Source organism: Flavobacterium sp. LK-23 (assembly GCF_058135255.1).
This window is the reverse complement of record NZ_JBYUVT010000004.1, coordinates 115344-173014: the sequence shown is the minus strand read 5'-3', so window position 1 is coordinate 173014 and position 57671 is coordinate 115344. Positions and strand designations below refer to the sequence as shown.

Sequence of the window (57671 nt, the reverse complement as noted above, 5' to 3'; positions counted from 1 at the left end):
AAGTTTCAGAAGTATTTCCGCAATCGTCTTTTACTGTCCAAGTGTTAATGTAAGTTCCTGCATTTCCGCATCCTTCAGAAGCTGTAAACTGTCCGCTTACTTTAGTGATATTAGAAACATCGCTGTCACAAGTATCATTAGCTATTGGGAATAAAGATTGAGCATTCGCTAAAGCCTGTTCATCGCTGCATTCTATAGTTTTGTCTAAAGTTCCAGCTTGAGTTGTCCAAGTTGGAGCAGAATTGTCTTGCACTATTATGGTTTGACTTACAGGAAGTGAAACATTTCCACAAGCATCTTTCGCAGTCCATGTTCTTGTTTTGGTATAAGTTCCAGCACAATTTCCTTCTGTAGTAGTATCTTCATAAGTCAATGAAGAGATCGTTCCACTGTCGTCACTTGCTGTTGCTTGCGCAAAAACAGGTTCTGCTGGACAATTGATAGTAGAAACTGCAGGTAGTGGATCTATAACTGGTATAACAGAATCTCCATCGATAATAATTACAGTTTTTACGATAGTACATAAGTTAGCATCTTTAACCGTAACATTATAAGTTCCGGCTTTAAGTCCTGTAGCTGTAGCATCTGTCTGAACAGGATTAGTATCCCAAGAGTAAGTGTAAGGACTTGTTCCGCCAGATGGTATAACAGTTGCAGAACCTGTTGCTCCGCCACCACAAGCTACATTAACTTGCGTTGTTGTTGCGCTTAAAGGAGCTTGAGGCTGATTAATTGTTATTTCGCATGTTGTGGTATATCCTAATTTGTCAGTAACTTTTACAGAATGTAAACCTGCTGTTAAAGCAACTGCTTGAGCAGTAGTTTCATCATTATCCCAAAGGTAAGTATACTCTCCGTTACCGCCGACAGCTGTTACCGTCGCTTTACCAGTATTCCCTCCATAACATTTTACAGCGCTATCTTGCGAAATACTACATGAAAGTACATTAGGTTCTGTAATTAAAACAGTACATTCTGTAAAGCAGCCATTTGCATCAGTAACTTTTACGCTATGTGTTCCTGCATTTAGAGCTACTGCCGTAGGTGTATTCTCGCCATTATCCCATAAGTAAGTGTAAGTAGGAGTACCCCCAATTGGAGTTACAGTTGCTTCACCATTGCTTAAACCATTAGAAGTTACTGGTTTATTTTGTACAACAGAGCATGATAAAGCGGCACCTGGCTGTGTTATGGTTACAGAAAGAGGTGGAGTAGAGCATCCGTTTGAATCTTTCACAGTTACAGTATAAGTTCCTGCAATAAGTCCAGTTCTATCTTCAGGATCATTAATTCCTGCAAGATCGGCCCAATCGTAAGTATAAGGCGCTACACCTCCAGAAGCTGATATATTTATTGCTCCTGTTGAAGAGCCAAAACACAATACATCAGTTTGAGACGTTTTGGCAACGGCTACTGCTGAAGCAGGCTGTGTAATTGTAACGGCAAGAGGAGCTGCAGCACATCCGTTTGCGTCTTTCACAGTTACGGTATAAGTTCCTGTAATAAGTCCAGTTCTATCTTCAATATCAGTAGTTCCCGCAAGATCGGCCCAATCGTAAGTGTAAGGCGCTACACCTCCAGAAGCTGTTATGTTGATTGCTCCTGTTGAAGAGCCAAAACACAATACATCAGTTTGGGAAGTTTTAGCTACAGTTACTGCTGAAGCAGGCTGTGTGATTGTAACGGCAAGAGGCGCTGCAGAACATCCGTTTGCATCTTTCACGGTTACAGTATAAGTTCCGGCAATAAGTCCAGTTCTGTCTTCAGGATCAGTTGTTCCTGTAAGATCGGCCCAGTCGTAAGTATAAGGCGCTACACCTCCAGAAGCTGTTATATTTATTGCTCCTGTTGAAGAGCCAAAACACAATACATCAGTTTGAGAAGTTTTGGCAACGGCTACTGCTGAAGCAGGCTGTGTAATTGTAACGGCAAGAGGAGCGGCAGAACATCCGTTTGCATCTTTCACGGTTACAGTATATGTTCCTGCAGGCAATGCTGTTCTGTCTTCAGGATCAGTGGTTCCTGCAAGATCAGCCCAGTCGTAAGTATATGGCGCTACACCTCCAGAAGCTGTTATATTTATTGCTCCAGTTGAAGCGCCAAAACACAATACATCGGTTTGAGACGTTTTAGCTACGGCCACTGCTGAAGCAGGCTGTGTTATGGTTAAAGAAAGCGGTGCGGCAGCACATCCGTTTGCGTCTTTCACGGTTACAGTATAAGTTCCTGCAATAAGTCCAGTTCTATCTTTAGGATCATTGGTTCCCGCAAGATCAGCCCAGTCGTAAGTATATGGCGCTACACCTCCAGAAGCTGTTATATTGATTGCGCCTGTTGAAGAGCCAAAACACAATACATCGGTTTGCGAAGTTTTGGCCACTGCTACTGCTGAAGCAGGCTGTGTAATGGTTACAGAAAGAGGTGCGGCAGAACATCCGTTTGCATCTTTCACAGTTACGGTGTAAGTTCCTGCAATAAGTCCAGTTCTATCTTCAGTATCATTAGTTCCCGCAAGATCGGCCCAGTCGTAAGTATAAGGCGCAACTCCTCCAGAAGCTGTTATGTTGATCGCTCCTGTTGATGATCCAAAGCACAATACGTCAGTTTGAGACGTTTTAGCCACGGCTACTGCTGAAGCAGGCTGCGTAATGGTTACAGAAAGAGGTGCGGCAGAACATCCGTTTGCGTCTTTCACAGTTACGGTATAAGTTCCTGCAGGCAATGCTGTTCTGTCTTCAGGATCATTGGTTCCCGCAAGATCAGCCCAATCGTACGTATAAGGCGCTACACCTCCAGAAGCTGTTATGTTGATCGCTCCTGTTGAAGCGCCAAAGCACAATACATCAGTTTGAGACGTTTTAGCAACGGCTGCTGCTGAAGAAGGCTGCGTGATTGTAACGGCAAGAGGAGCGGCAGAACATCCGTTTGCATCTTTCACGGTTACGGTGTAAGTTCCTGCAGGCAATGCTGTTCTATCTTCAGTATCATTAGTTCCTGCAATATCAGCCCAATCGTAAGTATAAGGCGCTACACCTCCAGAAGCTGTTATATTGATGGCTCCTGTTGAAGAGCCAAAACACAATACATCAGTTTGAGAAGTTTTGGCAACGGCTACTGCTGAAGCAGGCTGTGTAATTGTAACGGCAAGAGGAGCGGCAGAACATCCGTTTGCATCTTTCACAGTTACAGTATAAGTTCCTGCAGGCAATGCTGTTCTGTCTTCAGGATCAGTGGTTCCCGCAAGATCAGCCCAATCGTACGTATAAGGCCCAACTCCTCCAGAAGCTGTTATGTTAATGGCTCCAGTTGAAGCTCCAAAGCACAATACATCAGTTTGGGAAGTTTTAGCTACGGCTACTGCTGAAGCAGGCTGTGTAATTGTAACGGCAAGAGGCGCGGCAGAACATCCGTTTGCATCTTTCACCGTTACGGTATAAGTTCCTGCAGGCAATGCTGTTCTGTCTTCAGGATCAGTGGTTCCCGCAAGATCAGCCCAATCGTAAGTATAAGGCGCTACACCTCCAGAAGCTGTTATATTTATTGCTCCTGTTGAAGCGCCAAAGCACAATACGTCAGTTTGGGAAGTTTTAGCGACCGCTACTGCAGAACCTGATTGTGTAATTGTCACAGTAAGAGGCGCAGATGTACATCCTTTAGAATCTTTTACGGTTACGGTATATGTTCCGGCAATAAGCCCAGTTCTGTCTTCAGGATCAGTTGTTCCTGTAAGATCTGCCCAGTCATAAGTATAAGGCGCTACACCTCCAGAGGCTGTTATATTAATAGCTCCAGTTGAAGCTCCAAAACACAATACATCAGTTTGAGAAGTTTTGGCAACGGTTACTGCCGCGGCAGGTTGTGTAATTACAACGCCATTTATATTTGCAGAACACCCATTTGCATCAACAACTTTAATGTTATAAGTTCCAGCAGGTAAACTTTGTAAAGTATTTACAGTTGTTTCTCCGTTAATGTAATACTTAAACGGACCAGTTCCGTTTGTTACATTAATCTGAATTTTACCATCATTACCGCCAAAACAAGTAACATTGCTTGTTGTTCCTAGTGCAACAGTGTAGAATGGAGGTAAAACGATATTAGAAGTTACGAAGTCTCGATTGGCATACCACCATGTATTGATGGTATTTAAATTTCCATATTGAGGCGAACCATTATTACTGTCGTTAAACCCATTCCATCTATGGCAATTACTTGGAGGAGTACCATTTGGTGTACAGCCAGTAAGATTTAATTTTGAATCAAAAGTACCTCCAGTATAAGTAATATTGCTGTCGTCCCAGTAGAATTTTAAAACATATCCAGATGGAGCCGCAGGTCTAACGGTTGTACAGGAGAAACCATATTGATTTTCTTCTACATCATATATCGGGAAATGGAAAGCAGCTTGTCCAAAAGTAACGACTATTGGTATTGAGGTGCCTTGTGCGATAGTGTTTCCTAAACCATCTTTTCCATTCCAAGGAACACTGACAGCATAAGGAGGAGCTCCCGATGCTGTAACAGTTTGGGTAGTTAATACATCTTTTGTACCTGGAGTATAAATTCCATCTCCACCGTTAAAGTCAAGAAGTATTTCGATAGTTCCGCTTTTAAAAACACTAATGTTTATATTGCTTTCGCCAATACCACAATTGGTAATTCCGTTAATTTGTATGTTACCGTTATAGGTTCCATTTTTCCATATATTAATATCAGGATCATTTAAGAAAACCTCATATTTTGGACTCATTTGCGTAGCATTCGGTGCGTTGTAAATACTTTTTTGATCATTAGCCGCATTTCCTGAATTTCCAGGGCCTGTATTATTAAAAGCCACATTAAAATACCAAGGTCTGAAACCTGCACCATTAAAATTGATTTTATTCACAAAACCGTTTTGAGTAACGGCTCCAGTCGTAGAACCGTTATCTGGAGCAAAAACATAAAAAGCACCATTAAAGTCAGTATCAACATCATCCATAGCAAAAGCCCAGCGTTTTGAGTAAATACGTCCAGGAATTGATTTGTTTGAACTATTGGCAACTGTAATGTCGTAATAGTTATAGTAAATTTCAGTACTGCTACCATCAGTTGTGCTCTCAAATTCGATATAGTAATCACCAGCAGGCATGCCATTTGGATTAAAAACTATAGGAGTATATCCAGCAGAAGTAACTCCATCGATACCATTTGGACCATTTTGAGCTCTTGTAAGTCTTTGGGCTTCAGTACCTGTTATGTTCGATGAGGTGCCATCCAAAGTATAGTTTGCAAATGCTACACTTCCATCGGGTCTAATGATTCTAAATCTAGAAGTAATTTCAGTGCCAGTTGGACTTGATCTTCTAGCTCTGCTAAAACCTAAATATACTTTTTCGCTATTTGGGTTTTGAATTCGAATATACAATCGCTGTGCATCTGTCGAACCATATCTACCAAAACTTCCATAAGTGCTATTGTTTATCGCAAGTGAAGCCCTATGATTAATGTCGGGAGTTGTTTGTTTGCTTCCTTCTCCAGCATAAACATTAAGAAACAAAATGCTTAATAGAAAACTTAGAAGGATTTTTATTCTTTTTTCGAAAGTAAAGTTTTTCATATTAAAATGTTTAATATTGATATAATATTTTAACTAACTGAAAACGATTTGCACCTACATAGAGTAGTAAAAAGCACTTAATGTTTTGGGAGTTGTATTATTTTTTAGGTCTAATACTGGCAAAGTAAATCCAATACCTTTTGTCTTTTTTGGGGGAATATAGGTATGAACAATAGTTTGGCTTTTACTGTCGGGACAAGTGGTAGAAGTTACTGTGACCGAAGTGCCGTTCCATTGATCGAGTGTAGAAATATCAGCCAAGCTTAGTTTTACATAAAACTCAGCCGTTTCTCCTGGAGAAAGTGTAAGTGTTTTATTCAGGGGAACATAATTTTTGCTCTCCAGTCTATTGTTCATTAAAACATTGCTTTTTGTAGTACTGCCATCAGGGTTTTCTGGAAAATTTGAAAAGTTCTCAGCAGATAATTGATAAGTATCCGTATTACTTCCAGTATTTTTAACCTGCAGTAAAAACGAAACTTCAAAGCCATTGTACTTTTGATAATTCTCTCCGTCAATAGTTATCTCAGAATTACACGAACCAGCTTGCGAAAATGCAACTGAAGTAATTAATAAGCAAAGCAGATTAAAAATGTTTTTGCTAAAGATATTTTTCTTCGAGAAAAAAATAAACTTACAATTGCTTACAAATTTTACTGCTTTTTCAAGAGTAGATTTTGTTTTCATAACTTAAGATTTAGTTTTAAAGTATTTATGAAATTTTAACAGAATCAAAGTTATATTAGAGTTTTTCTAATATTATTTTTTTATCTATAACTAACCTAAAAACTCGTTGAAGTGTTGTTTTTTTGTCAAAAATTGACTCAAAAACGCTTTTTTTTAACTCTAAAAAGTGAAATTTTTTCGTACATTTTTTTGATTTATTAGTTGAAAATGGTTTGTTTGTAATAGTATAAATATCTAATAATCAAATATTTAGTTAAAATATTACGAACTGTCACATTATCGACTAAATGCTAATTTTATAGATGAAGTACATAAAATGTGATTTTTGGTTTTCTATGATTTTGTAATTGTTAACAGATTGCGAATTGTTTATTCCTGTTAAAATTTCGTTATAATGTTAACAGAAATAAAAAAAGGATAAGGTTTAAAATTTCTTTTGTAAATTAGAACTTAATTAAAAATAGCCTGCAATTCAGGTTTTTAAATTCTGCTGTTTATGAAAAATCTTATTTTAATTCGTCATGCGAAATCTAGCTGGGAAGCACCATTAAAAGATTTTGATCGTCCGTTAATGAAAAGGGGAATTTTAGATGCGCATGATGTTTCATTAAATATTTCAGAGTATCTACCTAAAACATATATAATGTGGAGCAGTACAGCTGCGAGAGCCTCAGAAACTGCTTTGATTTTTGCGCAAAACATATCTTATCCTCTAGAAAGTATTGTTTTTAGAGATGATTTATACACTTTCGATGAAAAACAACTCGAAAAAGTTATTAAATCGTGTGATAATAGTTTTGAAAGCGTTATTCTTTTCGGACATAACGAGGCTATTACAAATTTTGTTAATAAATTTGGGGATGTTTTTATAGAGAATGTTCCAACTTCGGGCTTTGTATCATTGCAATTTGATGCCGACAGTTGGGATACGATCCATAAGGGCAAAACACATAAAACTATTTTCCCCAAAGATTTAAAAGAATAACAGTGTACGAACAGAAATATATCGATAGAGAAAAAAGCTGGTTAGCGTTTAATGCAAGAGTACTTCAAGAAGCTGCAGATAATACAGTGCCACTTTTAGACAGACTGCGTTTTGTTGGAATTTTTTCAAACAATTTAGACGAATTTTTTAGAGTTCGATACGCGGCCATTCGGCGATTAAGCCTCTCGGGTATTTCTGGCGAAAAATATTTAGGCGGTATTTCTGCGCATCAATTAATTAAAGATATTACCGAAATCGTTATTCAGCAACAATCTGAAAGTTTGCGTATTCTTGGCAATATTGAAGCAGAGCTTGAGTCTGAGAATATTTTTATCATAAATGAAACACAGATTACACCAAAACAAGAGTGTTTCTTAAAAGATTTTTATAACCAAAAATTAAGCCCAGAGTTAGTAACCATCATTTTAAATGATCTAGCCGTTTTTCCAATTCTTAAAGACACTTTAGGCTATCTGGCTGTTCGTTTAGAATTGGCTAATGATGAGGTTCGCTATGCTTTAATAGAAATTCCAAAAACCATCAACAGGTTTGTTGTACTTCCTTCTGATGACGAAAAACAATATGTTATTTTAATTGATGATGTTATTCGTTTCAAACTGAAAAACATCTTTAATATATTTGATTATAAGAGTGTTTCTGCCCACATGATCAAAATTACCCGCGATGCACAATTAGATATAGATAGTGATTTGAGTAAAAGTATGCTCGAAAAAATCGCTTCTTCTGTAAAAGACCGTCGTATTGGAGAGCCTGTTCGTTTTATTTACGATAATTTAATTGAAGAAGATACACTCCAGTTTTTCTTAGATAAAATGAAAATTGTAGAAACAGATAGTATAATTCCGGGAGGAAGATATCATAATCGTCGCGATTATATGAGTTTTCCAAACCTTGGCAGATACGATTTATTATACAAACCAAATGAACCTATGCCAGTTCCTGGTTTAAGTTTAGAAGGTAGTATTTTAGAAAAAATCAGTAAAAAAGACTATTTGGTTCATGCACCTTATCAGTCGTTTTCTTATTTGACCAAATTTTTGCGTGAAGCTGCTTTAGATCCGAAAGTTACAAGCATCAAAATTACCTTATATCGATTAGCTAAAAATTCGCAAGTCATTAGTTCTCTAATAAATGCGGCTAAAAATGGTAAAAGAGTAGTAGTGCAAATCGAACTTCAAGCACGTTTTGATGAAGCTTCGAATATCTCTTATGCAGAACAGATGCAGACAGAAGGCATTGAACTTATTTTTGGTATTAAAGGATTAAAAGTTCACAGTAAAATTTGTGTAATCGAAAGATTAGAAGAAGGTAAAAACCGCCGTTACGGATTCATTTCAACTGGAAACTTCAACGAATCTACAGCGAAGATTTATACCGATGTAACGCTTTTAACTTGCCATCAAGGAATATTAAAAGACACCTCAAAAATATTTGAGTTTTTCGATATCAATTATAGAGTTCATAGATACAAGCATTTAATTGTTTCTCCTCATTATACAAGGACTAAATTTATAAAACTGATCGATCGTGAAATTCTGCATGCACTTGCTGGTAGAAAAACACACATCAAATTAAAAATGAATAGTTTATCCGATTTTAAAATGATCGATAAATTGTACGAAGCAAGTAATGCAGGAGTGAAAATCCAACTTCAAGTAAGAGGAATTTGCTCTTTAATTCCAGGAATTCCAGGAATGAGCGAAAACATAGAAGCAATAAGTATTGTAGACAATTACTTAGAGCATTCGAGAGTTTACATTTTCGGAAACGCAGGTTTAACCGAAGTATACATTTCATCTGCCGATTTTATGACTAGAAATCTTGATGGAAGAGTGGAAGTAACCTGTCCAATTTATGATCTGGAAATTAAAAAAGAATTGATCGATAACTTCAATATTGCGTGGAAAGGAAACGTAAAAGTAAGATATCATTCATATAAATTAGATAATAAATATAAGCCGAAAAATCATCATGCCCCATTTAGAGCACAATTTGAAACCTATAAATATTATCAGAATAAAGTAGCAATATTAGAAGAGGTTCCTCAAAAAGTAAATTAATAATAAATACCAATTTCAAATCATAAAGTGAGCATGATTAATATTAGGAAGTTTGCAGCGATAGATATCGGTTCGAATGCCATGAGGCTTTTGATCGCTAACGTTGTGGAACAAGAAGGCAAAGAACCGCAGTTTAACAAAAGTTCCCTTGTTCGTGTACCAATTCGTTTAGGACAAGATGCTTTTACAGTTGGAGAAATTTCACCAGAAAATATAGATCGAATGGTTGATGCCATGAAAGCATTCAACCTTTTGATGAAAGTACATAAAGTAGAGCGTTATATGGCATTTGCAACTTCTGCAATGCGCGAAGCTTATAATGCAAAAGAAGTGGTGGCTTTAATTAAGAAAAAAGCCGACATTAAAATCGAGATAATCGACGGTAAAAAAGAAGCCGCAATTATTGCTTCTACAGATTTGCATCATTTAATTAAATCGGACGAAACCTATCTTTTTGTGGATGTTGGAGGTGGAAGTACCGAGTTTACCTTATTCTCTGACGGAAAAATGATTACTTCAAGATCTTTCAAAGCGGGAACTGTTCGTTTACTGAATAATATGGTTCATGATTCAGTTTGGGATGAGATCGAAAAATGGATTAAAACCAATACAGCCGATTACGATGAGGTAACACTGATAGGTTCTGGAGGAAACATCAATAAGTTGTTTAAAATGTCTGGAAAACAGCAAGAAAAACCGCTTTCGTACATTTATGTTAACTCGCAGTATGCATTTTTAAATTCGTTGACTTACGAACAGAGAATCGCCGAATTAGGTTTAAACTCCGACCGTGCCGACGTAATTATCCATGCCACTCGTATCTATCTGAATGCGATGAAATGGAGTGGTGCACGCCAGATTTATGTGCCTAAAATCGGACTTTCTGATGGTATTGTAAAAGCAATGTACTACGGTAAAATTTAATACTTAACTTAATAATTTTTAGTATGGGTGTAAATTTATATTTTTATGCCCATATTTTTTTAACCTTATAATTTCTGCATATGATAAAAAAACTACTATTATTGTTTGTTCTCTTTAGTTATTTTAATTCGTATTCTTCAGAAGTTTCTGGAAATGCTTTTCTTGATGACAAATCAAATTTTGAAAATATAAAAATAACTTTTTCACCAGTATCTCCAAGCGCAATTTTTGCAGAAACTTATTCTGATTTAAGTGGATATTTTAAAGTGCAATTAGCTAATGGTATTTATAATGTTGTTTATTCAAAAGAAGGATACCAAACATACCAAATTGATAATGTTTTTGTTGGGTCAGATCTAATAATTGATAATTATACTATGTCTTCAAAAACTTTAGTTGCTATATCTGGTTATGTAGAAGGAAATTGGACAAAAAAGAATACTTATAAAATTGTAGGAAACATTACTGTTGATTTTAATAAGGTTTTAAATATCGAAGAAGGTACAGAAATAAAATTTGAAGGGAAATATTCGTTGATTGTTAATGGAAAATTAAATGTTGATGGAAATGTAAATAATTATGTGAAATTTTCATCATCTAAAGTTCCTCCATCTAGAGATGATTGGAATCAGATAGTTATTAATGGAGAAGCGGTTATGAATTATTCTGTTATTGAATATGGAAAAGAGAATTCAGATTGGAATGGAATGATTAGAGTATTAGGAAAGGCGAATATTTCTAACAGTATCATAAGAGAGACAAATGGAACGGCTATAAGTATTACAAGTAGTTCTTCTAATTTTATAATTAATAATGAGATTTATAATAGTGATTGGGCAGTTATTGTAGATGGTGAAGGAGTGTCTAAAATTTCTAGAAATAAAATAAATAATACTAGATTAGGTGGACTATTAGTGAGATCGAATGCTTTAAATACGGAGCTTATTAATAATACTGTTGGTAATTGCGGTCAGATGTGTATAAGTTTATCTGGTACTAATACTTTAGTTGAGAAAAATATTATTTTCAATTCTAATCACGGTATTAGTGTGCCTAGAAATAATCCTCGTATATTTAATAATACAATAATTTTTACTAATTATGGGATTTTTTTGGATAACTACGAGACGACTAATATTGCTCCTATTGTCAATTCTAATATTTTAGCTTATAATAATATATATGCAATTTATTCGGAAGGGAAACCGAAGCCATCTCAAGTTGCATATAACTTATTTTATGCGAATAGTTTAAATGGAAATAATAATTTGCCTATTGGTGTCGGAAGCATAATTACGAAGAACAATAATGGAACTCCTTCAGATACCTATTTTAATTTATTTTCTGATCCTCAATTTTCTTCTACATCATCATCAGATACAACTTTTTGTGAATTATTATCTTCCTCAATAGCTATTGATGCTGGAGATCCTAGTCGTAAAGATTTAGATAATTCTATTGTTGATATAGGAGCCAAAAGTTTTGGACAGACATTATCTATAGACGATAATTATTTTTCTAATAAAAACAATCTAATTGTTTATCCAAGCGTCATCGTAAATTTTTTAAATTTTGAAAGTGAAACAGGCATAAAAAATATTTCATTGTTTAATGTACATGGACAAAAAGTTTATTCAGAAAATTTTGAAGTTGCTAAATTTGCTCATCATGGAATATTGCCGGCTGGTTTACCAAGTGGGATGTATATTTATATGGTTAAGGATGGTAATAATAAATTTTATAATGGTAAGATTTTGAAAAAATAATCTTGTGTATTTTGTTTTTATGAATTTTATAGTTCTATTTAAGATTTATGTTCCTAAAATCGGACTTTCTGATGGTATTGTAAAAGCAATGTATTTCGGTAAAATTTAATGTTTATATATTTTTGAGTAAATGAATAAAGGCAGACTAGAAGCTTTTAGTGATGGCGTTTTGGCAATCATTATTACGATTATGATTTTGGAAATTAAAGCGCCAGAAGGACATCAATTTGCAGATTTAAAACCGCTTATCCCGAAGTTTTTAAGTTATATTTTGAGCTTTATTTATGTTGGAATATATTGGAATAATCACCACTATTTGCTTCATGGATTATTAAAGGTAAACGGAAAAATCTTATGGAGTAATCTGCACTTTTTATTTTGGCTTTCTTTAATCCCAGTTTCTACCGCTTGGATGGGCGAACATAATTTTGAAAAGGCTGCAATGACAATGTATGGCGTCGTGCTGCTTCTCTCGGCAATCTCCTATATTATTTTGCAATATACCATTATGTGTAGCGAAAGAAAAGATTCTGCTTTAAGAAGAGTGCTTAAAAAAGATTATAAAGGAAAAATCTCTTTATTTTTATATGTAATCGGAATTGTTACTGCATTTTACAATCAGTGGATTTCTGGAGCCGCTTACTTTACAGTGGCATTGTTATGGCTTATTCCAGACAAAAGAATCGAGAACATTTTTGCTTCAAACGAATAATCTATGAAATCTGTTTTTCAGTCCATTCAAGATTTTTCTGCTCATGAATTAAGTCTTTTAGACGATTTAATTACATTTCGCACATTGAAAAAAGGAGAGCTTTTATTGACTGAAAATCAGGTTTGCAACGAAATAGTTTTTATTGAAAAAGGAATTCTCCGTTCCTTTTTTGTCAATCATAAAGGAGACGAAATTACCAATTGTTTTGCTTTCGAAAATGAGTTTATGGCTTCCTTCGCCAGTTTTATTACCGAAGAAAAAGCAGAGGAAAATATTCAGGCTTTAACCGATACAGAATTGCAAATTCTAGACCGAAAAGCTTTAGAAAAACTCTACCAGTCAGGATTCAATTGGCAAGAAACGGGCAGAAAATTAACCGAATTAGAATTTGTAAACCTGCATAAAAGAATGATTTCTTTTCAGAAATTATCTGGAGCACAGCGTTACGAAGAACTTTGCCAGAATCATCAAAAGTATATTCAGTTAATTCCTTTACAATATTTAGCTTCTTATCTAGGAATTACACCAAGGCATTTAAGCAGAATTAGAAAAGCAATGGTCTAAAAAATCCTTTTAATCTGTGTAATCTGTGGCGAAAGGACTTTTCAGGACATTTGTCTAGTAAAAGAAAATATACTAATAGTATTTTTGATAAAACATTTCACATGAAAAAAATACTAATTATAAACGGACACCCAAATGCCGAAAGCTTCAATTTCGGAATTGCAGAATCGTATCAAAAAGGTGCAATTGCTTCCGGTGTACAAGTAGAAACCATCACAATTGCCAATTTAAACTTCAACCCAAATCTTAAATTCGGTTATCAAAAACGAACAGATTTAGAACCCGATTTATTAGAATCTTGGGAGAAAATAAAAAGAGCAGATCATCTAGTTTGGATTCATCCCGTTTGGTGGGGTGGACTTCCAGCGATAACGAAAGGGTTTATCGATCGATTATTTTTGCCTGGAATTGCTTTTCAATACCGTGAAAATTCAGTTTGGTGGGATAAATTATTAAAAGGCAAAACAGCTCACATTATTACAACCCTAGATCAGCCAAGCTGGTATTATCGTTTCTTTTTTGGGAGACCAAGTGTTAATCAATTAAAAAAATCAACTTTAGAATTCTGCGGTATAAAACCAGTTAAAGTAAGCTACATCGGAATTGTAAAAGGCTCGAATGATGAACAAAGAAAAAAGTGGCTAGATAAAGTTTACAATTTAGGGTTCAAAAATAAATAATTTGAGTAATTATTTTAATAACATGAAATAGAAAAAAAAAGAATTTAAAAAGAAAAATTCGTGAATTTGTGGCTATTAAAAAAAATTAATCCTTTAAATCCAATCCAAATGTTGAGCGTAAAAGCTCGATGTTTGGATTGATTTCTAAGAAACGATTATAACGATCTTGGTTGTTGTAAGTTCGTTTCGTTTCAGCCTGTTCATTTACAATTACTTCAATAGTAATATCGTGATTGTGCAAATGACCTTTTAAATGCCCTAACAAACCGTTCATCTGACTTTCAAATTCTAGTTTTGATCCTTCGTTTGGCAATTCATAAGAAATTGTTGTTCCGTTCAAAACAGGATCACTAATCAATAGAATCGATTCCATGATTCTAAGTCCCTTTTGGCCTAAACGTTCCGCATATTTGTTCCAATGAAGACGCATGTCGGTTTCGTTAAACTCTTCAGTTGGTAAAACAGAAGATGGTTTAACATACGATTTTGTGCTAGCCTCCAATTCTTTTTTCTTGCGGATACTAGCAAGAGAAAAAGCAGAAACTTTAGGAGCGCCACTTGCATCTGCTTTTGGAACTTCTGGAGTTTGAACTTTTGGAGTCTCAACAGGAATTTGTGCTGTATTTGAAATAGTTGCAGCAACAGGAGTATCATTGCTATTTGAATTAGCATTGACATTATTTTTTTCTTCCGAATTTGAAGTTTGGGGTTTTACACTTGCAACTTCAACTATAGAATAGCCTCCGTTTTTAAAGTAAATGGGCGGAATTATGAATTGCTCAGCTTTTTTTTTTCTCCATCAAAGTTGATAGAGGCCAATTGCATCAAGCATAATTCAACTAAAAGTCGTTGATTCTGACTTAATTTGTATTTTAAATCGCAATCATTTGCAATGTCAATTCCTTTTAATAAAAATTCTTGAGAACACTTCTGCGATTGCGTTGCATACATTTGCTGCGCTTGTTCTCCAACTTCTAATAAAGCAATAGTCGAAGGCGTTTTGCTTACTAATAAATCTCTAAAATGCGAAGCCAAACCAGCAATAAAATGATGCCCGTCAAAACCTTTAGCTAGAATATCGTTGTAAGCCAATAAAAGCTTCGGAATTTCATTTTCTAAAAGTAAATCGGTAATCGAAATATAAGTTTCGTAATCTAAAACGTTTAGGTTTTCAGTTACAGCCTGACGCGTTAAATTGGTACCGCAATAAGAAACTACACGGTCAAAAATAGACAAAGCATCACGCATAGCACCATCTGCTTTTTGAGCAATAATATGCAGTGCATCATCTTCAAAAACGATTCCTTGACTTTCAGCAACATCTGCCAAATGTTCTTTAGCATCTTTTACGGTAATTCTTTTAAAATCAAAAATCTGACAACGAGATAAAATCGTTGGAAGAATTTTATGTTTTTCTGTTGTTGCTAAAATAAAAATAGCATGTTTTGGCGGTTCTTCTAATGTTTTAAGAAAAGCATTAAAAGCTGCCGAAGACAACATATGAACCTCGTCAATGATATATACTTTGTATTGTCCAGTTTGAGGTGGGATTCGAACTTGATCGATAAGGTTACGAATATCATCAACCGAGTTGTTTGAAGCGGCATCTAGCTCAAAAACATTAAATGCGAAATCTTCGGTAGGATCATCATATCCAGGCTGATTTATTTTTCGAGCCAAGATACGGGCGCAGGTAGTTTTACCAACTCCACGTGGTCCTGTAAATAAAAGAGCAGAAGCTAAGTGATTGGTTTCTATAGCATTCAACAAAGTGTTGGTAATGGCTTTTTGCCCCACAACATCCTTAAATGTCTGCGGGCGATATTTACGTGCCGATACTACAAATTGTTCCATATTCTTTTTTATTCGATAGCAAATATATGACTTTTGTTTCGTTGTTTAAAACCGATTTTAGTTATTTGGCGAAATTCTTTTTCTTCAAAATAACAAAGAGTAAACTCAGAAATAATACGATGTTGACAATCAAAGAAATGATAATATATTGACTGTAAGTTTCCAATTTTGTTTCTGTTCTTTCTTTATCAGAAATTTCTTTTTGAGCATTTTTATAGGCGCGCAACTTTTCTAATTGATATATCCAATCTTGTAAATTTCGATTTTCAAATTTCAGATCCCAAACATAAAAAGACAGTGATTTTATTTGATCATCTATCTTTTGAGAGATTTTGATTTCTGGAGGAGGAGGCATGGAGTTACTTCCATAAGGTCTAAATCCAGTGCTTGGAGAGCAACCGCTCACTTCGATAGTGTTGTCGTCATTAAAATTGGCATAAACAATCCAAAGCTGTTTTAGAGATGGAACATTAGAACAGTTGCCAGAGTATTTTTGAGTAATGAACTGAGAATTGTATTTCCCTTTAAAGAGTTCTATGATTTTAAAAGTATAAATTTTCTTTATTGAATCTACTTTTATAACTTCTCCGTAAAACACAATTTCATATTTTAATCCTATTTCTACCATGCTCTCTCGGTCAATTGGCTTGCAATCACAAGAAAAAGCATAATTGGCAATCAATAAAATTGTAAAAAGTAATCGATATTTCAATTTCATAAAGTCAATTTTGAATACAATAATAATCTTTTTAGGCTTAATTTTTTCATCTGTAAATTAAATTTTTGTAATAAAAAATGTACTATTTTTAATCCGAAACTAAAATAGCTTTAATTCAAAAAAAATATAATTTTTATAATTCATGAACGCAAAACAAATTGTCAGATTAAGCAATATTATCGGGATTACGTCTATACTTTTATTATTGTATTGGGTTTTTACTTTTATCGTAATTGAAGTTTTCGGGTTAAAAGTATTTAGAGAAAATATGACCGAAAGTTTTTATTTAAGCATTCTCGGAATTCTTGCCCTTATGGCTGGATCTCTAATAGTGAATCTAATGTTTAATTTGACAAGAATTGCCGAAAGAAAAAATGAAGACGAAGTAAATGTCAAATCGACTAGACGTAAGGTTTTGACTTTGCTTTTAATTTTTCCGTTAATTCTAATTATACTTTTTGGAGGCAATTATCTAACTTCTGCTAAAAAAGAAAAAATGCTAATTGATTCTGCAAAATCAATCATAGAGTCAAACAAGTCAAATAGTGATAAACTACTAAATTATACTTTTTCTAAAGCATATATCAAGGAAACCACTGGCATTTTAAGAGTTTTGTCTGAAACAGATAAAAACTTTCCGAGCGTAACCTTAATTGTAAAAGATTCTATTAAAGACTCGCCTGTTTTTCTTGGTTTTAATGCCTATTACAATGAAAGTTTAGATTCAAATGATAGCATACAGCCTAAAAAGGTAAATTATATTTATAAGACGACTAAAGAAGAAAGAGCTTACCTGAATGAAGTTTTTAGTAAAAACAGTCAGGAATTACGATATAGTTCTAGTAAAGGAAATTATGAATTGTTTTACCCATATAAAAAGAATGGAAAAAAAATTATTATCTATTTTTCTGAACAGCAGCGATACGGTAAAATGTAAAGCTTGGGCAAAGTAACTATTTAGAGGTTTATCTTTGTTATTGGTAATTGATTTATAAATAGTTGTTTGTGTTTTATGAAGTCATAGAAGTTTTGAATTGCAAGATTCAAAACTTTTTTTATGAGCTAATTTTAAGAAATCAATAATATTTAAAAATGTAAGATTATTATGTAATACTTGATTGATTTATTCGTTAACTTAGAAGATTAATTAATTTAAAAAAGATATCATTATGAAAATTAAATCGATGTTATTAGGAATGAGTTTTGCTTTTTTATTAGTGGCTTGTGGACCTAAAGATGCAGATATTCAAAAGGAAATTACTGCAAAATTAAGCGAATTACCTGGAGTTTCAGTGACTGTAGAGAAAGGTGTTGCGACTATTTCGGGTACTTGTAAGGATGACGCTTTCAAACAAAATGCAGAAAGCATAGTAAAAGGAATAAAAGGAGTTAAATCGGTAGTGAACAATTGTGAGATTCCAGCTCCAGAACCTGTAGTTGCAGCTCCTGTAGAAATTAATCCGGATGCAGTTTTAACCACTTCAGTAAATGAGGTAGTAAAAACCTACAGCGGTGTAACGGCAACAGTTAAAGATGGCGTGGTTACACTTACTGGTGATATCAAAAGAAGTCAATTGCAAAATTTGATAAAAAGTGTTCAGGAATTGAAGCCTAAAAAAGTAGAAAACAAATTAACTATTAAATAATTGATGTTATGAGTTTAAAAGATAAATACAAAGAGTTAACAGATTTAGCTTCTAATTTAGGAGTAGCTGATTTGCAAGTAAGAGAACAAGATAATGTGCTGTATATTGACGGAACAGCAAAATCTGCAGATGATAAAGAAAAACTTTGGGCTGCTTACGGAAAAATAGATCCTGATTTTAGATCGGCAGATGTAGTAATGAATATTGAAGTTTCTCAAGGAGTTGCGATAGAATATACTGTTGTAGGTGGAGATTCTTTATCAAAAATAGGAAAAGCGCATGGCGTTTCATGGCAGACTATTTATGAAGCCAATAAAGACATTATTAAAAACCCAGACATCATACAGCCAGGTTGGAAGTTAAAAATACCAACAGCATAATTTTACTTATGGTGTGTTGCAAAAGTCCATCTCAATGATGGACTTTTTTTGTTGTGATTTAATCGAAAAATTTATTCTCATTTTATGTTACTAAATAACCCCAGATTAATTGAAAACATATAAATCTCATCATAATATCCTATAATCATTTGCTAATTAATCTCTTTAATTTTAGAAGTACAAATTATTAAAAGAGAATATTATGAAAATGAGATCCATTTTATTAGGAATGTGCCTTACTGTTGCTTTGGTATCCTGTAAAACTAACGATGCTGATATTGAAAAAGCAATTAATGAAAAAGTAAATGATCCTGATATTCAAGTTGCGGTACACGAAGGTGTGGCTACAATTACAGGTATTTGTGACGATGAAATGTTCAAGAAAAATATTGAAAAAAGCGTAAGAGCAACCAAAGGTGTCAAATCTGTTGTCAATACCTGCGAACTCGCCAGAGCCAATCAAGAACCTGCGGCGGCGACTGTTATTATTAATTCGGATACCGATTTGGATAAAGCTGTCAGTAAAGTAGTCGATGCTTACGATGGAGTGAGTGCAACTGTTGTTGGTGGCGTTGTTACGCTTTCGGGAGAAATTGCAAAAGATAGATTGCAGCCTTTAATGCAAAGTATTCAGGAATTGCATCCTAAAAAAGTAGACAATAAATTAACTATTAAATAAGGATGTTATGAGTTTGAAAGATAAATACAGGGAAGTGATAAATTTAGCATCCGAAATTGGAATTGCTAATTTGCAGGTAAGAGAACAGGATAATGTGCTTTATGTTGATGGTACAGTTAAATCTGCAGCTGACAAAGATAAACTTTGGAATGCGTACGAAAAAATTGATCCTGAATACAGATCGGCAGATGTTGTAATGAATATTGCTGTTATAGAAGGTACAACAAAAGAATATATTGTAAAAGGAGGCGATTCGTTATCTAAAATTGCTGCGGCTTACGGTATATCATGGAACGACATTTTTGAAGCGAATAAAGACATTATTTCAAATCCTGATTTGATTAAACCAGGTTGGAAATTGAAAATACCAACAGCATAATTTGTTATGTTGTGTTATAAAAGTCCGTCTTGATGATGGACTTTTTTGTTGTGATTTTATGTCTTGCAAGGAACAAATTAGTTAAGATTAAGGATGAATAGTTACCAATTTTTGGTAACTTTGCATTGTTAATAAGAAAAGTCATGGGAAGAAACACTTCAATATCGCTTGGAAATCATTTTGAAAATTTCATTGAAAATAGTCTTTCTGAAGGAAGATTTAAGAATGCCAGTGAAGTAGTGAGAGCTGGATTACGTCTTTTGGAAGAAGAAGAGAATCGTTTGCTTATTTTAAAACAGGCAGTTCAAGATGGGATTAATAGTGGACGCGCTGAAAACTTTGATCCTAAGAAACATCTTGAAAGTTTAAAAGCAAAAAGAAAAAATGGCTAAATATTATTTGACGAATAAAGCAGTCGAAGATTTAACTGATATTTGGAATTATACTTTTGATGAATGGTCAGAAAAGCAGGCTGATAAATATTATCTATTACTTTTGGATTCCTGTCAGGAGATTGCTGAAAACCCGAGTTTGGGAAGAAAATACGATAGTGTAACAGCAAAATTGTTAGGGTATAAATCAAATCAGCATATTCTCTTTTATCACATTATTTCAAGTAATGAAATTGAGATTGTTAGAATCCTTCATGGAAGAATGGATTTAAAAAGTAAGTTTTAAGAAGGGTAACCGCAATAAGTGTAAAGATAGGAGAGATTTTTCTCATTTTATGTCATGCCGAGGGACGAGGGATCTCAACTGAAAACTCTGCAAAAGATTAGAAATTATCGCCCCTCGGCATGACAAAATTATAGTTACTTTTTGAAAATGTAAAAAGATAAATTTTCTTTTGAAACAGAATGCCTAGCCCTGATAGTAGCGGTATCCTTTTTCTTGCTCCTTTAGCAAGGAAAAGATACAAGCGAATAGCAGGAATATGCTTCTAAAAAAAACTACCTTCCCCTAATACTTAAATCAAATAAAAATTTTGCTGTTTCCTGATCTGAATCTGCCGAAAAGCCAGCAACATAAACTCCTTTTTTACCCGAAGTCGATTTAATTCCGTATACAACTGCCTCATCCGCTGGGTCTGACTCACCCTCGTATCGATACACATGAACAATTTCAAATTTCTCAGGATTCTTTTTAATCGCATCTGCATTTCGATTAAAATCGCACGTAAATCCTTTTTCATTCAATTGATCTAAAGCCTTTGAAACAGTTGCGTAATGATACATTCTTTTCATGATAAACTGAATTTAAATTATAGATTTTTAAAGATAACTATTTTAAAATTAAAATGTTATGATAAAATTCATAAAATCTGAAATTTAAAATCGTTATTGTTAGTGCTTAAATCCCTACTTTTGCAGCGCAGACCGCCTTATCGTCGTCCCGATTCATCGGGAGGGAGGAAAGTCCGGACACCATAGAGAAGCATAGCGGGTAACGCCCGTCGGTTCCGAAAGGGATTAGGACAAGTGCAGCAGAAAGTATGTACAGGTAATGCTGTAGTGAAACCAGGTAAACTCTATGCGGTGAAATACCAAGTATATCGGCATTTAAGGGCTTCTCGTTCGTTGCCGAAGGGTAGGTAGATTGAGTCCAGTAGTAATGCTGGATCTAGATAAATGATAAGGTATTGTATCGTTGCAAAATGAGACAAGAACAGAATCCGGCTTACAGGTCTGCATTTTTTATATATTTGTGAAACTATCTAACTTGTTTTCATGAATACTGCCACTCCAAATTCTTCTTCAAAATCCAAAAGAAGCCTTTTCAGAACCATTGCAACCAATCTTACTTTTTGGGTTTTAATTGCTATTATTTCGGGTATTTTACTCGGACATTTTTCTCCAGCAAATGGTGTGAAGATGGAATTTTTGGGCAAAAAGTTTATTCAGCTAATTTCTCTTTTTATTGGTCCGATTATTTTCTTGACCATAGTTTTAGGGATTTCGGGAATGGGAAATCTAAAAAAAGTGGGAAGAATTGGTGTAAAAGCGTTAACTTATTTTGAAGTGGTTTCGACCGTTGCATTAGCAATTGGTGTCGCTGTTGCTTACATATTTAAGCCAGGAAAAATTGATAAATCGGGATTGACATTTGGAGATGCAAGTCAGTATACAAAAGGAGCTTCCGAACATTTTTCGTGGTTGCAGTTTTTCTTATCCAATTTTACTTTACAGGTTTTGTTGGCTGCTATTATCTGCGGAATTGCATTGAATTTTTATCAGAAAAGAGAGCAGACTATTTTAGTTCTGGAACGATTCTCAAAAGTGGTTTTCTTCGGATTAAAATATGTAATGTATCTCGCTCCAATTGGTGCTTTTGGCGGAATGGCGTATACAATTGGTAAATTTGGTCTTGCCACTTTGATTCCGTTAGGAAAACTGATGCTTTGTGTTTATTTGACTATGGCACTTTTTGTTTTTTTTGTTCTTGGAAGTATCTTGAGATATTATAAAATAAATATTTTTTCGATTTTAAAATATATCAAAGAAGAACTTTTATTGGTTTTAGGAACATCGTCTTCTGAAGCTGCTTTGCCAAGTATTATGGTGAAACTGGAACGAATGGGTTGCAGTAAATCGGTTGTAGGATTGGTAATTCCAACAGGTTATTCTTTTAATTTGGATGGAACTTCAATTTACCTTTCGATGTCGGTGCTGTTTATTGCACAATTATATGACGTTCATTTAAGTTTCTTCGAAATCATGACCGTTATCGGAATTTTAATGATTACTTCTAAAGGTGCAGCAGGCGTAACCGGAAGCGGGTTTATTGTTTTGGCCTCTACATTAACCGCTTTGCATAAAATTCCCGTTGAAGGTTTAGCATTTTTATTGGGAGTAGATAAATTTATGAGCGAAGCCAGAGCGATTACCAATTTAATAGGAAACACAGTCGCAACGATAATAATCTCGAAAACAGAAAGAGATTTTACAGAACTGAATCTTGATCCTGTTTCGGAGTGATTTTGCCACGAAGGCGCTAAGGCACGAAGTTTTTTTATCTCTCGCAAAGACGCAGAGTCGCAAAGATTTTATTTTCTTTGAGTTTAAAATTGTCCATTAAGTTGCAATCCCGAAGTTTCGAAAGAAAATATTTTTATGAATTGACTTCAGCTTTAGCTGGAGGATATGATGAATTAAATTTTAAAGGCTTTAGCCAAACATCTTCTAGTTTGGCTAAAGCCTTTTTCTTCGTTAATTTTTGACCATCCAACTAAATCTGGACGCTATCCAAATTAAGTTTTACAATTAGTATTTGCTCACAAAGTTTTTATTTTTCTTTAGGCTTAAAAATTGCTCGCAAAGTCGCAGAGTCACAAAGTATTTTATTAATTTTTAAAACTTTGCGACTCTGCGACTTTGCGAGATAAAAAAACTTTGTGCCTTAGCGCCTTAGTGGCAAAATAAAAAAAAATTAAGCTTCGTCCTTCGTTGTTCGCACCAGACTAATGCCCGACATGAAAAAGACAATTCCTAATATTCCGTAAATAATAAGCGATTTTATATCTCTGGTTTCTCCAGATGTGCCGGCAAAAATAACTGCCGTATAAATAAGTCCTACAATTCCGAGGATTGTAAGCAACCCACCGAAAAATCTTTTTAGGTTCATGATTGTTAGATTTAAAAGTTCTCTAACAAAGTTAATTTTCAATAAGTTAATCGCTGTTATACAATTGCTTATATAAAATTATATGATTTACAGGATGCTATTTTTCTATTTTAAACTCCAATCCAATATTTCGAACGCTTTCAATCTTGATTTTCGGATCTGAATTAAAATATTTCCTAAGTCTGCTGATAAAAACATCCATGCTTCGCCCGGAGAAATAATCGTCTTTTTTCCAGACCGACATTAAAATTTGATCTCTTTTTAATAACTGATTGTGGTTTAAATACAAGTATTCGATAAGAGAAGCTTCCATTTCTGTAAGCTGCTGCACATGATTTTTATTGTTAAGTGTCAGACGTTCGTTATCAAAAATATACGAACCAATTTCGATTATGTTATTTCCGTCCAGACTTCTCTTTTGTTCGATTCTTTTTAGAATATTCTGCAAACGCAGCACCAGTTCGTCAACTTCAAACGGCTTTACGATATAATCATCTGCGCCAAGTTTTAGCCCAATTATTTTATCTTCTTTTAGTTTTCTTGCGGTTAGAAAAATAAATGGAATTTCGGGATTAATGGTAATTATTTTTTCAGCCAATGAAAATCCGTCCATTTTCGGCATCATTACATCAAAAACACAAATATCAAAAGTCTGGTTTTTAAAAAAGTCCAAAGCTATTTCGCCGTTTTCGGCCCAGATTACTTCAAATTGATGCAATTCTAGATATTGTTTTAAAATCGCCGCAAAGTCAAAATCGTCTTCGGCTAATAGTAATCTTTTCAAAATAAAGGGATTAAACTTTTAATAAAATAGTAAACTGAGTTCCTTTTCCTAAATCGCTAATAACGTTTACAGAACCTTGATGCGCTTTTACGATTTGGTCAACATAATACAAACCTAAACCTAAACCTTTTGTGTTGTGCAGGTTGCCTTGTTCTACTCGGTAAAACTTATCAAAAAGAAACGCTTGTTTGTTTTTGGCAATTCCAATTCCGTCATCTTCAAAACTGATTGAAAATTGTTTTTCGACAATTTTTGTTTTTACTGTAATGGTGTTTGATCCGTATTTTACAGCATTTTCGAGAACATTTAAGAAAGCAGTTGTCAAATGAAATTTATCCAAAACCAAAATAGTTTTCTCAGTCTGAAAATCGGTTTTAAGATTGATTTTAGGAAAAGTAATTTTAAAATCATTTACGATAGAAAGCAGAAAATCTTCGGCTTCTATTTTTTCTTTTTGAAGTTCAATTTCGTTTTCTGCCAAAGAATTTGCCATAACCTGATCAATCAGATTCTGAAGACGGTTATTCTGGCGCGAAATGGTGTTTACAATCGAATTGAAATTTTCATCGTTGTCACGAATGTTTTTCTGCGCTAAAATCTTTGTCGAAATCCCCAAAGTAGCCAATGGAGTTTTCAGTTCGTGCGTAATATTATTGATGAAATCGGTTTTTACATCACTGACTTTTTTCTGTTTGACTAAAGCTTTTAAAGCTATAACAAAAAGCGTAATTAAAGTCAGAATTGATAAAAGAGATAGGATGAGAATAAACGTCATTCTTCTTAGAATAATCATTTCCCAGTCAATAACAGAAACGTACATCGAATCTTCTGTCAATAATTTATATTCCTCATTTTCAAAAGTGCCGTTTGTTGTTCCAACATAACTTCTTACTAAAAAGGCATGATTTAAAGAAGCCAGATTTCCGTACAATTTATTCTGGATAAAAGGTTTTTCAGAGAAAATAGTATCCGCTTCCTGTTCGTTTTTGTAAAGAATAAATTTGTTTAGAACAATGGCAAAATCGATCTTAAAATCGGGTAAATCTTTCTCCAATTTTCGTTTGATTTTTTGAGTTATTATGTTTTGAGATTGCGCATTCAAAACGCCATTTTTAATGTCCAATTTACTTTTTTTTCCTTTCATGTATTTTTCTGAAAGGCTTTTGTAAAGCACTTCTTTTCTAGAAACCAAAGCCGAATCGATATCGCTGTAATTATTGGTAATTTGAGCAATTTCGTTTTTAATCTGCGTATGAAACTGCGCTACTTTATATTCGTAAGCTGTCTTTACTAAATAGCATTGTACCGTCATAAGCACAAATAGCGCTACGACAGAAAATCCGATTAATAAATTGATTCTTTGCTTCATATTGGTTGAAATGACGCTTCAAAAATACAGTTTTTAGCCAACAAATAGGAGATTAACCTTGCATTAACCTACGATTAACTTTCAGAACTGGGTTTTCAAAGCACTTTTGCACTTCCATTAACTAAAAATATACTTTAAATGAATTTTTGCCTGCCCTTAAAACTGCTTATTACTCTGTTGCTTTTTTGTCTTTCCTTTATGGCAAACGCTCAGAATGAAACACCAAAGGATTCGATTTCAAATGAATTAAAGGAAGTAGTAATCAGTAAGGAGAAAAAAATGTTTAGCAACGCAAACGGAAATGTAAAGATCGACGTTGCCAATTCGGTGTACAGTACAATTCCAAATCCGATTGATTTGCTTTCAAAACTGCCATCGGTTCAAATAGGCAGTGATCGCGAAAGTATTTCGATTGTCGGAAAAGGAAATCCGTTAATTTATATAGACGGTCAAAAAGGAACGATAAGCGATTTAAATGCTTTATCTGTTGCCGATATTAAAACAGTAGAAATTATTAAAAATCCCTCTTCTAAATACGAAGCCGAAGGCCGTGCTGTGATTCTGATTACGAGAAAAGTAAGTAAAAAAGATAGTTTTAAAACCGAAATTTCTGAAGTGGCTTCTTTTAAAAGAAATTACAATAATTATTTGGGGTTTAATTCTAGCTTTAAAAAAGATAAATTAGAATGGAAAGCCAATTTTAATTACAATCTACGAAATCCGTGGGAAAATCATAGTTTGGAATATGAAATCCCGAAGGCTTCCATAGTTTCCAATTATGATGTGACAGCAAATTCGCATGTAAAGGAATATATTTTTGGAGGAGGTGTGTTTTATAAAATAAATGAAGATGATTATTTGTCGGTTAATATAAATGGCAAAATGCGAAATGATACTTTCGATATCAACACTTTCACTTTTAATGAAAATCAGAATGAGATAAATAATGTCTTCACTTTTAGCGATAATTCCAGTTCTAAGAATTTCATGAATTCATTCATCAATTACTCAAAGAATATAAAAGCTATTGATACTAAGTTGTTTATAGGTTTTCAGGGTTCCAACTACAATCAGCATTTGTTGAGTTTGGTGCAAAATAATTTTAATGAAACCGATTTTAAATTGTCGCAAAACCGGGATCAGAAATTTAATGTGGATGTTTTTTCTGGAAGGATCGATTTGGAGAAAAAGTTCAAAAATGAAATGACTCTGGAATACGGCGGATTGTATTTAAAAGCGAAATCAAAATCAAATGCTGACATTTTTGATTTTGAAGAGGGTAAAAGCGAAGTTTCAGATTATGATTTTAAAGAAGAAAACCTCGCCGCTTATGTTCAGTTTTCGGGAAAGCTGAAAAAAATCGATTTTTCATTCGGGTTAAGAACAGAAAACACTAACGTGTACTCCAAGTTTAAAACACAAGTTTCGCCCTCTATAGATAAAAACTACACCAATTTGTTTCCTAAAGCCGATCTTACAATTCCTATTGATAGCATAAAAAGCATTAATGTAAATTATTTAAAAAGTATTGTGAGGCCTAATTATTCGTCTTTAAGTCAGATTGCGACGTATATAAATCCGTATTTTTTATATGGGAGCAGCATAAATTTAGGACCAGCATTTGTAGACGAAGTTTCAAGCTCATTTCAGTATCACGACAAAACTTTAAAATTGAGTTATTATCAGACGAAAGAAGTAACCAATCCGAGTTTTGTGTTCAATGAGGAAACCAATGTATTAATGATCACGGATATTAATTATAAAAGAGAAACGGGTTTTACCATAGATTTTACACTTCCGTTTACCTATAAATTCTGGAAAACAACCAACTCTCTAATTTTTGTAAAAAGTAAGGTGGAAGACGATACGGCGCTTTTGCATCCTTCAAAGCCTTATTTGTATTATTACTCAAACAATACATTCAAATTACCAAAAGATTTTAGTTTCGTTTTTTCTTTCTGGGGAACAACCAAACAAAATGATGGGATTTTTGAACGCAAAGCTAATTTTGTGGTCGATATGTCTTTGGCCAAAACATTTGGTAAAAACTGGAGCTGTACCTTGAATTACAATGATATTTTTAAAGCGACAAGTTATACTGATACTTTTACGGTGAATAATGTCCATTCCAAATTTAAATATTTAGTCGATGCCAACGAGATTTCTATTGCAGTTCGTTATTCTTTCGGAAAAATAAAAGATTCTGAATATAAGCAGAAGAGCGTAAATGAAAGTGAAAGCCGAATTAGGTAAAATTCCAAACAAAAAAATCCCAAATTCCAATTTTCTCAGAAGTGCCGAGTTTAGAATTTGGGATTTTAATATTTTAATATTTGCTTTTTATTTACCCTTCATCTTCTTCAGATTCTTTTTTAGAAGCATCATGTGGTAATTCTTCATCCTCATCGGTCGAATTCAATTCAAAAAAACTAAAGAAAGAACCGCCATAACTTTTCTGGAAAGAAAAATTACTCATATGATCCAGTTTAGTGTATTTTGAATGCTCGATAATCATCATTCCGTCGTCTTCCAATAAATCTCGTTCAAAAACGGTTAAAACAATTTTCTCAAAAGTTGCCTGATCCAATCCGTAGGGTGGATCTGCGAAAATGATATCGTAAGTAGTTTTAGAATTTTCTAAGAATTTAAAGACATCGCTTTTGGTTGCAGCAATATCAAAATCATATTCTGATGAAACTTGTTTGATAAATTTTACGCATCCGAAATCGCCATCAACAGAAGTAATGGGAGCACTTCCGCGTGAAGCGAATTCATAACTTATATTGCCAGTTCCCGAAAAAAGATCTAAAACCTTTAAGCTGTCAAAACTAAAATGATTATTCAAAACATTAAACAATGCTTCTTTACTCATATCAGTCGTTGGTCTTACAGGTAGATTTTTTGGCGGAAAAATTCGGCGTCCTTTGTATTTTCCTGAAATGATTCTCATGATTGAAATAAGATATAATGTTTTTGATTTTGAGCGGTTGTAAAGCTGTTTCTTTCCTTCAGTTTTGAAACATCCATAAAAGAAATATGTCGCACGTATTTGTAAGCGATGGCATAAAATGGATCATTTTCTGAAATAGTTCCTAATAATTCTAATTTGAAACTTTCCGGATTCATGCTCATTTGTTCTGCTGTAAATAAAATATAGTAGATAAAATCTTCTGGCGTATTATATTCGAATGAATTAAAAAGCAAAAGTTTTTGATTCTGGACTACAATAATTTCAAAACTCTCAGGATTAAAATTGACGATCATTTTCTTATCGTCGTTATTTCTTGAGTTATCCAAAAGTTTTTCGACCAAAATACTGTTAGCGTGTTTATAATCAAAAGATCCCACATTATCGATTAAGAAATTGTTGATATTCACAAACGGAATATAAACCGAGTTCATCTGATAATTCGGAATTTGATCAAAAGTAAAAAAGTCGGTATCAAACACTTTTGTAGTGTATTGCAGATAACTTCCTAAATAATTCTCATCAAACAAAGCAGTCGGAACAAAAGTCGAAAGATTATTATTGTGAATAACCATTACTTCATCGTAAGTATTTTTTAATTCGGGATTGCTTTTGAAAGCATCGTTGAATAAATCTTCAATTCGCGATGTCTTGCTGCTAGTATCAAACTTTATTTCCTTAAAAGAAGTGATGATATTATTTAAAGTATCAAAACAGCAATATGAAAATCCAGTCAGTGAAACCTGAATAGAAAGTTTTCTGTAATTTTTTGAAGTAATGTTAGTATTTTGTAATGACATAGTTGATTTACAATTCGTTACCTGTTTTAAATCAAGAAAGAATTTAAGCGACCACAAACTTACAAATAAAAAAAATAACAATGTCAATTTCAATATCAATGAAAAAGACTTAATTAATATGCAATTTCAAAATTTAATATTACAAGAAAGTTAGCAGAATATTATCATTCTGTTTATTGTCAATTATTTAAGGTTGTAATTAAATTTAGGTTTTAGATAGTATTTTAATTTTCATATTTAATTTGACTTTACCATTGAAATTGCTAATGATATTGAATTTACCATTGCCATTGCTATTGAAATTGCTATTGATATTGAATTTTGCCATTGCAATTGATTTTTGCCATTGCCATTAAAAAAGTCGACCTTTGTATTTCAATATTACTCTATGAATTCTGCACAGTTTTACGGTACTTTACAAAAACGATTTCCTTTTGCTCCAACATACAAACAGGATATTTTTTTTCAGAAAATTGCAATCTTTCTAACCGAACCCCAAAACGACACTATTTTCGTTTTGAAAGGATATGCGGGAACGGGAAAAACTACCGTTATTTCTACTATCGTTAATAATCTTAGCGAGATCAATAAAAAATATGTTTTGTTAGCACCAACAGGACGTGCGGCAAAAGTAATCGCCAATTATTCGAATAATCCGGCCTTTACGATTCATAAAAAAATATATTTCCCGAAGAAATCTTCTGGAGGCGGAGTGGCTTTTACCAAGCAAGTCAACAAACATAAAAACACCATTTTTATCGTCGATGAGGCTTCGATGATTTCAGATAGCACATTAGACAACGGTTCGCTTCTAGACGATTTGATTAATTATGTGTATTCTGGAAGCAATTGCAAAATGATTCTTTTGGGAGATACTGCTCAGTTGCCTCCAGTAAATTTAGATATTAGTCCAGCACTAGATATTCAGACTTTGGGCATTCATTATGACAAAGAAATTGAACATATCGAATTGGACGAAGTAATGCGTCAGGAAGAAAGTTCAGGAATTTTATTCAACGCAACAGAATTACGTGAATTGTTGAAAGAAAGTTTTATAACCGAATTTAAATTCAATGTAAAGAAGTTTAAAGACATTGTTCGACTAACTGACGGTTACGATATTCAAGATGCGATTAATACTGCATACAGCAATTATAGCATTGAAGATACTGCTTTTATTGTTCGTTCTAATAAACGTGCCAATCAATATAATGAGCAAATCAGAAGCCGAATTTTATTTAAAGAAAGCGAACTTTCGGTTGGAGATTTTTTGATGGTAGTAAAAAACAATTATTTCTGGCTGAAAGAAACAGACGAAGCTGGATTTATTGCCAACGGAGATATTATTGAAGTTTTAGAACTTTTCGGAATAAAAGAATTGTATGGTTTTAAGTTTGCGAAAGTAAAAATAAGAATGGTCGATTATCCAGAGCAAAAACCTTTTGAGACGGTTTTAATTCTAGATACTTTAGCAAGCGAATCGCCTTCTTTAACGTATGAAGAATCGAATCGTTTGTATGAAGAAGTGATGAAAGATTATGAAGATGAGCCAACCAAATATAAAAGATTTCAAAAGGTAAAAGAAAACGAATATTTTAACGGATTGCAGGTTAAATTCTCCTACGCGATAACTTGTCATAAATCGCAAGGAGGGCAGTGGAATACCGTTTTTATCGAACAGCCATTTCTTCCAAACGGAATTGATACTGATTATATTAGATGGCTTTATACGGCGATGACACGTGCCAAAAATAAGCTATATTTGATAGGATTTAAAGACGAGAGCTTTGAAGAGTAATTGTTTGCCACAGATTAAAAAGATTTTCACAGATTTTTTATTAAAAGATAGAGTAAAGTTTTTTTGAAATTACTTTAATCCTTTTAATCTTTGGAAAAATATAAAGGCTTGCAGAAATTTGAACGGTTCCATTATAAATGCATGCTTCAATTTATTAAAAAGTGATTTTGACTACACGAGTATCGATTAAATCTGTTTTGCAAACTAGATGGCACATGTAGCTTTTATCGATATCGATTTTCTTATAATAGAATCTAACCGTTTTGATTGGGAGTGTATTATTTAAAGTTTCAAAGTGAATAAAATCACTGCCGAAACCCTCTCCGTAAACTTTTATGGTTGCTTCTTTTTTTGTCCAATAGTCGTAAAATGAAATTTTAGGGTTTTCTGAAGTGCTAATTTTAAGCCATTCTTTTTGATCTATTAAGGGTTCAAAATCAATAATATTGCGATTAGACATTTTTTCGATATCAATGCCAATTTCAGAATGATCATTTACGGCGCAAACTACTATTTCTCCCGAATGCGAAATACTGAAATGAACAAGATTTCCTTTAAAATAAGGTTTGCCATAATCATTATACGCAATGCTTTTTGGGCTAAGTTCCAGATTGTAAATTTCCTTTATGCTTTTAAAAAGTAGCATTCTCCCCAAAAGAGATAATTGTGCGTCCTGCCATTTTCTAAAACGGGTTATTTTTTTTATAAAATCGGCAGAGAATTTTGGAAGCTCGTTTTTTAATAGGTTTTTATGGTTCTCTTCATTTAGAAAAGTATAGTAGATATAGATCAAGATGTTAAAGATGATTTAGTGGATAAAAAACTAAAAAAAGGGGACAACATCGTTTAATGCTATCCCACTTATTTTATGAATTCAATTCTTCAAATACGCCCATAAATTCTAAGTAAGGCGTCATTAATTTTTTATCAAATACGGGGGGATTCAAATTCGAATCGGCTAAAAAAAGTTTGGTATTGCTTCTGTCATAGTAATAAGTATTCTCATAAGCTTCTACCAATGATTTGCCTTCATGAACATCTTCTGTAAACAAACTTAATAAAGGATAAATAGGCAGATTATTGTCATATTTCCATTGATTAAGCCATTGATGATATTCCATTCCTTCGAGATTTATGTTATAATACTCGTTCATTTTGGCGCAAAAATCGGTTAAGGAAACATCATTTTCAGCCATAGGAGAAAGGTGAAAGTTAAGACCAACAGCTTCTTTCTTTTTACTTATGTGTGTAATGGCTTTACACATATAATCTACGGTTGTTAACTCGTCTTTTAAGCCCATAACCAACGGAAATGATTTGAGCTGTACACAACTTCTAATAAGTGCTCCCCACCATTGATTCATTACGGTAGCTCCCGAAGTGCTGTGACAAACGGCAAATCCTAATCTGAAATTTATGATAGGCAAACCTTTCATTTTTGCTTTTTCGGCAATGCTTTCCATTACCCATTTGGTTTTTATATATCCTAAATCCCGAGAAACAGCTGCCATATTTTGATCTATTGAATCATCTTCGTACATCCATGTTTTTTTTGTAAAGGGTCTTCCCCAGCTAAAAACGCCCATAGATGATAATAAAACCAAATATTTGATTTTGTTGGTAACGGCAAGATCAATCACATTATGCAGACCGTCAATATTTGATTTTTTAATAAGCGGATAGGGCTGGACATAACTAACGGAACTTCCGGAATGATAAATGACTTCTATATTTTCGGTTATAAAGCCATAATTCTCTGTATTCATGCCAAAAAGCGGTAACGACAAATCGCCAATCATTGTCATAACCCGATCATCATATTTAGGAGACCACGGAAGTTTAAATTTGGCAAAAGTTTCTTTTATTCGTTCTAAACCCTCTTGTTGAGATTTGGCTCGAACTAGGCAATAAATTTTTGCAGTGTTATGATGCAGAAGTTCTTCTAATAAATGCGAACCTACAAAACCAGTTACACCTGTAAGAAAAATTGAATTTGGTTTTTCTAAAACTATCGGATCTGGTGCCTTTTTTATTGTAAAATCGATATGCAGTTCAGCGTCCTTAATTAATTCATTGACCATTTCTTCGGCTTTTCTTTTTTGAGAAACTTCTGTTTCTTTCATTCGTTTTTCAACTTCTTGTACAAATGTAGAAATGGTCGTAAAAATATAAAGTTCGGGAAGGCTGATACGGTGGCGAATGGGTTCAGGAAGTTTAGTATGGAGCTGTGCAAGAAGTAGGGAATGACCGCCTAATTCAAAAAAATCATCATCGTCTTCTATAACTGTAAGAGACAATAAATCTTTCCAGATATGTTTTACAATTTCAGTAAGATTGTCGTCTTTCCATTTTGGTGTTGTATTATTTCTGGTATTATTTTCCGGAATTTCTAATATCGCTTTGTCAATTTTTCCAGCATGTGTCAGCGGCATTTTGTCTATTACAATATATTTATCCGGCAGCATGTAAGCTGGCATAATTTGCTGCAGTTTTGCTCTTATATTTTGTAACGATTTTGTTTCGTCCTCTTTTTGAGCATGCAATTGAATAAAAGCCACCAAAGCAGGAAGACCATTTTCTTTTTTATGCACTTTTAATGCAGCTTGTGAAATTTGAGGCAGTTTGGAAATATTATGCTCAATTTCAGCCAGTTCTATTCTGTAGCCCCTTATTTTAACTTGATCGTCTTTACGGCCATAAAATTCTAGATTTCCATCTTCTCTTAATACGACCATGTCTCCTGTTTTATAGATTTTCTCTTTGTAATTTGTTTCTTCCAAAAGCCAATTTGGAGTGGTTATAAAAGCTTTTTTGGTGTCATCAGGACGATTTAAATAACCAAGAGCCAATTGATCTCCACCAATGTAAAGCTCGCCAACTGCACCTTTATCTGAGATATTTAAATTTTCGTCTAAAACTAATAAAGAAGCAAAAGGCATTGCTGTTCCTATGATTCTCGGATTTATTTCAGTTTTAAATTCGTAATTGCTAACTGCAACCGTGGCCTCAGTTGGACCATAGCTATTAATCAGTCGAATTTTATTATACCAGTTCTTTATAGTGTTTTCACTACAAGCTTCACCGCCAATCGCTATCGTTTTAAGTTTTCCAATTGGCCTGTTGTGAGGAAGCGAAGCTAAAACCATTGGTGGCAGTAACGGAATAGTATCAATATCGTTTTTTACAATGAAGTCTAAAAGTGGCTCCCCTACCATCTTATTGTTTGGATATAAATAAATAGAAGCGCCTTTAATAAGAGGTACCCAAATGTCTATTATGGCAGCATCAAAACTAGGAGAAGCAAATTGAAGCGTGATATTTTCATTTGATAACCCCAAAAGATCCGACTGAAATTGCACAAAATTGGACAACGAATGATGCCCGATTGTTACTCCTTTTGGTATTCCTGTGCTTCCTGAAGTATAGATTATATAGGCTGGATCATTTGGCAAAATAGGGATAAGGAGATTTTTTTTGGTTAATTGTTTAAAGGCTTCACTTTCAATGAGTACATCTAATGCCGTAAAAGTGGTTTCGGGGCTTTTAATTTTATCTAATAAAGAATTTGATGTGAGCATTAAATCAATTCTTGAATCAGCAGTCATCATATTTATTCGAGCTTGCGGTAAATCGCTGTCAATAGGTAAATAGGAAGCTCCTGTTTTTAAAATGGCTAAAAATGCAATAATTCGATTTGCCGATTGAGGTATGCAAACTCCTATTTTACTGCCTGATTTAATACCTTTATGCTGTAAATATCGCGCTAGTTGATTGGCTGATTCATTGAGATTTTGATAAGTAATCTTTTTTAAATCGTCAATTAGGGCAATTTTGTGAGGATAACAGCTTGTAATTTGTTCAATGAGTTCTACAATGTGTGCAGTCTTGCTTTGAGAAGAGCTGTTTTGCTTTGGAGTTGAAATTCTAATTTCCTTTTTCATGATTTCTAAATTTTAGTTAGAATTGGGTATTTGTAAAGGTTTTAATACTAGATGGATATGTTTTTATTGTATTAAAAATCACACAAAAATAGTTAAAAAAAATCTTACAATTCGTGATTAAATTGATAAATTTTGACTACTAAATTGTTATTTAACAGATACTTACAAAATGACCACTAAAAAAGAGAAAAATTAAAAAGATCGATTTAAAAGGGATGAAATCTATTGGTAATGCAATTTCTTTTAAACTTAATTTTGAATGTCTACATTTGTTTTGCTTAAAATATATTTGAAATGAAAATAATAGCGGTAATTCCGGCCAGATATGCTTCAACTCGTTTTCCTGCCAAATTAATGCAGGATTTGGGAGGCAAAACAGTAATTCTAAGAACTTATGAAGCGGCAGTTTCGACAAAATTGTTTGATGATGTTTTTGTAGTAACCGATTCTGATCTGATTTTTGATGAAATTGTTTCTAATGGAGGAAAAGCCATTATGAGCATTAAAGAACATGAATCTGGAAGTGATCGAATTGCAGAAGCCGTTGCGAATCTAGATGTTGATATTGTAGTGAATGTACAAGGTGATGAGCCTTTTACAGAAGCTGGACCATTGGAGCAGGTTTTATCGGTTTTTAAAAATGATTCAGATAAAAAGATTGATCTAGCTTCATTAATGCGCGAAATCACAGAGGAAGAAGAAATCAATAATCCGAATAATGTAAAAGTGGTTGTAGACCAGTCGCAGTTTGCATTGTACTTTTCAAGATCTGTAATTCCGTATCCAAGAGAGAAAAATGTTGGGGTAAGATACTTTCAGCACATCGGAATTTACGCATTCAGAAAACAGGCTTTGTTAGACTTTTACAGCCTTCCAATGAAATCTTTAGAAGCTTCTGAGAAGTTGGAGCAGTTAAGATATTTAGAATTCGGAAAACGCATCAAAATGGTTGAAACGACGCATGTTGGAATTGGAATTGATACGGCCGAGGATTTGGAAAGAGCTCGAGCAATGTTGAAGGATCTTTAATTAATTTGAATAATATTACCACAATCTTGTCATTTCGACGGAGGAGAAATCTTTGCAAGTAGCTCGACAAAGATTGATTAGCATTGTGGAGTTTCTCGCGGAGATTTCTCCTCCGTCGAAATGACAAAACTATGCGGTCACTTTGAGTAAAAAACAAAAAAAAGCTCCAAATTCTTGGAGCTTTTTTAATATCTAAAATAATCTAAATTACTGGTATAAAGCAGGATATTTTGAGGGATTTACTTCGTGCATCATATCGTAGATTTTCTCGTAAATATCTTCTGCAGAAGGTTTAGAGAAATAATCACCGTCAGTTCCGTATGCAGGTCTGTGCGCTTTTGCAGCTAAAGTTTGTGGTTTGCTATCCAAATGTTTGTAAGCATCTTGTTCTTCTAAAATCTGCTGTAAAATGAATGCTGAAGCTCCTCCAGGAACGTCTTCATCAATTACTAAAAGACGGTTTGTTTTGGCAACACTTTTTACGATGTCTTTCTTAATATCGAACGGAAGTAAAGATTGAACATCAATAACTTCACACTCAATTCCTTTTTCTGCCAATTCATTAGCCGCTTGCATAACCAATCTTAAAGTTGATCCGTAAGAAACTAAAGTAATATCAGAACCTTCTCTTAGCGTTTCTACAACTCCAATTGGCGTTTTGAATTCACCAAAATTCAGCGGTGTTTTTTCTTTTAAACGATATCCGTTCAAACATTCAATAACCAAAGCAGGTTCATCACATTCTAACAAAGTGTTGTAGAAACCAGCCGCTTGTGTCATGTCTCTCGGAACCAAAACATGGATTCCGCGAATAGCATTAATGATCATTCCCATTGGAGAACCAGAATGCCAGATTCCTTCCAAACGGTGTCCGCGAGTTCTAATGATTAATGGTGCCTTTTGTTTTCCAACTGTTCTGTATTGTAATGTAGCTAAATCATCACTCATGATCTGAATAGCGTACAATAAATAATCTAAATACTGAATTTCAGCAATCGGGCGCAAGCCTCTCAATGCCATTCCGATTCCCTGACCAATTATAGTCGCTTCACGAATTCCGACATCGGCAACACGAAGTTCTCCGTATTTTTCCTGCATCCCTTCTAAACCTTGGTTTACGTCTCCAATGTTTCCAACATCTTCACCGAAAATTAAAGTTTCAGGATATTTGGCAAATAAAGCATCAAAGTTATCACGAAGAATCATTCTTCCGTCTAAATCTGGTTTTGCATTTTCAGCATATTTAGGAAGAACTTCCTGTACTGAAAATACATTTTTAGATGATTCAGAATGTAAATTACTGCTAAATTTTTCCTGAGTTTCTGCTATAAAATCTGTAATCCAATTTGATAAAAGAACTTTGCTGTTTGGAACTTCGATAAAACGAAGAATCTTTCTAGCATAAACCAATAATTCTTTCTTTAAAGGCGCTTTAATCGCACTTAATTCAGAAATTAATTTCTTGATTCTATCTTTATGGTTAATGCTTGCATCAGCAATTTGTTCTAATAAAGTAAGAAGGTTTTTTTGATCCTCGATGATTGGATTAATAAAGTTGTTCCAAGCTTCTTTTTTAGCTTCTAAAACTTCTTTCTTTAATTCGAAATCAATTTCTGCCAATTCTTCTGGAGATGCAATATTAATTGCAATCATCCATAAGCGCATTTGACGAATACAGTCAAAATCTCTTTCCCAAGCCAGTCTCTCTGCATTTTTGTAACGTTCGTGAGAACCAGAAGTAGAGTGGCCTTGCGGCTGTGTTAATTCGTTTACGTGAATTAAAACGGGTATATGTTCTTCACGCGCAATTGCTCCGGCTCTTTCGTAAGTAGAAACCAGTTCGGCATAATCCCAGCCTTTCACTCTAAAGATTTCATAACCTTTAGAATCTTCATCACGCTGATATCCTTTTAAAATTTCAGAAATATTCTCTTTAGTAGTCTGATGTTTAGCATGAACAGAAATTCCGTATTCATCATCCCAAACACTCATTACCATCGGAACTTGTAGCACTCCCGCAGCGTTTATAGTCTCAAAAAACAAACCTTCAGAGGTACTTGCGTTACCAATAGTTCCCCAAGCCACTTCGTTTCCGTTAACAGAAAATTTATCTTTGATGGTTATTCCGTCAACCTCTCTGTAAATTTTTGAAGCTTGTGCCAAACCAAGTAATCTTGGCATTTGTCCTGCTGTTGGAGATATATCTGAACTTGAATTTTTTTGTTTGGTTAAGTCTTTCCAAGAACCATCTTCGTTTAAACTGTGCGTTACAAAGTGTCCGCCCATTTGTCTTCCGGCAGACATAGGATCAAAAGCTAAATCAGTATGACCGTATAAACCGGCAAAAAACTGTTTCGCATTCAATTCACCAATAGCCATCATAAAAGTTTGGTCGCGATAGTATCCAGAACGGAAATCTCCGTTTTTAAAAGCTTTTGCCATTGCCAGCTGCGGAACTTCTTTTCCATCACCGAAAATTCCAAATTTAGCCTTTCCTGTTAATACTTCTTTTCGACCTAAAAGACTACATTCACGGCTTGTTACCGCAATTCTATAGTCATTCAATACCTCAGTTTTGAAGTCTTCAAATGTCAGTGTAGTATTGCTTTTTTCTTTTATCATAATCTTGTAGCGTCATGTTGTTTATGTCGCGAAATTACTTAAAAACAATCAATAATCATAATTCTTTAAAATAAATATAATTTAATTATTTGTATTCAAATCTAAAAACTACGTATTTTATTTATGTTATTTTTATATGAAATTTAATTTTATTGATAATTTCGCAAGTTTTTGTTTAAAATTTATTTGATTAAAACCATTTTCGGGTAAAAAGAGTAACTAAAGTTTTTGGCGAAAAAGTGATTATAAATCGTATTTTTTCATTGTATTTAGGCTGTGATATTTCCCATCCATTATTAGAATAAACAGGAAAATAGAGTTCAAAGTAGTCAGGAACCAAGTTTAAACGGACTCCAGAATCGTAAGCAAAGAACTCACTTTTATGCTTGTTTTTTAAGAAACCAATGTCACCATAAATCTCAACCCAGTTCCATATGGCATAACTGGCATTCAAAGTTGCCATCCATTGATTTGCATATGCAGGTTCAAGTTGCGATTTGAAACCTCCCTCAGCAATAACATACTGCTGGCTAAAAAAGCCTGTGCTTTCTGATCTTCCAAATAAATTATAATCAAATAAATAATCTGTCGGACGGTCTAAGCCAAAACTAAAATAATCTGAATTTGTTGTGTTGTACAAGAAAGTTCCAACGTATAGTCTTAAATTTAGCTTTTTGTTATTTTCAAATAGTCTTCTGTATTCAACCTCTCCAGAAGCTTTTCCGAAACCGCTAGAAAATTGCAAATCAGTCATAAAATTAAAATGATCAATTAATTCTGTTTTCGTATTAGAATAGCGGGCATTAAAGATCGAGTAGTTTGGTTTTGAATTATCTGTAATGTAGGTGCTTGCTTCACGATTTACAATAACCTGACGAGCTAAAAACAGCTGTTTCCTATTATCTCTAAAATCTTTTTCTCGAATACGAAACTGCACCATCGGATTTAATCTTAAATAAGTTGCATCTGGGGCGTAATGATAATAATTCTGACTAATAGAATATCGAACATTATATAAGGTGCTGTTTCTATAATATTGATTCCATGAAAAAGCAGACGAACCTGAAACTGTTCCTGCTTTTATAGAATACGCCGGATTAATATCAAAATTAAAAGGCTTGTCTAAAATGGTTTTATTATGAAAACGAATTCCTGGCGTTATACCATCATAATAATTATAGTTTAAGGTCGGAATGTATAAAATCTGATTGTAGTCTGGATCTTCTAAATCTTTAGCAAAATTAAATTTAACAGGACGGTTGAGCGCAACATGTTTTAGAGATTTCCAATTGTTTCTTTGGTTGTATTCCGGAACTTCATTATAATAATTAATGACAATTTTTTCTGCATTTTTACGGCTAAACTCATAAACAGAGTCTTTTTTGGTAGGCTCAATCCATTCTTTAAAAACGACTTCTTTCTTTTTAATTCCGTAAATCGGAATAGGAGCGTAGATGCCAGTTTTATTTTTAACCGAAAATGTAACGCTATCTGCAGTTCTCGAAACATTCGAAAATTTATAATCGATAATATCTCTCGAATCAATAATGGTTTTAAAGAACCAATCGATATTTTTTGGGCTTTTTTGGGTTAAGATTTTCTCAAAGTCATAACGATTCGATTGTCCGAATTGGTTGAGATTGTAAAATTCTTTGACACTTTTAGGAACAATATCATCATTCATATAATCATCTAAATAACTCAAGCTCAAACCAGCTCGATATTTACTGGCAATTTGCTCGTTAAATTTTATTAAGGTGTTTTTTGGATCGCCAAGTGGCTGATCCAAGTTTTTACGAGCCATTAGCATATAGTAATAGCTATACTGCTCATTAAAAGTCAGATTCGTGATATTGTAGCTTTTAAAAAGCTTCATGTTGGAAAGTCTTCCCAGCATTTTCTCATCCTTATGATGTTCTTCCATGTACTTCATCATGGCGTAAATCTGGATTCCGTCATAAATCCAATTGTCTTTTCTAGGATCTAAGCGAAGACTGTTTTTAAGATAATTGTTTAGAAAAGTTTTTAAAAACTGAATTTCAAATATAAAATCATCCTGAAACGGACTGATAAAAGAAGGCAACTGATTTAAACCGTAAAAAGGATTTCTGTCGTAATCGATCTGAGAAACGGTTATTTTTTCATGCGGATATTTGCCAATAAACTTTTCAGCATAAGAAACCACACGATTAATGATAATTGCTTTCTGAATTTCGTCTATTTTTTTATTTTTTAAATTGGTTTCAACCAGTAGAGAACCATTATCATATGTTCTAAAGCTATTTTGTTTTTCTATATAAAGACTAAAATCGGTTCTGTTTCTGCCAGAGAAAGAATAAATATTGTAACCCTGATTGCTGGTATCTTTAGAAACCGAATTTAAATCGGTAGTAATAGAGTATGGATACGGAATTTTAATTTCAACGTCATAATCGCTCACCGCATTGGCAATATCATCCAGATTGAAATTGTTATACTTTACAAAAAGACCATTTTCAAAACGGGCAGGGCTTATAAACCAGTTTTTAAGAGCCATGCCGCCATTTTGATCAAAACCAAAATGCGTGAATTTATCGTTTGGTATTTTTACAATATAATTAAGATGTAAAACGATTTTTTCGTTAGGAAGCAGTTTGCGATTCAGCTTAACCGTAATATAGTCAGGATCCTGATTGCTTCTTTCCCATTCCAGAGCCGAAAAATTAGTTTCTGTTAGGTTAATAATTGTCGTTTTTCCTCTGTCGGCAGCCTTTGCCAAATGAAAACCTCTGTAAAATTCATCAGAAAAACGTTTTGCTAGAGGCGTGTTTTTATCAGCAAAAGCGTTATTCCAATCGTTCAAAACAATCGAAGCCAAAGTATCATTTGTAGTATTGTGATACGTAAGATCTTGTTTTATGTTTAGTGTTTTAAGTTCGAGATTTACCGCCACTTCCATCTTAGATTGATGTTGTGCAGTTAGTTTTATCGAAAATGATAAAGCTAAAACGAGGCAAATAATTTTATAAAGTGCTTTCAAATAGTGGCTTAAAAATTATCAGACATACTTAAATTACAGACATATTGCGGTTTCGGATTTTTGTAAAAATAGTATAAAAAAAGCTGTTTAAAAAAACAGCTTTCAATTTTTATGATATTTACGTAATTTAATGATAAATAGTATGATGTTCACAGCGAAATTTAATCTCACACATGAAAATTAAATTTAGAAATTCGGACTTAAATCGTACTTTTTGTAGAATTTATCCAATGCTTCTACAACTTCGTCTTCAGTGTCTACAATTTTAAATAAATTCAAATCTTCTGGGCTTACAGTATGCATTTTTTCAACCAAAACAGTTTTAACCCATTCGATTAAGCCAGACCAGAATTCAACTCCAACCAAAATAATCGGGAATTTTCCAATTTTCTTAGTCTGAATCAAAGTGATAGCTTCAAACATTTCGTCTAAAGTTCCAAAACCACCTGGCATCACCACAAAACCTTGCGAATATTTTACGAACATTACCTTTCTCACAAAGAAATAGTCGAAATTCAGGTTTTTGTCATGATCAATATACGGATTAAAATGCTGCTCAAACGGAAGTTCGATATTTAAACCAACCGAAATTCCTCCGCCCAAATGCGCGCCTTTATTTCCAGCCTCCATAATTCCAGGACCACCTCCTGTAATCACACCGTAACCTGCTTTACTGATTTTATAAGCAATTTTTTCAGCCAATTCATAGTACTTATCCTCTGGTTTTGTTCTTGCCGATCCAAAAATAGAAACACAAGGACCAATACGCCCCATTGCCTCGTAACCATTTACAAACTCAGACATAATCTTAAAAATTGCCCAGCTGTCATTGGTTTTAATTTCATTCCACGTTCTTTGTTTTAAACGATCCTGAATTACTTTATCTTCATCATTATCAAAATCTTCTAATCTCATTTTAGGTATTTTAATTTATTATTTTATTTATGTTTTTGTCCCTGTAATTGTCATCCTAAGCATATTCGGAGTTAGGAGCTATTTCCTGCTGTCCGCTATATTCCCGATAAACAAAAACTACGGCTAAAAAGCCTTGTTTTTCTAAATCGGGAGATGCCGCTCCCATCAGGGCTAGGGCAGTTGGCTTCAAATAAACCATTCGGCTTAATTGAAACATGTTTTCTTTAAAAAGCTTGAGTTTTTCAGAAAAAGCGGACACTAAATTAACGCTTTTTTCTAGAATTGTTATAAAAAACAGGATTTATAATCCAAAAGTAATGTTTGGACAATGGATATGTCTAAAATTTTGGTTCATTATCAGGTGATTATGCTTTTTTTGGATTATTTAAATAATATATCTGTTACTTTTTAGTTCTTGAGTTCCAAATTTCAGGAGTTCTGCTAGTATGAAAGATTGAGAAAATCTCCACTAAATTTAATTGTTCATTAATTGAATAATGAATCATAAACGGAAATTTTTTGACTATCATGCAACGAATATTTTTATAACGAATAGCACAAATATGTGGTTGAGCTTTTAATGAGTTAATTTGAGTTTTAACTTGCTTATGAAAACGAAGCCCCAAATTTTCTAACTGGTTGTTATACCATTTAACTATTTGTGTTAGATCATTTAAAGCCTCCTGATCTATTTTAATATTGTACATTTCAAAAATTATTGAATTGGTAAATCTGAAACATCATCCCAGTCAAGCATTCTTTCAGGAGACGCTTTGCTTTTTTCAATTCTGCTTAAAACTATTTTTTGATGTTCTTCAGGGATTTCAATATTATCGTCTTTCCAAATCACTTCATTGAGTTTTAATTTTTCAGCAGATGATAATTGTTTTACAACTTTCATCAATTCTTTAAAATCTAAATCTACTTTCAAGCTTAAACTGTTCATAAAAATAATATTTGTAATAATGATACTAAGTTAGTTCTTTTTTCAAAAACTTAGCTGTATAACTCTTTTTATTCTGAGCCACTTCTTCTGGAGTTCCTTTGGCAACCAATTGTCCGCCGCCTTTTCCACCTTCTGGCCCGATGTCTATAATATAATCCGCAAGTTTTATAACATCCATGTTATGCTCGATTACAAGAATGGTATTTCCTTTATCAACCAGTTTATTGATTACTTCCATCAAAACGCGAATGTCTTCAAAATGTAAACCTGTTGTTGGTTCGTCTAGTATATAAAATGTATTTCCAGTATCTTTTTTAGATAATTCTCCAGCCAGTTTAATACGTTGCGCTTCACCACCCGAAAGCGTTGTACTTTGCTGACCAAGGGTAATATAACCCAAACCAACATCTTGAATAGTTTTGATTTTTCTATAAATCTTCGGAATATTTTCAAAAAATGGAACCGCTTCATCAACCGTCATATCCAAAACATCCGAAATAGATTTTCCTTTGTATCTAATTTCTAAAGTTTCTCTATTGAAACGTTTTCCCTGACACGTTTCGCATTCTACGTAAACGTCTGGTAAAAAGTTCATTTCGATTGTTCTTACACCAGAACCTTCGCAGGTTTCGCAACGTCCGCCTTTTACGTTAAAACTAAAACGTCCCGCTTTATAACCACGAATCATACTTTCAGAAGTCATAGTAAACAGATTTCTGATTTCGGTAAAAACCTCTGTATAGGTCGCCGGATTCGAACGTGGCGTTCTTCCAATCGGACTTTGGTCAATATCAATTACTTTATCAATATGTTCTAAACCTTCAATCTTTTTGTAAGGTTGCGGTTTCTTTACTCCATTAAAATAATACGCATTTAAAATCGGATATAGCGTTTCATTAATCAAAGTCGATTTACCGCTTCCTGAAACTCCTGTAACGCAAGTTAATTGCCCTAACGGAATTTCAATCGAAACGTTTTTAAGATTGTTTCCTGTTGCTCCAGTCAGTTTTAAGAATTTGCCGTTTCCTTTTCTTCTTTTCTTCGGAATTTCAAACTTCATTTTACCATTCAAATATTGAGCGGTAATAGTGTCCGAAGCTAAAGTTTCTTTTGGAGTTCCAATACTGATGATTTCTCCGCCATATTTACCCGCTTTTGGTCCAATATCAATTACATAATCCGCCGTTTCGATCATGTCCTTGTCATGTTCAACAACAATAACCGAGTTTCCGATATCGCGTAATTGTTCCAAAGAATGAATCAATTTTTCGTTATCTCTTTGGTGCAAACCAATACTTGGTTCATCCAAAATATAAAGAACTCCAACTAGCTGAGAACCAATTTGTGTTGCCAAACGAATACGTTGTGCTTCACCACCAGAAAGCGATTTTGAACTTCGGCTTAAAGCCAAATAATTCAAACCAACATTCATTAAAAAGTTCAAACGGTCTTTAATTTCTTTTACCACTTCAGAAGCGATTAAAAGCTGTTTATCTGTCAAATGGCTATTTAAATCTTGAAACCAAGCTGTTAAATCTGAAATATCCATATCACACAATTCGGTGATATTTTTTTCATTTACTCTAAAAAATAAGGCTTCTTTTTTAAGACGTGAGCCATCGCAAACAGGACAGTTAATTTCGTCCATAAAATCTTTTGCCCAACGTTTTATGCTGGTTGTAGCGCTTTCGTCATATTGATTTTTGATGAAATTAGAAATTCCTTCAAAATCAATTTTATATTCTCTCGTTACGCCAAGATCTTTAGAATTGATAGAAAATTTATCTTTTCCACCATACAAAATCATTTGCATTGCTTCTTCAGGAATTTTCTCAATTGCATCGGTAATTTTAAATCCGAATTTTTCTCCAATGGTTTCCAATTGTTTGAAAATCCAAGACGATTTGTATTCGCCAAGCGGAGCAAAACCACCCGCTTTTATAGATAATTTCGGATTTGGAATAATCTTTTTAACATTGATTTCGTGTACCGTTCCCAATCCGTTGCAATGTGGACAAGCTCCTTTTGGAGAGTTGAACGAAAATAAATTTGGTTCTGGATTCTGATACGATATTCCTGTTGAAGGACACATTAAATTTCTACTGAAATAACGTACTTCATTAGAATCTTGATCTAAAATCATCAAGACATCTTCACCGTGATGCATTGCGGTATTGATGCTTTCAGATAATCTTTTTTGTGTATCTGGATTATCTTCAATCACCATTCTGTCTACAACAATCTCGATATCGTGTGTTTTGTAGCGATCCAATTTCATTCCTGCAACAAGATCTTGAACTTCTCCGTTTACACGAACTTTCAAGAATCCTTGCTTGGTTATTTGTTGGAATAATTCCGCATAATGACCTTTTCTGGCTTTAATAACCGGAGCAAGAATATTGATGCGTTTTCCATTATAATCCTGAATAATCAGATCTTTAATCTGCTCATCAGAATACGAAACCATTTTTTCGCCAGTGTTGTAGCTGTAGGCATCTGCGCCACGCGCGTATAAAAGCCTTAAGAAATCGTAAATTTCAGTAATAGTCCCAACTGTAGAGCGCGGACTTTTACTAGTTGTTTTTTGTTCAATCGCGATTACAGGCGAAAGTCCGTCGATTTTATCAACGTCAGGACGCTCTAATCCGCCAAGAAATTGCCTCGCGTAGGCTGAAAAAGTTTCAACATAACGACGCTGTCCTTCGGCATAAATCGTATCAAAAGCCAAAGAAGATTTTCCCGAACCTGATAAACCAGTAATTACAACCAGTTTTTCACGCGGAATAGATATATCGATATTTTTAAGATTGTGAACTCTTGCACCAAGAACTTCAATAGTATTGTCTTTATCTAACATAATTTTGAGCAAAACGCAAAGTTACCACTTTGATTTGTTCTTTTAGTGCTCGATAGCAAAACTTTATGTTACAATTAGTAACAAAAAACGCTAGTATAAACTAGCGCTTTCTTTTTCGGGTTGCCATGTAGTTTTCTATGGCTTCTTTTGTGGTGTACCAATTTCGGCCTTCTTTATAAGCGTCAATTTTTCCTGTTCTGGCCAATAAACTGACATATTCTTGTCCATAAGGTGTGTCAGGTTCACTAACTATGTTTTGAATCGATTGATAATCATAAGGACTTCCAGGCATTGCACCTAGATAAATATTGAGTGTTCTTTCTAGGGCTTGGCACATTAAAAGGGTTAGTTTCTGATAATTGCCATTATTTGCCTGATTGAGTGCTTCATAATATTTTTTTCTATCATTTTTAAGAATAATAGCCGGCGGAAAACCACATCGCATCAATAATAAATTCATGCTTAATCGAACCGTGCGCCCATTTCCGTCAAAAAAAGGATGAATCCAGACAAGTTTATGATGATAGATCGTGGCGAGTTCTATATCGTTTAAACCTAAAGGATTTGCATTGATAAAATCGATTAATTCGTCTAAATAGTCAGAGACTTTATTGGCATTTGGAGGCATAAAATTGGCTCCTGAAATTCGAACTCCTCCATTGCGAATTCTTCCTGCAAAATCTTCTTCGATAGAACGCATTACCAAACCATGAATAGAGAGAATATCTATACTTCTTAACTTATAATTTTCATCTACAATAGAGTAGAGGTAATCAATAGCTTTATCATGATTATGGGTTTCAAAATGTTCTCGTAGCGATTTGCCTTTTATGGTAATTCCTTCTTGAATAACCATTTGGGTTTCTCTCAAACTAAGTGTATTCCCTTCGATACTGTTTGAATTGTAAGTCCATTCTAAAGAAAGACTTTCTCGTATTTTATTCAAAGCAATAGTAGGCAATGGTCTGCTGTTTTGCAGTTCCTGCCTTTTTTGGTACAATCGATCAAAGGTTGATTGAAATTCTTCTCTGTATGTTAGGTCAATATTAAACATAATCCTACAAAGGTACTTCTTAATATCGGATAATAAAAATTTTTAACTTATCCGATATTAAGTCTATTCAATTGTCATAGAACGGAGTTTTGTTCTATATGCTTCAAGAGCTATCGATTTTGAAATGAATCCGTGATATTTTCCGTCTCTTAAAACAGGAAGAAAAGCAGATTTTGAGGTTTCAAATTTGCGCATTACAATTTCCATGCTGTCAAGTGTAGAAATTGTAGCAGTTGGTGCTTTCATTACATCTCTAATGAAAGTATATTTTACACGGTAAGAGTTAAATATAATTTCTCGAATATCATTAAAATGCACCACTCCAACCAGATCTTTATCATTGTTTACAACCGCAAAAACAACTTGATTAGAGTGTGAAATCAAATCTACCAATTTGCTTAGGTTTTCATCTGGATGAACGGTTAAGTAATCGCACTGAATGATAGTGTCAATTTCTAAAGTAGAAAGAATATTAGAATCTTTATTGCTCGTAAAAGCATGTCCTTTTTTAGCTAAACCTTTTACGTCAAGCGAATACTTTTCATAACGCTTAGAAATAGCAAAACTGATTGAAGAGACAATCATAAGCGGAATCATTAGTCCATAGCCTCCAGTAATTTCTGCGATTAAGAAAATAGCAGTAAGTGGCGCATGAAATAAACCGCTCAAAATTCCAGCCATTCCAACCATTGTAAAATTACTGATAGGAAGTTTAGATAAGCCAATCATTGTAACCAATTTAGAAAAGAAATAGCCCAAATAAGATCCTAAAAATAGAGATGGAGCAAAGTTTCCTCCGTTACCACCGCTCCCAATAGTTAATCCAGAAGCAAAAACTTTAACCATTGCTGTTGCTCCAACAAATAAAAGAAGTACCCATTGATTATTTCTAAAATCGGCAAACAAAGTATTATCCAATAAAAGTCCAGGATCCGCATCAGATAATGTTTTAATGCTTTCGTAACCCTCACCGAATAGTGTTGGAAAAATAAAAATTAATAATGCTAATAACGATGAACCAATCAAAGCTTTTTTATATGGATTAATCTGCTGTTTGGCAAAATAATGCTCTACTTTTTGGAAATTTCTCGAGTAATAAATAGCAACCAATCCAGTAAGAACTCCTAAAAGAACGTAAAATGGAATATTATGATAATCGAATGTTTCTTGTTTTTTGAAGCTTAATAAAATGCTTTCGTCCAAAACAATGGCAGAAACCAAAGCACCTGTTGCGGCAGAAATCATAATAGGGGTAAAGGCAGAGATACTAACATCTACCAATAAGACTTCTATAGCAAAAAGCACTCCTGCAATTGGCGCATTAAATGCGGCAGCAATTCCGGCCGCAACGCCACAGCCAATTAAAAGCGTTCTGTCTTTATATTGTAACTTATAATTTTGAGCAAAATTTGAACCAAAAGCGGCTCCTGTAATCACAATCGGACTCTCTAAACCAGCAGAACCTCCTAGACCAACCGTTAACGAACTGGTCACAATCTGGGCATACATTTGCTTTTTCGGAATAATACTTGCTTTTTTGGCAACAGCATAAAGTATCTGTGAAGTTCCTTTCTGGATAGTTCCGTTAAGAACTTTATTTACAACAAAAACCGTTAGTGTAATACCAATAATAGGCAAAATACTATTGATGAAACTCAATTTTAGAATTCCGTTGATGTAAGTTGCAAAAGAAAAAACGCTGTGTGCGAATGTTTTAAGGACAATTACCGCAAATGCACACGATATTCCAGTTAAAACACTAGATAAAAACAAAAATTGTTTTGGTGTCATTAAAGATTGAGCCAAAGCAATTATACTTTCAAGTCGTCTGAAATATTTTTTTATCATTATGTTTTAAAAATTATCGATCTTACAAAATTAGATTTTAATCTTGTTTAAAAAAAATAAAATCAAGAATCACTTTAAAAACCAACCGCTGTATCGTCTCCTCTAAAATCTGCTCCTCCTTCTAATCTATTGTCAGGTAAAACCAAAATGGCATCTACTTTTCCGATAATTGGAGTTGGTTTTTCGTTGATAATGTAACTCTTAGCTTTTAACTGATCTATAGTTTTTGTTTCAAAAGTATTAGGTTCGAAAGTTATTAAATCGGGTAACCATTGATGATGAAAACGAGGAGCATTTACCGCTTCCTGCATGCTTAATTTGTATTCGTAAACGTTTAATATCGTTTGCAAAACAGAAGTAATAATGGTTGAACCACCTGGAGTTCCCACAACCATAAAAAGTTTTCCGTCTTTTTCTACAATTGTTGGTGTCATAGAGCTTAACATACGTTTTTGCGGAGCAATGCTGTTGGCTTCATTTCCAACCAAACCAAACATATTTGGAGATCCAGGTTTAGCACTAAAATCATCCATTTCATTATTCAAAAAGAAACCTAATTCGTCACAGTAATATTTAGAACCATAACCATCATTTAAAGTTGTTGTAGCAGCAATTGCATTTCCGAATTGGTCTACAATAGAGTAATGTGTGGTTTCTGTGCTTTCGGCATAATTAACTTTTCCTTCTTTAATTTCAGTAGATAAAGTTGCTTTTTCAGGATTAAAACTTGCCATTCTTTCGCGCAAATAGTTCGCGTCTAATAACTCTTTAATCGGAATTTTTACAAAATCGGGATCGCCTAAAAAGTAACTTCTGTCTGCATACGCTCTTCTTTCGGCTTCAACAATCACCTGAATGGCATCTGGAGAATTATGTCCCATTTTTGCTAAATCGTAAGGTTCAAGCATTTTTAAGATTTGAGCGAGACAAATTCCACCACTGCTTGGAGGAGACATCGAAATGATTTTTAAATCTTTATAAGTAAACTCAAGCGGCTTTCTCCATTTCGCTTCATATTTAGCTAAATCTTGCATCGTGATAATACCGCCTTTTTTCTGAAGATAATCGACTAAGATTTTTGCCGTTTCGCCTTTGTAGAATTCATTTCTTCCTTTTTTCTGAATTCTCTTTAAAGTTTTTGCTAAAGCTAAGTACTTGATCGTGTCATTTTCTTTGAAATTGCCCGATACAAGTGAATTTTCGCCGTTAATTTTTACAATGCTTTCATGATAATCTTTTATACTTTTTTCCTGTTTTTTCGTTACAATAACACCTCTTTCTGCCAAAGCAATAACAGGCTCCAGAATTTTAGAGATTGGCATTGTTCCGTATTTTTTATGTACAGCAAAAACACCTGCAATAGTTCCAGGAACACCAATGGCAAGTGCCGTTTGCGTGCTTTTTCCTTTTATAACATTTCCTTCGCTATCCAAAAACATATCTTTTGTGGCTGCAAGTGGCGCTTTTTCGCGATAATCTAAAGAACCCACTTCACCATTTGCTTTTCTGTAAACCATAAATCCGCCGCCACCTATATTTCCTGCAAACGGAAAAGCAACTGCAAGAGCCAATTCGGTTCCGACCATGGCATCAAAAGCATTTCCTCCTTTTTTCATGATGTCGGCACCAATTTTAGAAGCTTCTTCGCGAGCAGAAACAACCATTGCTTTTGTAACAACCAATCCTGTTGGTTTTGAAAAAGCTTCTTGTGCATTGCTGCTATTTAAATATAAAAGGGCGATTAAAAGTGTAATTTTTTTCATTTGCAATAAAATTAAATTGGGCTAAAGAGAAAGCAGTTTTTCTTTGGCTTTTACTCTCATTTCTTCAAAGAAAAGGGTAAATTCTTCTTCAAATTCATCATAAAACTCAATAAGTTCTTCAACAGCAAACTGCATTTGAGAAATGTTTTTCGACCTTCTGTCCATTTGCGTCAAAATATGCTGAATTCCTTCTGTTGTACGATAACTTACCAACCAGTTTCTTTCGATCATGTACGGCATTAAACCTTGTGTTTTTTCGGTTAAAATCTCATAATTATCATGCAAAGAATGATAAAACCGTTTTACGAAAAGTTCCAATTCCTCATCCGAATATTTTGTCCAGTTTTTGGCCAAAAAATGATCATAAACAATATCGACAATTACGCCTGCATAATGATGGTATCTGTCATGAAGACGTTTGGTGCTGGTTCTAAAAATATCGTGAGAATCGGTATAGGTATCTATGAATCGGTGCAGTAAAATTCCTTTTTGCACATCTTCAGGAAAATGTTCAAATTGTTTCCCGCGAATTCCGTCAGCCATAAAATTCCCTATTTTAATCAGATCATTTTCTCCAGAAAGGTATATGTGGGCTAAGAAATTCATTTTTTTGAAAGTTGCCAAGAACCTTAGAGTCTAAGATTCTGAGTTATTTTAGTAAATGTATAAAAACTTTTTTAAATCATTTTGTTATAAAAATAACGAGAAATAAGTAGTTTCTTATAGATTAAATTTAAATTCTTAGAGACTTAGCGCCTTAGTAACTCGGTAACTTTTTTATATTTGTAAAAAAATAACCCTAACTCACAAAAATGACTCTAATAAAATCTATTTCTGGAATCCGTGGAACGATCGGAGGAAAAGTGGGAGACAATCTAACTCCTGTTGATGCAGTGAAATTTGCCTCGGCGTACGGAACTTTCTTAAAAAACAATATTGCTAAAGATAAATTGACTGTGGTAATTGGTCGTGATGCGAGAATTTCTGGACCAATGATTCATAATTTAGTAGTGAATACTTTAATTGGTTTAGGAATCGATGTTATCGATCTTGGACTTTCTACAACTCCAACTGTTGAAGTGGCTGTTCCTTTGGAAAAAGCTGACGGAGGAATTATCCTAACGGCATCTCACAACCCAAAACAATGGAATGCTTTAAAATTATTAAATGCAAAAGGAGAATTTTTAAGTGGCGCTGATGGTGCAAAAATTCTTGAAATTGCTGAAGCTGAAGCTTTCGACTTTTCTGATGTAGATAGTTTAGGTGAAGTTATTTCTAATGATGCGTATATGGATATTCATATCGATGAAGTTTTAAACTTGCCATTGGTTGATATCGAAGCGGTTAAAGAAGCTAAATTTAAAGTGGTTGTTGATGGTGTAAATTCATCTGGAGGAATCATTATTCCGAAATTGCTAAAATTAATGGGCGTTGAAGTTGTAGAATTATACTGCGAACCAAACGGACATTTCCCTCATAACCCAGAACCATTAAAAGAACATTTAACTGATATTTCTGAGCTTGTTGTAAAAGAAAAAGCTGATTTTGGTATCGTAGTAGATCCAGATGTTGATCGTTTGGCTTTTATTAGCGAAGACGGAGAAATGTTTGGAGAAGAATATACGTTGGTGGCTTGTGCAGATTATGTTTTGAGTAAAACTCCAGGAAATACAGTTTCTAATATGTCATCTTCTCGTGCTTTAAGAGATGTTACGAAAGCCCACGGCGGAAGCTACGAAGCAAGTGCAGTAGGAGAGGTGAATGTAGTCGAGTTAATGAAGAAAAATAACGCCATAATTGGTGGTGAAGGTAACGGTGGAATCATCTATCCTGAATTGCACTACGGACGTGATAGTCTGGTAGGAGTTGCTTTGTTTTTAACGCATTTAGCAAACAAAAAAATGCCAGTTTCTGCTTTGAGAGCTTCTTATCCAGAATACTACATGAGTAAAAATAAAATCGAATTGACCCCACAAATAGATGTTGATGCGATTCTGTCTCAAATGACAGAGAAATACAAAAATGAAGATATCTCGACAATTGACGGTGTAAAAATTGATTTTGCGACAGAATGGGTTCATTTAAGAAAATCAAACACAGAGCCAATTATTCGTATTTATACTGAAGCGCCTTCTCAAGATGCTGCAGATCAATTAGCACTTCGAATTATTGATGAAATTAAAGTAATTGCTGGAATCTAAGATTTTAGTTTTTTAAATAATTAAGCCTCTTTGGAAATATCTAAAGAGGCTTTTTTATAAAAAAAACATTCCGTTAGGAATGTCTCGTTGGTAAAAAAAATGGTGATGTTTGAATTTGTGTCCTGTAGGGACACCTGATTTTATGGGATTGAATTCAATTTCCCAATTAATCAGACGTTCCTACGGAACGATGCCCTCTGTGTATAATTTGGTTCTACCAACGAGACATTCCTAACGGAATGAATTTGTATGGAATTATAATAACATTTGCAATCTAGGTTCTACCGACGAGACATTCCTAACGGAATGAATTTGTATGGAATTACAATAACATTTGCAATCTGGTTCTACCGATGAGATGTTCCTAACGTAATGAATTTTAATAAAAAGTCCGAAAAACAACATTTGATTTTCGGACTTTTCAGTAAATTATTTTTGAAATATTATTCAATACGGTGTTTCCATCTTTTGTGCGTCCACAAATAAAATTCTGGCGCTTCTAGAATTTGTTTTTCTACTTCTTTTAAATACATTTCTGTGATTTTAAAGTTTTCAAAATCTTTAGGGTTATCAGCAAGAGGAATAAATGTAGCTTCATAATAGCCTCTTCTAGCTTTTTTAACTTCCACAAATAGAACTGCTAAATCATATTTTTTCGCCAATGTTTCGGCGCCTGTGTGCACAGGAACTTCAACTCCCATAAATTTCATCGAATGAAAAATCCTTTCCATTTTTGGCGATTGGTCGCTTGCTAAGCCATAAAGGCTTAAAACTCCATTGCGCTGGTTTTGAGCCATTGTCGGAATTGCTTTTCTGGTTTCGATCATTTCTGTATTATATTTAGAACGAATTTTTCGAACCAATTTATCAAAATAAGGGTTGGCTAATCTTTTGTAAACAGCAACGCCCTGAAATCCAAGTTTCGGATTAATAGTCAAAAGCCATTCATAGCTTGCATAATGTGAAGCCACTAGAATTACACTTTTTCCTTTTTTGGCATAATCACGAACCAGATCAATATTAGTGACATGAAATCTTCGTTCCATTTCTTCAGGAGACATGCTCATGGTTTTAATCATTTCTAAAAACATATCGCACATATGCTTGTAGAATTTCTTTTCTATAACTTTTCTCTCTGCATCGCTTAAATGAGGTAAAGTAAGGGCAAGATTTTCGCGAACTACTTTTTTGCGATATCCAATAACTCTATAAACCAAAAAACAGACAAAATCTGAAAATAGGTAAAATATAGGAAAAGGAAGTATAGAGATAAGCCAAAGTAATGGGTAGGCTAAAATATAGACAAGAAACTGCATGTAATTTTTTTTGGCAAAGATAAATTAAAAATGATTATCGACTGCTATTTTGCATTCTTGCTAACTTATCTTTAAGAATGATTATATTTACAAATCATAATTCACAATACTTATTACTTATGAATATTATTTTAATAGCGATTATCATTGCGAACGTTGTTATTAGTTACAAAGGTTTTAACGATCTTTATTTTTTTAGAAAATACGAATTTCATGTCGGAAGCATTCGTTCAGGAGAACAAATTAGAATGTTGTCTTCTGGCTTTTTGCATGTAGACATGATGCATTTGATTTTTAATATGCTGACTTTGTATTTTTTTGCTCCTGTAGTTTTAAACTGGCTCGGTAACTTTTCTTTTATCTTAGTTTATTTCGGGAGTTTAATTTTTGGAAGTCTTCTTACCATGCTATTTCACAAGAATGATTATAGTTATCGTGCAGTTGGTGCTTCTGGCGCTGTAACGGGAGTTTTATATTCCGCAATACTATTGCAGCCCGACATGATGCTTGGAATATTTTTTGTGATTCCGATGCCGGCTTATATTTTTGGAATAGTGTATTTATTATACTCCATTTACGGAATGAAAGCCAAAAATGACAATATTGGGCACACAGCACACTTTGGAGGTGCTATAGGAGGATATTTGATTACTTTGATCAAAATGCCATCACTTCTTACAGATCATACCCTAATGGTTATTCTTCTTGCGATTCCGATTTTGATACTTTTTGGAATGGCAAAATTGGGGAAATTGTAATGCTGGCATAACTTTTGAAATGTCTTTTTTAAATATTAAAATTTAACAAAAATGAAAAAACTAGTATTATTTTTAACAATCATGTTTATGACTATGTCTTACGGCCAAGAAATCAAACAAGTACCTCTAATTAATGTTAATGGAGAAGGAAAAGTAAAAGTAGCACCTGATCAGGTTTGTATTTCAGCTTCGGTTGAAACAAAAGGGAATAATGCTAAAGACGTTAAAAAACAAAATGACGAAAAGATGGACGCTGTTTTAAAATTCATCAAAAAAATGAATATCCCAACAGCAGATTTCAAAACAAAACAAGTAGCTCTTAATCCGCAGTACGATTATGAGAAAAAGAAAACTTCTTATAACGCTACACAAACAGTAGAAATCGTAGTGAAAGATTTAGCTAAATACGATGAGTTAATGGAAGGTTTGGTTCAGCAAGGAATTAATAGAATCGACAAAGTTTCTTTTGAAACCTCTAAATTAGCACAATACGAGTCTGAAGCTAGAAAATTAGCAATGAAAGATGCTAAAACAAAAGCAGAGGAATATGTTTCTGTTTTAGGACAAAAAGTGGGTAAAGCTTTTACCATTTCAGACAATTCTCAAATCTATCGTCCACAGCCAATGTATGCTGCGGCTATGAGAATGAAAGAAGCAGACACAATGGGTGCTTCAAACGAAACTCTTGCAGTTGGTGAAATCGAAATTACAGCAAATGTTAGCGTAAGTTTTGTATTAGACTAAACGTTTATAAAATACCAATATTTAAAAATCCAAATTCCAATTTAAACTGGAATTTGGATTTTTTTGTTTTAAGTCACTATTCATATCTTTATATCAAAACAATTTTATGAATAATCCTGAGCAATTATTAAAAACTCATATTGAAAAAGTAGTTCCTCTGTCAGACGAAGAAGCATCTTTTATAATTTCTCATTTTGCTGTGCAGAATTTTCAAAAAGGCGATCTTATTATTGAAGAAGGAAATGATGTAAAAGATGTTTATTTTATAATTTCAGGACTTGTAAAATTGGTTTATGAAGATCAGGATGCTAAGAAACATATTGTTTCATTTGCCATGGAAGATTGGTGGGAAACAGATTTTCAGGCTTTTTATACACAAAGTAAAGCTACACTTTCATTAGAATGTATAGAAGATACAATTGCTTATAGTCTCTCTTTGCAAAACTTCGAAAAACTTTGTTCGGATTTGCAGAAAATGGAGCGTTTTTTTCTTCGCAAATCTATTGCTGGTCACATTGGTTCACAAACTAGGATTTTGTCTTTTCTAACGTCAAATGCACGGGAGCGATACGAACAGTTACTACTTAGAAATCCGTCGTTGCTACAGCGTGTTCCTAAAAGTTATTTAGCATCTTTTTTAGGAGTTTCCCGCGAGACATTGAGCCGTCTTTTTTAAAATAGTGATATTTGTCACACCTAATAAAAGAAAGGCTTGCTGATTTTTGCATCTGTTAATTTTAAAAATTTAAAAGATGGAAAAACAAATAATTAATCCGTGGAAATGGCAGGATGCCAGAAATTATGTTCAGGCAGTAGAGGTAAGCAATGCAAATGGGACATTGTATGTTTCGGGACAAACTGCTATTGATGATGATGGAATTTCGAGCAATGCAGATATGAGAAGTCAGTTGCTGCTAACAATAGAAAATCTGGAGAAGGTAATTCTTAACGCCAATTATGAATTGAAGAATATCGTAAGGCTTAACATTTATACAACAGATAGCGCTGCTTTATTTGAAAATTTCGATGTGATGCAAAACTGGATTCAAAGCAACGAAATCAGGCAATCTAGTACAGTTTTGGAAGTGAAAAGTCTTTTTGAAACTTTAAAAGTAGAGTTGGAAGCTACTGTAGTTAAATAATATTTAAAGATTTGAATTCCAGATTCCAGATTAAATTTGGAATCTGGAATTTCAGTATTAGAATTTAAACAACCTTTATAGGAAGTGTAAACTGAAATGTACTTCCTTTTCCTTGTTCACTTTCTACCCAAATTGTTCCTTGATGAATGCTTACAAACTCTTTGCAAAGCAATAATCCGAGTCCGCTGCCTAGTTCGTTTTCTGTTCCTTTTTGAAGAACCTTTCCGTTAATTTTAAATAGTTTTTCTTTTATGTAGTCCGGAACACCGATTCCGTTATCTGTAATAGAAATTTCTACTTTTTGATTTGTTTGGACTAGTTTGACTTTAATCTCACCGTTCTTGTCTGTAAATTTAATCGCATTGCTTAGCAAGTTTCGTAAGATGGTGCTAATCATATTTTTATCAACTTCTGCTTCGACAAGGTAAGCCGATTCAAACGTGATGTTGATGTTTTTATTTAAAGCTACATTTCGGCTTAGTTCTATATTCTCCTCAATCAAGGCATTTAAAAGCACATTTT

General features: G+C 33.8%; 50 protein-coding genes and 1 other RNA gene (2 of these 51 cut by a window edge). 24 read left to right on the top strand and 27 right to left on the bottom strand.

Annotation, left to right across the window (positions count from 1 at the left end):
• On the bottom strand, window positions 1-5599 hold the 5' portion of the coding sequence (locus AC3Y25_RS08260; protein WP_489902418.1) for a T9SS type B sorting domain-containing protein. It extends 4316 nt beyond the left edge of the window; 5599 of the gene's 9915 nt are visible here — the first part of the coding sequence; its start codon is at window positions 5597-5599; its stop codon lies off the left edge, out of view.
• Window positions 5600-5653: 54 nt separating this feature from the next.
• On the bottom strand, window positions 5654-6286 hold the full coding sequence (locus AC3Y25_RS08255) for a hypothetical protein (protein WP_489902417.1): 633 nt from the start codon (window positions 6284-6286) through the stop codon (window positions 5654-5656).
• Between the two features lie 496 nt (window positions 6287-6782).
• Between AC3Y25_RS08255 and AC3Y25_RS08250 the strand changes: the two genes are divergently transcribed.
• The 7 genes from AC3Y25_RS08250 to AC3Y25_RS08220 all read left to right on the top strand — a co-directional run bounded on the left by AC3Y25_RS08250 (window position 6783) and on the right by AC3Y25_RS08220 (window position 13998).
• Window positions 6783-7271, top strand: a complete 489-nt coding sequence (locus AC3Y25_RS08250; protein ID WP_427874557.1) for a SixA phosphatase family protein — start codon at window positions 6783-6785, stop codon at window positions 7269-7271.
• 2 nt (window positions 7272-7273) lie between these two features.
• Complete coding sequence (gene ppk1 / locus AC3Y25_RS08245; protein ID WP_250836703.1) at window positions 7274-9352, top strand: polyphosphate kinase 1; 2079 nt, start codon at window positions 7274-7276, stop codon at window positions 9350-9352.
• A gap of 33 nt (window positions 9353-9385) precedes the next feature.
• Window positions 9386-10276: a Ppx/GppA phosphatase family protein gene (locus tag AC3Y25_RS08240; RefSeq protein WP_111363603.1), complete on the top strand. Its 891-nt coding sequence runs from the start codon at window positions 9386-9388 to the stop codon at window positions 10274-10276.
• Between the two features lie 80 nt (window positions 10277-10356).
• Window positions 10357-12042 carry a right-handed parallel beta-helix repeat-containing protein gene (locus tag AC3Y25_RS08235; RefSeq protein ID WP_489902416.1) on the top strand — a complete coding sequence of 562 codons (1686 nt, stop codon included), beginning with the start codon at window positions 10357-10359 and terminating at the stop codon, window positions 12040-12042.
• Between the two features lie 130 nt (window positions 12043-12172).
• Window positions 12173-12754, top strand: coding sequence for a TMEM175 family protein (locus AC3Y25_RS08230; protein ID WP_489902415.1), 582 nt, complete (start codon window positions 12173-12175; stop codon window positions 12752-12754).
• Window positions 12755-12757: 3 nt separating this feature from the next.
• Window positions 12758-13318 carry a Crp/Fnr family transcriptional regulator gene (locus AC3Y25_RS08225; protein ID WP_489902414.1) on the top strand — a complete coding sequence of 187 codons (561 nt, stop codon included), beginning with the start codon at window positions 12758-12760 and terminating at the stop codon, window positions 13316-13318.
• Between the two features lie 101 nt (window positions 13319-13419).
• On the top strand, window positions 13420-13998 hold the full coding sequence (locus AC3Y25_RS08220) for an NAD(P)H-dependent oxidoreductase (RefSeq protein ID WP_489902413.1): 579 nt from the start codon (window positions 13420-13422) through the stop codon (window positions 13996-13998).
• Between the two features lie 85 nt (window positions 13999-14083).
• Here the strand turns inward: AC3Y25_RS08220 and AC3Y25_RS08215 are convergent, their stop codons facing one another.
• From AC3Y25_RS08215 to AC3Y25_RS08205, 3 genes are all read right to left on the bottom strand, one after another.
• Complete coding sequence (locus tag AC3Y25_RS08215) at window positions 14084-14500, bottom strand: DNA polymerase III subunit gamma/tau (protein ID WP_489902412.1); 417 nt, start codon at window positions 14498-14500, stop codon at window positions 14084-14086.
• 266 nt (window positions 14501-14766) lie between these two features.
• A complete protein-coding gene (dnaX, locus tag AC3Y25_RS08210) occupies window positions 14767-15852 on the bottom strand; it encodes a DNA polymerase III subunit gamma/tau (RefSeq protein ID WP_248727475.1) in 1086 nt (361 codons plus the stop codon).
• A gap of 61 nt (window positions 15853-15913) precedes the next feature.
• Window positions 15914-16570 carry a hypothetical protein gene (locus tag AC3Y25_RS08205; protein ID WP_489902411.1) on the bottom strand — a complete coding sequence of 219 codons (657 nt, stop codon included), beginning with the start codon at window positions 16568-16570 and terminating at the stop codon, window positions 15914-15916.
• 142 nt (window positions 16571-16712) lie between these two features.
• Here AC3Y25_RS08205 and AC3Y25_RS08200 point away from each other — a divergent pair, with 142 nt between their 5' ends.
• The 7 genes from AC3Y25_RS08200 (at window position 16713) to AC3Y25_RS08170 (ending at window position 20332) form a co-directional block, all read left to right on the top strand.
• Window positions 16713-17507 carry a hypothetical protein gene (locus AC3Y25_RS08200; RefSeq protein WP_489902410.1) on the top strand — a complete coding sequence of 265 codons (795 nt, stop codon included), beginning with the start codon at window positions 16713-16715 and terminating at the stop codon, window positions 17505-17507.
• A 232-nt stretch (window positions 17508-17739) separates the two neighbouring features.
• Window positions 17740-18216 (top strand): BON domain-containing protein, encoded by a 477-nt coding sequence (locus AC3Y25_RS08195; protein WP_320491944.1) that lies wholly within the window; start codon window positions 17740-17742, stop codon window positions 18214-18216.
• An 8-nt stretch (window positions 18217-18224) separates the two neighbouring features.
• Entirely contained in the window at window positions 18225-18596 is a 372-nt protein-coding gene (locus tag AC3Y25_RS08190) for a LysM peptidoglycan-binding domain-containing protein (protein WP_489902409.1), read from the top strand.
• A 202-nt stretch (window positions 18597-18798) separates the two neighbouring features.
• On the top strand, window positions 18799-19275 hold the full coding sequence (locus AC3Y25_RS08185; RefSeq protein ID WP_489902408.1) for a BON domain-containing protein: 477 nt from the start codon (window positions 18799-18801) through the stop codon (window positions 19273-19275).
• 7 nt (window positions 19276-19282) lie between these two features.
• Complete coding sequence (locus AC3Y25_RS08180) at window positions 19283-19654, top strand: LysM peptidoglycan-binding domain-containing protein (protein WP_489902407.1); 372 nt, start codon at window positions 19283-19285, stop codon at window positions 19652-19654.
• Window positions 19655-19797: 143 nt separating this feature from the next.
• Window positions 19798-20046: a type II toxin-antitoxin system ParD family antitoxin gene (locus tag AC3Y25_RS08175; protein WP_427874545.1), complete on the top strand. Its 249-nt coding sequence runs from the start codon at window positions 19798-19800 to the stop codon at window positions 20044-20046.
• Window positions 20039-20332 carry a type II toxin-antitoxin system RelE/ParE family toxin gene (locus AC3Y25_RS08170; protein WP_489902406.1) on the top strand — a complete coding sequence of 98 codons (294 nt, stop codon included), beginning with the start codon at window positions 20039-20041 and terminating at the stop codon, window positions 20330-20332. Before AC3Y25_RS08175 ends, AC3Y25_RS08170 begins: the two co-directional genes overlap by 8 nt.
• Window positions 20333-20604: 272 nt before the next feature.
• Here AC3Y25_RS08170 and AC3Y25_RS08165 read toward each other — a convergent pair whose 3' ends face one another.
• Window positions 20605-20898 carry an SH3 domain-containing protein gene (locus tag AC3Y25_RS08165; protein ID WP_008467915.1) on the bottom strand — a complete coding sequence of 98 codons (294 nt, stop codon included), beginning with the start codon at window positions 20896-20898 and terminating at the stop codon, window positions 20605-20607.
• Between the two features lie 124 nt (window positions 20899-21022).
• On the opposite strand from AC3Y25_RS08165, the gene rnpB reads away from it, so the two are divergent.
• Both rnpB and AC3Y25_RS08155 read left to right on the top strand, forming a co-directional pair.
• Window positions 21023-21350: RNase P RNA component class A (gene rnpB, locus AC3Y25_RS08160), an RNA gene on the top strand.
• A gap of 31 nt (window positions 21351-21381) precedes the next feature.
• Window positions 21382-22629 carry a cation:dicarboxylate symporter family transporter gene (locus tag AC3Y25_RS08155; protein ID WP_489902405.1) on the top strand — a complete coding sequence of 416 codons (1248 nt, stop codon included), beginning with the start codon at window positions 21382-21384 and terminating at the stop codon, window positions 22627-22629.
• Between the two features lie 451 nt (window positions 22630-23080).
• On the opposite strand, the gene AC3Y25_RS08150 is transcribed toward AC3Y25_RS08155, so the two are convergent.
• The 3 genes from AC3Y25_RS08150 to AC3Y25_RS08140 form a co-directional block, all read right to left on the bottom strand.
• Entirely contained in the window at window positions 23081-23275 is a 195-nt protein-coding gene (locus tag AC3Y25_RS08150) for a hypothetical protein (protein ID WP_427874542.1), read from the bottom strand.
• A gap of 97 nt (window positions 23276-23372) precedes the next feature.
• Window positions 23373-24059 carry a response regulator transcription factor gene (locus tag AC3Y25_RS08145; RefSeq protein ID WP_379795474.1) on the bottom strand — a complete coding sequence of 229 codons (687 nt, stop codon included), beginning with the start codon at window positions 24057-24059 and terminating at the stop codon, window positions 23373-23375.
• Between the two features lie 10 nt (window positions 24060-24069).
• On the bottom strand, window positions 24070-25428 hold the full coding sequence (locus tag AC3Y25_RS08140; RefSeq protein ID WP_489902404.1) for a sensor histidine kinase: 1359 nt from the start codon (window positions 25426-25428) through the stop codon (window positions 24070-24072).
• Window positions 25429-25626: 198 nt separating this feature from the next.
• On the opposite strand from AC3Y25_RS08140, the gene AC3Y25_RS08135 reads away from it, so the two are divergent.
• On the top strand, window positions 25627-27681 hold the full coding sequence (locus AC3Y25_RS08135) for an outer membrane beta-barrel protein (protein ID WP_489902403.1): 2055 nt from the start codon (window positions 25627-25629) through the stop codon (window positions 27679-27681).
• 91 nt (window positions 27682-27772) lie between these two features.
• Here AC3Y25_RS08135 and AC3Y25_RS08130 read toward each other — a convergent pair whose 3' ends face one another.
• The 3 genes from AC3Y25_RS08130 to AC3Y25_RS08120 all read right to left on the bottom strand — a co-directional run bounded on the left by AC3Y25_RS08130 (window position 27773) and on the right by AC3Y25_RS08120 (window position 29524).
• Window positions 27773-28378 (bottom strand): RsmD family RNA methyltransferase, encoded by a 606-nt coding sequence (locus AC3Y25_RS08130; RefSeq protein ID WP_427874538.1) that lies wholly within the window; start codon window positions 28376-28378, stop codon window positions 27773-27775.
• Window positions 28375-29196 carry a DUF3822 family protein gene (locus AC3Y25_RS08125; protein WP_489902402.1) on the bottom strand — a complete coding sequence of 274 codons (822 nt, stop codon included), beginning with the start codon at window positions 29194-29196 and terminating at the stop codon, window positions 28375-28377. Before AC3Y25_RS08125 ends, AC3Y25_RS08130 begins: the two co-directional genes overlap by 4 nt.
• Window positions 29197-29401: 205 nt before the next feature.
• Window positions 29402-29524 carry a hypothetical protein gene (locus AC3Y25_RS08120; RefSeq protein ID WP_489902401.1) on the bottom strand — a complete coding sequence of 41 codons (123 nt, stop codon included), beginning with the start codon at window positions 29522-29524 and terminating at the stop codon, window positions 29402-29404.
• Window positions 29525-29584: 60 nt separating this feature from the next.
• Here AC3Y25_RS08120 and AC3Y25_RS08115 point away from each other — a divergent pair, with 60 nt between their 5' ends.
• Window positions 29585-30994, top strand: coding sequence for an ATP-dependent DNA helicase (locus AC3Y25_RS08115; protein ID WP_489902400.1), 1410 nt, complete (start codon window positions 29585-29587; stop codon window positions 30992-30994).
• Between the two features lie 154 nt (window positions 30995-31148).
• Here AC3Y25_RS08115 and AC3Y25_RS08110 read toward each other — a convergent pair whose 3' ends face one another.
• Entirely contained in the window at window positions 31149-31787 is a 639-nt protein-coding gene (locus AC3Y25_RS08110; RefSeq protein WP_489902399.1) for a 4'-phosphopantetheinyl transferase family protein, read from the bottom strand.
• Between the two features lie 73 nt (window positions 31788-31860).
• Complete coding sequence (locus AC3Y25_RS08105) at window positions 31861-34935, bottom strand: amino acid adenylation domain-containing protein (protein ID WP_489902398.1); 3075 nt, start codon at window positions 34933-34935, stop codon at window positions 31861-31863.
• Between the two features lie 294 nt (window positions 34936-35229).
• On the opposite strand from AC3Y25_RS08105, the gene kdsB reads away from it, so the two are divergent.
• The gene (kdsB, locus tag AC3Y25_RS08100) at window positions 35230-35964 is read left to right on the top strand and encodes a 3-deoxy-manno-octulosonate cytidylyltransferase (RefSeq protein WP_489902397.1); all 735 of its coding nucleotides are present in this window, start codon (window positions 35230-35232) and stop codon (window positions 35962-35964) included.
• Between the two features lie 207 nt (window positions 35965-36171).
• On the opposite strand, the gene AC3Y25_RS08095 is transcribed toward kdsB, so the two are convergent.
• From AC3Y25_RS08095 to AC3Y25_RS08045, 11 genes are all read right to left on the bottom strand, one after another.
• A complete protein-coding gene (locus tag AC3Y25_RS08095; RefSeq protein ID WP_489902396.1) occupies window positions 36172-38586 on the bottom strand; it encodes an alpha-ketoacid dehydrogenase subunit alpha/beta in 2415 nt (804 codons plus the stop codon).
• A gap of 190 nt (window positions 38587-38776) precedes the next feature.
• Window positions 38777-41524: a gluzincin family metallopeptidase gene (locus AC3Y25_RS08090; protein ID WP_489902559.1), complete on the bottom strand. Its 2748-nt coding sequence runs from the start codon at window positions 41522-41524 to the stop codon at window positions 38777-38779.
• A 267-nt stretch (window positions 41525-41791) separates the two neighbouring features.
• Window positions 41792-42520, bottom strand: coding sequence for an LOG family protein (locus AC3Y25_RS08085; RefSeq protein ID WP_250836677.1), 729 nt, complete (start codon window positions 42518-42520; stop codon window positions 41792-41794).
• 55 nt (window positions 42521-42575) lie between these two features.
• Complete coding sequence (locus tag AC3Y25_RS08080; RefSeq protein ID WP_489902395.1) at window positions 42576-42737, bottom strand: hypothetical protein; 162 nt, start codon at window positions 42735-42737, stop codon at window positions 42576-42578.
• A gap of 184 nt (window positions 42738-42921) precedes the next feature.
• Window positions 42922-43227 (bottom strand): type II toxin-antitoxin system RelE/ParE family toxin, encoded by a 306-nt coding sequence (locus AC3Y25_RS08075; protein ID WP_489902394.1) that lies wholly within the window; start codon window positions 43225-43227, stop codon window positions 42922-42924.
• An 8-nt stretch (window positions 43228-43235) separates the two neighbouring features.
• Window positions 43236-43466: an addiction module protein gene (locus AC3Y25_RS08070; protein WP_489902393.1), complete on the bottom strand. Its 231-nt coding sequence runs from the start codon at window positions 43464-43466 to the stop codon at window positions 43236-43238.
• Window positions 43467-43491: 25 nt separating this feature from the next.
• A complete protein-coding gene (gene uvrA, locus AC3Y25_RS08065) occupies window positions 43492-46323 on the bottom strand; it encodes an excinuclease ABC subunit UvrA (RefSeq protein ID WP_320491961.1) in 2832 nt (943 codons plus the stop codon).
• 100 nt (window positions 46324-46423) lie between these two features.
• The gene (locus AC3Y25_RS08060; protein ID WP_489902392.1) at window positions 46424-47377 is read right to left on the bottom strand and encodes a Fic family protein; all 954 of its coding nucleotides are present in this window, start codon (window positions 47375-47377) and stop codon (window positions 46424-46426) included.
• A 63-nt stretch (window positions 47378-47440) separates the two neighbouring features.
• Complete coding sequence (locus tag AC3Y25_RS08055; RefSeq protein ID WP_489902391.1) at window positions 47441-49225, bottom strand: chloride channel protein; 1785 nt, start codon at window positions 49223-49225, stop codon at window positions 47441-47443.
• Between the two features lie 74 nt (window positions 49226-49299).
• A complete protein-coding gene (gene ggt / locus AC3Y25_RS08050; protein WP_489902390.1) occupies window positions 49300-50988 on the bottom strand; it encodes a gamma-glutamyltransferase in 1689 nt (562 codons plus the stop codon).
• A gap of 21 nt (window positions 50989-51009) precedes the next feature.
• The gene (locus tag AC3Y25_RS08045; protein ID WP_095931591.1) at window positions 51010-51594 is read right to left on the bottom strand and encodes an acyl carrier protein phosphodiesterase; all 585 of its coding nucleotides are present in this window, start codon (window positions 51592-51594) and stop codon (window positions 51010-51012) included.
• A gap of 206 nt (window positions 51595-51800) precedes the next feature.
• Here AC3Y25_RS08045 and glmM point away from each other — a divergent pair, with 206 nt between their 5' ends.
• Window positions 51801-53189, top strand: a complete 1389-nt coding sequence (gene glmM, locus AC3Y25_RS08040; RefSeq protein ID WP_250836671.1) for a phosphoglucosamine mutase — start codon at window positions 51801-51803, stop codon at window positions 53187-53189.
• Between the two features lie 443 nt (window positions 53190-53632).
• Here glmM and AC3Y25_RS08035 read toward each other — a convergent pair whose 3' ends face one another.
• Window positions 53633-54505, bottom strand: coding sequence for a lysophospholipid acyltransferase family protein (locus AC3Y25_RS08035; protein ID WP_379795507.1), 873 nt, complete (start codon window positions 54503-54505; stop codon window positions 53633-53635).
• 119 nt (window positions 54506-54624) lie between these two features.
• Between AC3Y25_RS08035 and AC3Y25_RS08030 the strand changes: the two genes are divergently transcribed.
• From AC3Y25_RS08030 to AC3Y25_RS08015, 4 genes are all read left to right on the top strand, one after another.
• Window positions 54625-55263 (top strand): rhomboid family intramembrane serine protease, encoded by a 639-nt coding sequence (locus tag AC3Y25_RS08030; RefSeq protein WP_095931565.1) that lies wholly within the window; start codon window positions 54625-54627, stop codon window positions 55261-55263.
• A 51-nt stretch (window positions 55264-55314) separates the two neighbouring features.
• Window positions 55315-56007 carry an SIMPL domain-containing protein gene (locus AC3Y25_RS08025; protein ID WP_489902389.1) on the top strand — a complete coding sequence of 231 codons (693 nt, stop codon included), beginning with the start codon at window positions 55315-55317 and terminating at the stop codon, window positions 56005-56007.
• 106 nt (window positions 56008-56113) lie between these two features.
• Window positions 56114-56683, top strand: coding sequence for a Crp/Fnr family transcriptional regulator (locus tag AC3Y25_RS08020; protein WP_427874520.1), 570 nt, complete (start codon window positions 56114-56116; stop codon window positions 56681-56683).
• 76 nt (window positions 56684-56759) lie between these two features.
• Window positions 56760-57149: a RidA family protein gene (locus tag AC3Y25_RS08015; protein WP_489902388.1), complete on the top strand. Its 390-nt coding sequence runs from the start codon at window positions 56760-56762 to the stop codon at window positions 57147-57149.
• 64 nt (window positions 57150-57213) lie between these two features.
• Here the strand turns inward: AC3Y25_RS08015 and AC3Y25_RS08010 are convergent, their stop codons facing one another.
• Window positions 57214-57671, bottom strand: partial view of a sensor histidine kinase gene (locus AC3Y25_RS08010; protein ID WP_427874517.1) — the 3' end only. 913 nt of this gene lie beyond the right edge of the window; 458 of the gene's 1371 nt are visible here — the last part of the coding sequence; its start codon lies off the right edge, out of view — the gene reads right to left on this strand; it ends in the stop codon at window positions 57214-57216.

Coding starts and splice junctions, on each gene's coding strand:
- AC3Y25_RS08190 (WP_489902409.1), top strand. CDS start 18,225: ATGAGTTTAAAAGATAAATACAAAGAGTTAACAGATTTAGCTTCTAAT.
- AC3Y25_RS08235 (WP_489902416.1), top strand. CDS start 10,357: ATGATAAAAAAACTACTATTATTGTTTGTTCTCTTTAGTTATTTTAAT.
- AC3Y25_RS08045 (WP_095931591.1), bottom strand. CDS start 51,594: ATGAATTTCTTAGCCCACATATACCTTTCTGGAGAAAATGATCTGATT.
- dnaX (WP_248727475.1), bottom strand. CDS start 15,852: ATGGAACAATTTGTAGTATCGGCACGTAAATATCGCCCGCAGACATTT.
- AC3Y25_RS08080 (WP_489902395.1), bottom strand. CDS start 42,737: ATGTTTCAATTAAGCCGAATGGTTTATTTGAAGCCAACTGCCCTAGCC.
- AC3Y25_RS08060 (WP_489902392.1), bottom strand. CDS start 47,377: ATGTTTAATATTGACCTAACATACAGAGAAGAATTTCAATCAACCTTT.
- AC3Y25_RS08200 (WP_489902410.1), top strand. CDS start 16,713: ATGAACGCAAAACAAATTGTCAGATTAAGCAATATTATCGGGATTACG.
- AC3Y25_RS08165 (WP_008467915.1), bottom strand. CDS start 20,898: ATGAAAAGAATGTATCATTACGCAACTGTTTCAAAGGCTTTAGATCAA.
- AC3Y25_RS08135 (WP_489902403.1), top strand. CDS start 25,627: ATGGCAAACGCTCAGAATGAAACACCAAAGGATTCGATTTCAAATGAA.
- AC3Y25_RS08230 (WP_489902415.1), top strand. CDS start 12,173: ATGAATAAAGGCAGACTAGAAGCTTTTAGTGATGGCGTTTTGGCAATC.
- ggt (WP_489902390.1), bottom strand. CDS start 50,988: ATGAAAAAAATTACACTTTTAATCGCCCTTTTATATTTAAATAGCAGC.
- AC3Y25_RS08105 (WP_489902398.1), bottom strand. CDS start 34,935: ATGAAAAAGGAAATTAGAATTTCAACTCCAAAGCAAAACAGCTCTTCT.
- AC3Y25_RS08085 (WP_250836677.1), bottom strand. CDS start 42,520: ATGAGATTAGAAGATTTTGATAATGATGAAGATAAAGTAATTCAGGAT.
- AC3Y25_RS08175 (WP_427874545.1), top strand. CDS start 19,798: ATGGGAAGAAACACTTCAATATCGCTTGGAAATCATTTTGAAAATTTC.
- AC3Y25_RS08055 (WP_489902391.1), bottom strand. CDS start 49,225: ATGATAAAAAAATATTTCAGACGACTTGAAAGTATAATTGCTTTGGCT.
- AC3Y25_RS08090 (WP_489902559.1), bottom strand. CDS start 41,524: ATGGAAGTGGCGGTAAATCTCGAACTTAAAACACTAAACATAAAACAA.
- AC3Y25_RS08030 (WP_095931565.1), top strand. CDS start 54,625: ATGAATATTATTTTAATAGCGATTATCATTGCGAACGTTGTTATTAGT.
- glmM (WP_250836671.1), top strand. CDS start 51,801: ATGACTCTAATAAAATCTATTTCTGGAATCCGTGGAACGATCGGAGGA.
- AC3Y25_RS08195 (WP_320491944.1), top strand. CDS start 17,740: ATGAAAATTAAATCGATGTTATTAGGAATGAGTTTTGCTTTTTTATTA.
- AC3Y25_RS08250 (WP_427874557.1), top strand. CDS start 6,783: ATGAAAAATCTTATTTTAATTCGTCATGCGAAATCTAGCTGGGAAGCA.
- AC3Y25_RS08140 (WP_489902404.1), bottom strand. CDS start 25,428: ATGAAGCAAAGAATCAATTTATTAATCGGATTTTCTGTCGTAGCGCTA.
- AC3Y25_RS08220 (WP_489902413.1), top strand. CDS start 13,420: ATGAAAAAAATACTAATTATAAACGGACACCCAAATGCCGAAAGCTTC.
- AC3Y25_RS08025 (WP_489902389.1), top strand. CDS start 55,315: ATGAAAAAACTAGTATTATTTTTAACAATCATGTTTATGACTATGTCT.
- AC3Y25_RS08095 (WP_489902396.1), bottom strand. CDS start 38,586: ATGATAAAAGAAAAAAGCAATACTACACTGACATTTGAAGACTTCAAA.
- AC3Y25_RS08155 (WP_489902405.1), top strand. CDS start 21,382: ATGAATACTGCCACTCCAAATTCTTCTTCAAAATCCAAAAGAAGCCTT.
- AC3Y25_RS08070 (WP_489902393.1), bottom strand. CDS start 43,466: ATGAACAGTTTAAGCTTGAAAGTAGATTTAGATTTTAAAGAATTGATG.
- AC3Y25_RS08120 (WP_489902401.1), bottom strand. CDS start 29,524: ATGGCAAAATTCAATATCAATAGCAATTTCAATAGCAATGGCAATGGT.
- AC3Y25_RS08185 (WP_489902408.1), top strand. CDS start 18,799: ATGAAAATGAGATCCATTTTATTAGGAATGTGCCTTACTGTTGCTTTG.
- AC3Y25_RS08170 (WP_489902406.1), top strand. CDS start 20,039: ATGGCTAAATATTATTTGACGAATAAAGCAGTCGAAGATTTAACTGAT.
- AC3Y25_RS08255 (WP_489902417.1), bottom strand. CDS start 6,286: ATGAAAACAAAATCTACTCTTGAAAAAGCAGTAAAATTTGTAAGCAAT.
- AC3Y25_RS08225 (WP_489902414.1), top strand. CDS start 12,758: ATGAAATCTGTTTTTCAGTCCATTCAAGATTTTTCTGCTCATGAATTA.
- AC3Y25_RS08240 (WP_111363603.1), top strand. CDS start 9,386: ATGATTAATATTAGGAAGTTTGCAGCGATAGATATCGGTTCGAATGCC.
- AC3Y25_RS08130 (WP_427874538.1), bottom strand. CDS start 28,378: ATGAGAATCATTTCAGGAAAATACAAAGGACGCCGAATTTTTCCGCCA.
- kdsB (WP_489902397.1), top strand. CDS start 35,230: ATGAAAATAATAGCGGTAATTCCGGCCAGATATGCTTCAACTCGTTTT.
- AC3Y25_RS08035 (WP_379795507.1), bottom strand. CDS start 54,505: ATGCAGTTTCTTGTCTATATTTTAGCCTACCCATTACTTTGGCTTATC.
- AC3Y25_RS08125 (WP_489902402.1), bottom strand. CDS start 29,196: ATGTCATTACAAAATACTAACATTACTTCAAAAAATTACAGAAAACTT.
- AC3Y25_RS08180 (WP_489902407.1), top strand. CDS start 19,283: ATGAGTTTGAAAGATAAATACAGGGAAGTGATAAATTTAGCATCCGAA.
- uvrA (WP_320491961.1), bottom strand. CDS start 46,323: ATGTTAGATAAAGACAATACTATTGAAGTTCTTGGTGCAAGAGTTCAC.
- AC3Y25_RS08075 (WP_489902394.1), bottom strand. CDS start 43,227: ATGTACAATATTAAAATAGATCAGGAGGCTTTAAATGATCTAACACAA.
- AC3Y25_RS08115 (WP_489902400.1), top strand. CDS start 29,585: ATGAATTCTGCACAGTTTTACGGTACTTTACAAAAACGATTTCCTTTT.
- AC3Y25_RS08205 (WP_489902411.1), bottom strand. CDS start 16,570: ATGAAATTGAAATATCGATTACTTTTTACAATTTTATTGATTGCCAAT.
- AC3Y25_RS08150 (WP_427874542.1), bottom strand. CDS start 23,275: ATGAACCTAAAAAGATTTTTCGGTGGGTTGCTTACAATCCTCGGAATT.
- AC3Y25_RS08020 (WP_427874520.1), top strand. CDS start 56,114: ATGAATAATCCTGAGCAATTATTAAAAACTCATATTGAAAAAGTAGTT.
- AC3Y25_RS08015 (WP_489902388.1), top strand. CDS start 56,760: ATGGAAAAACAAATAATTAATCCGTGGAAATGGCAGGATGCCAGAAAT.